General features: G+C 44.6%; 55 protein-coding genes and 3 tRNA genes. 41 read left to right on the top strand and 17 right to left on the bottom strand.

All coding sequences use genetic code 11. The annotated features are described in order from the left end of the window. Positions 1-18: 18 nt before the first annotated feature. Together DFP76_RS14945 and DFP76_RS14940 are read left to right on the top strand one after the other, a co-directional pair. A tRNA-Pro gene (locus DFP76_RS14945) sits at positions 19-95 on the top strand. Between the two features lie 26 nt (positions 96-121). After that, a tRNA-Lys gene (locus DFP76_RS14940) sits at positions 122-197 on the top strand. Between the two features lie 544 nt (positions 198-741). Here DFP76_RS14940 and DFP76_RS14935 read toward each other — a convergent pair. The 6 genes from DFP76_RS14935 to DFP76_RS14910 all read right to left on the bottom strand — a co-directional run bounded on the left by DFP76_RS14935 (position 742) and on the right by DFP76_RS14910 (position 4605). Beyond that, positions 742-825 (bottom strand) — tRNA-Tyr (locus tag DFP76_RS14935). A 51-nt stretch (positions 826-876) separates the two neighbouring features. Continuing rightward, complete coding sequence (locus tag DFP76_RS14930; RefSeq protein WP_113875416.1) at positions 877-1812, bottom strand: ProQ/FINO family protein; 936 nt, start codon at positions 1810-1812, stop codon at positions 877-879. A 184-nt stretch (positions 1813-1996) separates the two neighbouring features. After that, complete coding sequence (locus DFP76_RS14925; RefSeq protein ID WP_113875415.1) at positions 1997-2479, bottom strand: hypothetical protein; 483 nt, start codon at positions 2477-2479, stop codon at positions 1997-1999. Next, the gene (locus DFP76_RS14920; RefSeq protein WP_113875414.1) at positions 2476-2706 is read right to left on the bottom strand and encodes a cell division protein ZapB; all 231 of its coding nucleotides are present in this window, start codon (positions 2704-2706) and stop codon (positions 2476-2478) included. The genes DFP76_RS14925 and DFP76_RS14920 overlap by 4 nt, the downstream gene beginning before the upstream one ends. Before the next feature lie 64 nt (positions 2707-2770). Further along, a complete protein-coding gene (locus tag DFP76_RS14915; RefSeq protein ID WP_113875413.1) occupies positions 2771-3964 on the bottom strand; it encodes a flagellar assembly protein T N-terminal domain-containing protein in 1194 nt (397 codons plus the stop codon). Then, positions 3964-4605, bottom strand: a complete 642-nt coding sequence (locus DFP76_RS14910; protein ID WP_113875412.1) for an LPP20 family lipoprotein — start codon at positions 4603-4605, stop codon at positions 3964-3966. The genes DFP76_RS14915 and DFP76_RS14910 overlap by 1 nt, the downstream gene beginning before the upstream one ends. A 388-nt stretch (positions 4606-4993) precedes the next feature. Here DFP76_RS14910 and dinB point away from each other — a divergent pair, with 388 nt between their 5' ends. The 10 genes from dinB (at position 4994) to DFP76_RS14860 (ending at position 12328) form a co-directional block, all read left to right on the top strand. Continuing rightward, positions 4994-6055 carry a DNA polymerase IV gene (gene dinB, locus DFP76_RS14905; protein ID WP_113875483.1) on the top strand — a complete coding sequence of 354 codons (1062 nt, stop codon included), beginning with the start codon at positions 4994-4996 and terminating at the stop codon, positions 6053-6055. A 74-nt stretch (positions 6056-6129) separates the two neighbouring features. Beyond that, entirely contained in the window at positions 6130-7110 is a 981-nt protein-coding gene (locus DFP76_RS14900) for a hypothetical protein (protein ID WP_113875482.1), read from the top strand. 138 nt (positions 7111-7248) lie between these two features. Continuing rightward, positions 7249-7917 (top strand): alpha/beta hydrolase, encoded by a 669-nt coding sequence (locus DFP76_RS14895; protein WP_113875411.1) that lies wholly within the window; start codon positions 7249-7251, stop codon positions 7915-7917. A 17-nt stretch (positions 7918-7934) separates the two neighbouring features. Next, on the top strand, positions 7935-8735 hold the full coding sequence (locus tag DFP76_RS14890; RefSeq protein ID WP_113875410.1) for an inositol monophosphatase family protein: 801 nt from the start codon (positions 7935-7937) through the stop codon (positions 8733-8735). Between the two features lie 98 nt (positions 8736-8833). Next, the gene (locus tag DFP76_RS14885) at positions 8834-9295 is read left to right on the top strand and encodes a DUF2489 domain-containing protein (RefSeq protein ID WP_113875409.1); all 462 of its coding nucleotides are present in this window, start codon (positions 8834-8836) and stop codon (positions 9293-9295) included. Next, positions 9292-9663: a hypothetical protein gene (locus DFP76_RS14880; protein WP_113875408.1), complete on the top strand. Its 372-nt coding sequence runs from the start codon at positions 9292-9294 to the stop codon at positions 9661-9663. Before DFP76_RS14885 ends, DFP76_RS14880 begins: the two co-directional genes overlap by 4 nt. A gap of 30 nt (positions 9664-9693) precedes the next feature. Then, positions 9694-10524, top strand: a complete 831-nt coding sequence (locus DFP76_RS14875) for a mechanosensitive ion channel family protein (protein ID WP_113875407.1) — start codon at positions 9694-9696, stop codon at positions 10522-10524. A gap of 90 nt (positions 10525-10614) precedes the next feature. Next, entirely contained in the window at positions 10615-11124 is a 510-nt protein-coding gene (gene greB / locus DFP76_RS14870) for a transcription elongation factor GreB (protein WP_113875406.1), read from the top strand. After that, positions 11121-11984: a DUF72 domain-containing protein gene (locus DFP76_RS14865; protein ID WP_113875405.1), complete on the top strand. Its 864-nt coding sequence runs from the start codon at positions 11121-11123 to the stop codon at positions 11982-11984. Before greB ends, DFP76_RS14865 begins: the two co-directional genes overlap by 4 nt. A gap of 35 nt (positions 11985-12019) precedes the next feature. Next, on the top strand, positions 12020-12328 hold the full coding sequence (locus DFP76_RS14860; RefSeq protein WP_113875404.1) for a YqfO family protein: 309 nt from the start codon (positions 12020-12022) through the stop codon (positions 12326-12328). Positions 12329-12337: 9 nt separating this feature from the next. Here DFP76_RS14860 and DFP76_RS14855 read toward each other — a convergent pair whose 3' ends face one another. The 3 genes from DFP76_RS14855 to DFP76_RS14845 form a co-directional block, all read right to left on the bottom strand. Further along, positions 12338-12883: an NUDIX hydrolase gene (locus DFP76_RS14855; RefSeq protein ID WP_113875403.1), complete on the bottom strand. Its 546-nt coding sequence runs from the start codon at positions 12881-12883 to the stop codon at positions 12338-12340. Between the two features lie 10 nt (positions 12884-12893). Then, positions 12894-14150, bottom strand: coding sequence for an HlyC/CorC family transporter (locus DFP76_RS14850; RefSeq protein ID WP_113875402.1), 1257 nt, complete (start codon positions 14148-14150; stop codon positions 12894-12896). A gap of 83 nt (positions 14151-14233) precedes the next feature. Further along, on the bottom strand, positions 14234-15001 hold the full coding sequence (locus DFP76_RS14845; RefSeq protein WP_113875401.1) for a cytochrome C assembly family protein: 768 nt from the start codon (positions 14999-15001) through the stop codon (positions 14234-14236). A gap of 129 nt (positions 15002-15130) precedes the next feature. Between DFP76_RS14845 and ffh the strand changes: the two genes are divergently transcribed. From ffh to DFP76_RS14750, 19 genes are all read left to right on the top strand, one after another. After that, positions 15131-16510, top strand: a complete 1380-nt coding sequence (gene ffh / locus DFP76_RS14840; protein WP_113875400.1) for a signal recognition particle protein — start codon at positions 15131-15133, stop codon at positions 16508-16510. Between the two features lie 177 nt (positions 16511-16687). Continuing rightward, positions 16688-16936: a 30S ribosomal protein S16 gene (rpsP, locus tag DFP76_RS14835; RefSeq protein WP_013795135.1), complete on the top strand. Its 249-nt coding sequence runs from the start codon at positions 16688-16690 to the stop codon at positions 16934-16936. Positions 16937-16951: 15 nt separating this feature from the next. Continuing rightward, positions 16952-17497 carry a ribosome maturation factor RimM gene (gene rimM, locus DFP76_RS14830; protein ID WP_113875399.1) on the top strand — a complete coding sequence of 182 codons (546 nt, stop codon included), beginning with the start codon at positions 16952-16954 and terminating at the stop codon, positions 17495-17497. Between the two features lie 21 nt (positions 17498-17518). After that, entirely contained in the window at positions 17519-18271 is a 753-nt protein-coding gene (gene trmD, locus DFP76_RS14825; RefSeq protein ID WP_013795137.1) for a tRNA (guanosine(37)-N1)-methyltransferase TrmD, read from the top strand. Between the two features lie 69 nt (positions 18272-18340). Beyond that, the gene (gene rplS / locus DFP76_RS14820; RefSeq protein ID WP_113875398.1) at positions 18341-18703 is read left to right on the top strand and encodes a 50S ribosomal protein L19; all 363 of its coding nucleotides are present in this window, start codon (positions 18341-18343) and stop codon (positions 18701-18703) included. A 101-nt stretch (positions 18704-18804) separates the two neighbouring features. Further along, positions 18805-19521 (top strand): thioredoxin fold domain-containing protein, encoded by a 717-nt coding sequence (locus tag DFP76_RS14815; protein WP_113875397.1) that lies wholly within the window; start codon positions 18805-18807, stop codon positions 19519-19521. A gap of 137 nt (positions 19522-19658) precedes the next feature. Next, on the top strand, positions 19659-20960 hold the full coding sequence (locus tag DFP76_RS14810; protein ID WP_113875396.1) for a homoserine dehydrogenase: 1302 nt from the start codon (positions 19659-19661) through the stop codon (positions 20958-20960). Between the two features lie 11 nt (positions 20961-20971). Continuing rightward, on the top strand, positions 20972-22357 hold the full coding sequence (thrC, locus tag DFP76_RS14805) for a threonine synthase (protein WP_113875395.1): 1386 nt from the start codon (positions 20972-20974) through the stop codon (positions 22355-22357). Between the two features lie 82 nt (positions 22358-22439). Continuing rightward, positions 22440-23159 carry a 16S rRNA (uracil(1498)-N(3))-methyltransferase gene (locus tag DFP76_RS14800; RefSeq protein WP_113875394.1) on the top strand — a complete coding sequence of 240 codons (720 nt, stop codon included), beginning with the start codon at positions 22440-22442 and terminating at the stop codon, positions 23157-23159. 171 nt (positions 23160-23330) lie between these two features. Next, positions 23331-24428, top strand: coding sequence for a GGDEF domain-containing protein (locus tag DFP76_RS14795; RefSeq protein WP_113875393.1), 1098 nt, complete (start codon positions 23331-23333; stop codon positions 24426-24428). Between the two features lie 72 nt (positions 24429-24500). Then, on the top strand, positions 24501-26225 hold the full coding sequence (recJ, locus tag DFP76_RS14790; protein ID WP_113875392.1) for a single-stranded-DNA-specific exonuclease RecJ: 1725 nt from the start codon (positions 24501-24503) through the stop codon (positions 26223-26225). 109 nt (positions 26226-26334) lie between these two features. Next, positions 26335-27177, top strand: coding sequence for a bifunctional methylenetetrahydrofolate dehydrogenase/methenyltetrahydrofolate cyclohydrolase FolD (folD, locus tag DFP76_RS14785; RefSeq protein WP_113875391.1), 843 nt, complete (start codon positions 26335-26337; stop codon positions 27175-27177). A gap of 83 nt (positions 27178-27260) precedes the next feature. Beyond that, the gene (locus tag DFP76_RS14780; protein WP_113875390.1) at positions 27261-27851 is read left to right on the top strand and encodes a UPF0149 family protein; all 591 of its coding nucleotides are present in this window, start codon (positions 27261-27263) and stop codon (positions 27849-27851) included. A 44-nt stretch (positions 27852-27895) separates the two neighbouring features. Next, positions 27896-29212, top strand: coding sequence for an aminopeptidase P N-terminal domain-containing protein (locus DFP76_RS14775; RefSeq protein ID WP_113875389.1), 1317 nt, complete (start codon positions 27896-27898; stop codon positions 29210-29212). A gap of 14 nt (positions 29213-29226) precedes the next feature. Continuing rightward, positions 29227-30432 (top strand): UbiH/UbiF/VisC/COQ6 family ubiquinone biosynthesis hydroxylase, encoded by a 1206-nt coding sequence (locus DFP76_RS14770; RefSeq protein WP_113875388.1) that lies wholly within the window; start codon positions 29227-29229, stop codon positions 30430-30432. 117 nt (positions 30433-30549) lie between these two features. Next, on the top strand, positions 30550-31377 hold the full coding sequence (locus DFP76_RS14765; RefSeq protein ID WP_113875481.1) for an HDOD domain-containing protein: 828 nt from the start codon (positions 30550-30552) through the stop codon (positions 31375-31377). A 195-nt stretch (positions 31378-31572) separates the two neighbouring features. Next, the gene (locus tag DFP76_RS14760; protein ID WP_425451760.1) at positions 31573-32637 is read left to right on the top strand and encodes a Fe(3+) ABC transporter substrate-binding protein; all 1065 of its coding nucleotides are present in this window, start codon (positions 31573-31575) and stop codon (positions 32635-32637) included. Positions 32638-32679: 42 nt separating this feature from the next. Then, positions 32680-34326 (top strand): ABC transporter permease, encoded by a 1647-nt coding sequence (locus DFP76_RS14755; protein WP_113875386.1) that lies wholly within the window; start codon positions 32680-32682, stop codon positions 34324-34326. 8 nt (positions 34327-34334) lie between these two features. Continuing rightward, on the top strand, positions 34335-35402 hold the full coding sequence (locus DFP76_RS14750) for an ABC transporter ATP-binding protein (protein ID WP_113875385.1): 1068 nt from the start codon (positions 34335-34337) through the stop codon (positions 35400-35402). A gap of 12 nt (positions 35403-35414) precedes the next feature. On the opposite strand, the gene DFP76_RS14745 is transcribed toward DFP76_RS14750, so the two are convergent. Beyond that, positions 35415-36281: an HDOD domain-containing protein gene (locus DFP76_RS14745; protein ID WP_113875384.1), complete on the bottom strand. Its 867-nt coding sequence runs from the start codon at positions 36279-36281 to the stop codon at positions 35415-35417. A gap of 128 nt (positions 36282-36409) precedes the next feature. Between DFP76_RS14745 and DFP76_RS14740 the strand changes: the two genes are divergently transcribed. Continuing rightward, positions 36410-37606, top strand: a complete 1197-nt coding sequence (locus DFP76_RS14740) for a class I SAM-dependent rRNA methyltransferase (protein WP_113875383.1) — start codon at positions 36410-36412, stop codon at positions 37604-37606. A 62-nt stretch (positions 37607-37668) separates the two neighbouring features. On the opposite strand, the gene DFP76_RS14735 is transcribed toward DFP76_RS14740, so the two are convergent. Further along, complete coding sequence (locus tag DFP76_RS14735; RefSeq protein WP_113875382.1) at positions 37669-38325, bottom strand: histidinol-phosphatase; 657 nt, start codon at positions 38323-38325, stop codon at positions 37669-37671. A gap of 135 nt (positions 38326-38460) precedes the next feature. On the opposite strand from DFP76_RS14735, the gene DFP76_RS14730 reads away from it, so the two are divergent. From DFP76_RS14730 to DFP76_RS14715, 4 genes are read left to right on the top strand one after another with little or no spacing between them, the layout of a single operon-like run. Continuing rightward, positions 38461-38946: an RNA pyrophosphohydrolase gene (locus DFP76_RS14730; protein WP_113875381.1), complete on the top strand. Its 486-nt coding sequence runs from the start codon at positions 38461-38463 to the stop codon at positions 38944-38946. Positions 38947-38991: 45 nt separating this feature from the next. Then, positions 38992-41280 (top strand): phosphoenolpyruvate--protein phosphotransferase, encoded by a 2289-nt coding sequence (gene ptsP / locus DFP76_RS14725; protein ID WP_113875380.1) that lies wholly within the window; start codon positions 38992-38994, stop codon positions 41278-41280. A 27-nt stretch (positions 41281-41307) separates the two neighbouring features. After that, positions 41308-42105 (top strand): prolipoprotein diacylglyceryl transferase, encoded by a 798-nt coding sequence (gene lgt / locus DFP76_RS14720; protein ID WP_113875379.1) that lies wholly within the window; start codon positions 41308-41310, stop codon positions 42103-42105. Between the two features lie 24 nt (positions 42106-42129). Next, the gene (locus tag DFP76_RS14715; RefSeq protein ID WP_113875378.1) at positions 42130-42366 is read left to right on the top strand and encodes a DUF2164 domain-containing protein; all 237 of its coding nucleotides are present in this window, start codon (positions 42130-42132) and stop codon (positions 42364-42366) included. Between the two features lie 65 nt (positions 42367-42431). Here the strand turns inward: DFP76_RS14715 and DFP76_RS14710 are convergent, their stop codons facing one another. After that, entirely contained in the window at positions 42432-43283 is an 852-nt protein-coding gene (locus tag DFP76_RS14710) for a thymidylate synthase (RefSeq protein ID WP_113875377.1), read from the bottom strand. A 144-nt stretch (positions 43284-43427) separates the two neighbouring features. Here DFP76_RS14710 and folA point away from each other — a divergent pair, with 144 nt between their 5' ends. Next, the gene (folA, locus tag DFP76_RS14705) at positions 43428-43937 is read left to right on the top strand and encodes a type 3 dihydrofolate reductase (protein ID WP_113875376.1); all 510 of its coding nucleotides are present in this window, start codon (positions 43428-43430) and stop codon (positions 43935-43937) included. Between the two features lie 6 nt (positions 43938-43943). Then, positions 43944-44366 (top strand): secondary thiamine-phosphate synthase enzyme YjbQ, encoded by a 423-nt coding sequence (locus DFP76_RS14700; RefSeq protein WP_113875375.1) that lies wholly within the window; start codon positions 43944-43946, stop codon positions 44364-44366. Positions 44367-44430: 64 nt separating this feature from the next. Here the strand turns inward: DFP76_RS14700 and DFP76_RS14695 are convergent, their stop codons facing one another. The 3 genes from DFP76_RS14695 to ilvD form a co-directional block, all read right to left on the bottom strand. Then, positions 44431-45654 (bottom strand): sensor domain-containing diguanylate cyclase, encoded by a 1224-nt coding sequence (locus tag DFP76_RS14695; protein ID WP_113875374.1) that lies wholly within the window; start codon positions 45652-45654, stop codon positions 44431-44433. Positions 45655-45680: 26 nt separating this feature from the next. Continuing rightward, a complete protein-coding gene (locus DFP76_RS14690; RefSeq protein WP_113875373.1) occupies positions 45681-46523 on the bottom strand; it encodes a 23S rRNA (adenine(2030)-N(6))-methyltransferase RlmJ in 843 nt (280 codons plus the stop codon). Between the two features lie 74 nt (positions 46524-46597). After that, entirely contained in the window at positions 46598-48442 is a 1845-nt protein-coding gene (ilvD, locus tag DFP76_RS14685) for a dihydroxy-acid dehydratase (RefSeq protein ID WP_113875372.1), read from the bottom strand. Positions 48443-48579: 137 nt separating this feature from the next. On the opposite strand from ilvD, the gene DFP76_RS14680 reads away from it, so the two are divergent. Beyond that, positions 48580-49800, top strand: a complete 1221-nt coding sequence (locus DFP76_RS14680) for an EAL and HDOD domain-containing protein (RefSeq protein ID WP_113875371.1) — start codon at positions 48580-48582, stop codon at positions 49798-49800. A gap of 589 nt (positions 49801-50389) precedes the next feature. Here the strand turns inward: DFP76_RS14680 and fdxA are convergent. Together fdxA and mutS are read right to left on the bottom strand one after the other, a co-directional pair. Further along, positions 50390-50713 carry a ferredoxin FdxA gene (gene fdxA / locus DFP76_RS14675; RefSeq protein ID WP_063331490.1) on the bottom strand — a complete coding sequence of 108 codons (324 nt, stop codon included), beginning with the start codon at positions 50711-50713 and terminating at the stop codon, positions 50390-50392. Between the two features lie 129 nt (positions 50714-50842). Next, on the bottom strand, positions 50843-53476 hold the full coding sequence (mutS, locus tag DFP76_RS14670; protein ID WP_113875370.1) for a DNA mismatch repair protein MutS: 2634 nt from the start codon (positions 53474-53476) through the stop codon (positions 50843-50845). Between the two features lie 78 nt (positions 53477-53554). Here mutS and DFP76_RS14665 point away from each other — a divergent pair, with 78 nt between their 5' ends. Further along, positions 53555-54052, top strand: a complete 498-nt coding sequence (locus tag DFP76_RS14665; protein ID WP_113875369.1) for a CinA family protein — start codon at positions 53555-53557, stop codon at positions 54050-54052. A 100-nt stretch (positions 54053-54152) separates the two neighbouring features. Continuing rightward, on the top strand, positions 54153-54496 hold a 344-nt coding region (locus tag DFP76_RS14660), incomplete at its 3' end, for an ATPase domain-containing protein (RefSeq protein ID WP_281269739.1).

Here is a 54496-nt window from a genome sequence, read left to right as displayed (position 1 = left end):
TCCAGTTCGAGGAGCCATCGGAGTATAGCGCAGTCTGGTAGCGCGCCTGCTTTGGGAGCAGGATGTCGGGGGTTCGAATCCCTCTACTCCGACCATCAGAATACAGAACATCACTAAGAATGGGTCGTTAGCTCAGTTGGTAGAGCAGTTGACTTTTAATCAATTGGTCACTGGTTCGAATCCAGTACGACCCACCATTCTTTCTCTTCTCTTTATTTTAAATCCTATCTATTCTTAATTTCCCATTATCAATATTTTTCTTGATAAGTCGTCGGGTGTTGTTTATTTTTTAGCTTTCCAGCTTTCCAGCTTTCCAGCTTTCCAGCTTTCCAGCTTTCCAGCTTTCCAGCTTTCCAGCTTTCCAGCTTTCCAGCTTTCCAGCTTTCCAGCTTTCCAGCTTTCCAGCTTTCCAGCTTTCCAGCTTTCTAGTTTGTTATGTTGTGCTTTTTTGAATTGTGTTGGTTTTTATGTTGTGTGAGTGGTCGTGATCTTACTTGTGAGGTGTTTGTTTGCTTTTGGAGTGTGATAAGTTGTTTGGTGCGGTTTAGTGCTGTGCTGAGCTCTGTGGTGCTCTAGGGTTGTTGTGTGTTTGTGAGTGGTTTTTTTTTGATTGAAGCTGTTTTGTAGGATTATCTGTATTGAGTTGGTGTTGCTTGAGATGTGTTTATTGGAATTGCATCTGAGATATTTGAGATGATTTTTCTAGATAAGAAACAAGATGTTATCTTGTAAAAAGAGAAATGGTGGAGGGAGGTGGATTCGAACCACCGAAACTTTCGTGGCAGATTTACAATCTGCTCCCTTTGGCCACTCGGGAACCCCTCCACAGCAGCGCGGCATATAATATATACCGCGCTTAGGGATGTAAACTGTTTTTTAAGATTTATTTAACAATTTTTCCAGTTTAGCCTTCATTCTGTCTTCAGGTGATAGATTGTCGTATTGACTGTCTGCCTTTGGAGCAACTTTTTTAGGCTTTTTGTTGGTCTGGTTTTTTGTGTTTGCTTTGGCCTTATTAGGGCGTGGGGCTTTGTCTTTGGTTGGGCGGTTCGTTGTCGCTTTTGGTTTGCGCGGCATCATGGATTCAGGTAGAGCAGGTTCGTCATTTACGGCGACCCCTTCTAAATCAATGCGCGGCTGACCAGACAAAAGACACTTTTTGTATCTGTCTGAGCGAGTGTAGGCAGCAAGAGCGCGTTTTTGCTTGCTGGCGTTAAAGTCATCATCCAAAACCATATCTTGGTCTATGCCTACTTTCAGAGGCTTAGGTTGATTCCAGTTGAAGGCTTTCGGGTAGCGGTCTTCCAACATCTTAATAAGACGACGGTTGTTTTTCTGATTGCGTTGACGTTTTCGTTGCTCCGCCGTCATCGTGGCTTCCTGTTGAGCAGGCATGTCACTTGGCGTCGTATCGACATCAGTTTGCTTATCTTCTTCCGCTAGCTTGCTAGGCTCTGGTTGTTGTGTAGTCATGTAATTCGTCTGTTCAGTTGTCGTATTGGTGGTGTCAGTTTCAACACCTTCGTACAGTAAGTCAAAGTTGAGTTGTTGCTCAACTGCTGGACTTGCTTTTTGTTGTGGTGTCGCTGCCGTGGCTTTTGTCTCCAGAAGGTCCAGTGAGTCTGCTATATAAAATTGCAGCTGATCTTCAGTTGAGCGACTTTCCATTTGTGTTAGTAAGTCCATCGAAGCATTGTGTTCGGTGGTACTTGATTTGCTATCCTTTAGCTGTTGTATCTCCTCGTTAGCATCTTCCAGCTGTTTTGTTAGCCAGTCAATCCTTGCTTCGAGTTGGGCAATTAAATGTTCCATAAACACGAGGCTCAGTTTTGTATTGGGCTTAATGGAATGCTTCGGGTATTACTGGTTCCAAGCATTTCTTTTTTTTGTGTCTCATTTGGCAGCGTGATAGTAATGTCTTCTTTGCTCTGCCACCAAACGTAGGTTGTTGTAATCAAAAAGCCTGCAATGATAAATGGTGCAAATTTCATCTTGTTTAAAATGTTAACCCTGCGCCAACCATAATGTGTTTGTCGTAGGTTTCGTCATCGCTGTTGAGTATTTTAATGAATACATCAACACGAGAGACATCCGAGGTGGCGATGCGAAAGCCGGCTTCGGGGTAAAATACTGTTTCATCAAGAAAGGATATGCCGCCGCCAATATAGGACCACATAGGCAATCCTGGGAAAATCTGTAATGCAGGGCTTGCACTATAAAAGCGTGTGCCTAAGTGGATGCCACTTTCAAAGGTTTCGCCTAAAACGAAAGTGAAGCCACCATGGAAAGAAATGTTTTCTGGTGTGGTGAACTCCATGCCCGCATTTAATATGGATGTGACATTGTCTTTTCCGTCTCTGCCATCAGGGCGAGCTGCCGCGGATTCGAAGGTTACCAAGCTGGCAATTTGACCACCTTGGTCGTTAGCATAAGTATGAGCACTGACTAACATCAGTGCTGCTAGTAGTAAGGATCTCATTGTTTATTGTCCATTTGATTTAATCGGCTCAGCATTTGAGAAAGAGAACTTTCCCAGTTTGATTGCTGTTCTTTGGTTTGATCTAGCGTGCTCTGTAGTTCGGATTTTTCTTCATTTAGCTCGTAGTTTTGCATCTCCAAATCAGCAATGCGTTTGCGTAGGGAGCCAATTTCTTCAACTGCTTCGTTGATGCGTTGTTCTAAGTGATGAAGTAGTTCGTTGTTCATAATCAAATCCTAAAAAAATAAATATAATCGCTGATGTTGAGCGTGTGTTTTAAAGTGCATTAGTTTACCAAGCAATGACAACATCTTGTTGCTGAACGTTCAATATGTGTGAATCAACAACCAGTTCACCTACTGAAAAATTAGGCTGCACTTGTTTGATTGTAACACTGATATTGGCATTGTTCAGCTGAGTCTGTGCGGACTGCAGCTGATTAAATACTTCGTAACGACGGTATACGTTAAATTTATCCCCAACTTTAATGCCCGCAATGGATCCTGCTGCAATGTGGATGCGGTTGCCTTCGGTGCGAAATATATTGGCAATGAAGGGTTGGCAGCGCAACTGTTCGCTAGTATCCAAGGCGCTTTGTTTTAATGCTTGTTGGACCACTTTTCCGTAATTAATGGTCCAAAATTTGGCGCTACCAAAACCAACGCGCTGATTGTCCGCAATATCCCAGTTACCTATTTCGTTGTATCTGTGCTCAAACAGCAAGGCACCACTGAAACCGTCGTAAAGATAGATATCGACCACAAAGTTTCTTTCTTTATCTTCAGCGACTAAAGGTGTGGTATTGGTTTTGTTGTTGGGTTGTCGTTGATAAAGCTCACCGATATCACGAATGACACCACTGATGATGTACTGCACGCCAAGTTGCTCACTGATGCGAGTGACATTGGTAAGGGAGCCATCGTAATTAGTAGATGAGGGAGCATTGATTAAATCAGGGTAGATTGAAATGTTAGTGGCGGTTAACGCTTTTAAATACCCTTGTTTATTGATCTCGTCCGCTAGGTTCTTGGGCAGTTCACGAGAAATATTATTAATGGCGCCAAGTTGAGCCTGTTGTGGTATTTGTAGATCGAAGCCTGTCACGCCAACTGTTTTTCGATAATAACTTGTTGGCCCAGTACTGCATTGAGAATCTGGGGTGACATCAATACGCGCAATGATTTTTAAAAAATTACCGTTTTGCTCTTCCGAAATAATTTTGGCTCGTTGGACATGGCTTGAGCTGCGAATGGCAATGCTTGAATTCACTTCGCCATTCGTCATTTCATCTTTTACGTTTACTCGTGAGCCTGACTCCAGAACGGCTTGCTTTATCGCTTGTTCGGTGGCTCGATAGCGGGCATCCGCTATGTCGTTATTATAAATAACGGCTTCGCCAACGGCATCAATAGTGACAGCAAGGGTTGCATTAGAAAATACAACCAACACAAGGCTTAAAAGTAGTTTGTTGAGTCGCAACGTCATCACTCAATGCTGTAGAAGTTTGTTGTCGGTGTTGAGCTTTGTACATTCACGGCACGGTAGCCAGGCTGTACTTGGCAATTAGGGTCATTGGCGACACCTTGAGTTGAGGTGACACACTGACGAAAGTTCTCTTGCAGTGCCATTTCAACAACGGTCTCGAACGTGCCATCTTCGTGTTCTCTTTGAGACACGACTTTTGCTCCCACTAAATAAGCATCAACATAAGTACGCAATTCGTCGTTTTGAATGACCATATTGCTTAAAGAGCTTGAGCCATCAATTTTTAAGCCATATACACGTTCTGACAGGTTGCGGTAAGCGTCTAGCATAGAGCTGCGCAATGTCATGATGCGTGCTTGTGATTTAGTTAGGCGCTTGTTGGTAGTGAGGGCTGCGTAACCCGTAGCAGTAACAATGATGGGTTCTTGTTTAATGACGGCAATAGTGTTGTTGGCATTGACTGCGCCAACGGTGCCGGTTTGGCCATAGTTCAAAGTACCACCTCCAACCTGGTTACCATTACAGGGTGCCACGGAAGTACAGGTGCCTGTGCCAGCGGCGCTGGTTTGGTTTAGGCTTTGGCAACCTGCTAATAGGATTGCCCCTGTTGCAATCAAAAGAATGCGAATTACGTGTGTCATGGTGGTGCCCTTTGTGTGGTAGTCTCTACTTTTTCTTGTCGGCAAGTGTTGGAGTTTCTTCACTTTTACCTTGTCAGTTAGAAAGGAATCCTTGCATTTGCAGTGATGAAGGTCCGTTTCCTATTCGAGACATTCTGTCCCATGGATAAAATGTAAACTATTTTACGTGTTAGCGTCTATTTTTACAGTCTCAAATCGACGATTTTCTTTGTTTTATATGGCAAAAATAACCACTTAGCAGTTGGGTGACGTTTTTCGACTGGTATTTTGACCGATATTTTTTGATTCTATCAGGTCTGGTGGGCTTGATCATAGAATTTACATTGTGTTGTTTGAGGGTGGTTTGCTGTATATACTGTTTTTATATACAGTATTTGTGATTTCAATCATGGCACTTACAGAGCGTAAAATTATACACATTGATGCAGACTGCTTTTATGCGGCCATTGAAATGCGTGACAACCCCGCCTTGAAAGATCGACCTTTGGCTATTGGCGGTTCATCTGAGCGTCGCAGCGTGTTATCCACTGCTAATTACCCTGCTCGTTCCTATGGTGTTCGATCGGCAATGCCAGTGGCCGTTGCGAAACGCTTGTGCCCTGATTTACTCATCTTACCAGGGCATATGGAAAAGTATCGTCTTGCCTCTCAGCAAATGCATGACATTTTTAAACAATATACTCACCTTATTGAACCTTTGTCTTTGGATGAAGCTTATTTGGATGTGACTCAGTCAACACAGTGTCAAGGCAGTGCGACCCTAATGGCCGATCGTATTCGCCAGCAAATTCTAGAGACGGTTGGGATCACAGTATCAGCGGGCATTGCTACGAATAAATTCATTGCTAAAGTGGCGAGTGATTGGAACAAACCAGACGGTCTTACGCTTGTGACTCCTAAGCAGCAAGCAGATTTTGTTGCCGCCATTCCTGTTAAATGCATTTCTGGGATTGGGAAAGTGGCTCAGCAAAAACTGGCTGAACTTGGGGTGTATTACTGTGCGGATTTGCAAAAGGTGGCGTTTTCGGTGTTGCAAAAACGTTTTGGTAGTATGGCATTTCGTTTGTCTCAATTAGCGTTAGGTATAGATGAGCGTCCTGTGCAAACGTCGAGAGAGCGAAAAAGCATTTCCGTTGAGCACACGTTTGCAGAGGATCTGACTGGGGTTGAACCTTGCTTGAGTGTCTTGCCTGAACTGATTGATGCGTTGCAAAAACGTATGACTGGGCGAGGGTATGAAGCGCGTTTGAGTAAATATTATTTAAAACTCAAATTTGATGATTTTAAACAAACTACGATAGAGCAGCCGATTCAAAAAAAGCTGTCTACAGCGGTTTTTTCTGAGCTATTACAGCAAGCTCACTCCCGCTCCAAACGACCTGTGCGTTTGATTGGCGTTGGCTATCGTTTATCCAATGTGATTTCTTCGCAATTATTATTGCCTTTTTAATTTCTGTGTAAATTTTGTACAGCTCTAGCTATCTCTGTCTATACTTTAAGGCCAACGGTATGGAGGTGTTTATTATGTTAGAGCAGCAGACAAAATCTTATGTGATTCATTCCAGCTTGCCTGATCCTTTATCCCAACGTTTGAGATTCGAAGTTGAGCAAACATTACATGCATTATATGCCGATGTATCCTTAATTGATCAGCTTGATAGTTTGTATTTGCCTTTCGCCAATTGGCTAAGTAACAAAGTGGGTCGCCGAGAAGGACCTATGATTGTCGGCTTAGGTGGTGCACAAGGCTGCGGTAAAACTACTTTTGCAAGCATTGTTAGTCGGATCTTAGTGAAAGGGTTTGATTTGAATGCAGTTGTGATCAGTTTGGATGACTTGTACAGCACTCGTCAGGATCGATTAAATTTTGCTGATCAGACCACGTCATTATTTTCCGTGCGCGGAGTGCCTGGGACGCACGATGTCACTTTAGCGATGAACCTTTTTCAGCGTGCGCGACAATTAAAAGACGGTGAGGTGATGATGTTCCCGTGCTTTGATAAGTCGATTGATGAAAGAAAAGCCGTGCATCTCTGGAAAGAAGTTCGAGGCCCCATTGATGTGATTTTATTTGAAGGTTGGTGTGTCGGTGCGCCTGATATGAAGGGGGATCTGCATTCACCACTGAATGCGTTGGAACGTGATAGAGATAAGCAGGGCGTATGGCGACAATCTGTGAATGAGTTATTAAAAAATGAATATCGCGAATTATTTTCCATGTTGGACTTAATGGTTTGGATGCAGGCACCCAATTATGACATTGTCTATGAATGGCGTAATAAGCAAGAGCGGCTATTAGAGGCGCACTTACATGATATTCATGGTGTACTCTTAGATACTTTAGATTTAAAGGTCATGTCACCAGAAGAGTTAAAAGGCTTTATGCAATACTATGAGCGTCTTACACGCCATATGTTAGCGGTGATGCCAGAGCGAGCAGATGTACTGATGCGTCTGGATGAGCATCAAGGTGTGCAAGAGGTTCGATATCCAACCGAACACTAAAAAATGCCTTAATCGGCACGATAAGAGCATCAATATGATAGGCTATAGCGATTCGCAATAGCCTATTTTTTTGGCCAACATGTTTGAGCCATTTTTTACATATAACGCTTTATGATGCTTTTTGGGAGAGTTTAGAGAATGACAGATTTGCTGCCAGTAGTAGAAGTAGAAACCGCCGCTAAACCGGATGCTGCGGTAATTTGGTTGCATGGATTGGGGGCCGATGGTCACGATTTTGAAGCCTTGGTGCCCGCTTTGTCTTTGCAAGAGAGTTTGGCGGTACGATTTGTGTTTCCTCATGCGCCGCAACGTCCCGTGACCATTAATGGTGGTATGCCGATGCGAGCTTGGTACGATATTTTGGAAATGACGTTAGAGCGCAAAGTTGACATGGCGAACATTCAAGAGTCTGCGCAGCAAGTTGAAGATCTTATTCAAGATCAAATAAGCAAGGGGATCTCAGCTGACCGCATTATCTTGGCGGGTTTTTCACAAGGCGGTGTAATTGCTTATCAGGTGGGGCTACACACGCCTCATGTGCTTGGTGGTGTAATGGCTTTATCTACCTATTTAGTGAACAGTGATAAGGTGCCTCAGGCTGAGTTTTGTCCTAATGGAAAAACCTCATTTTTAATTCATCATGGCTCTCAGGATCCAGTCGTTGCACCGACTTTGGGGGCACAAGCGCAAGCTAACTTAACGTCTAAAGGCTATTCTGTTACTTATCAAACCTATGATATGCCTCATGCGGTTTGCCCAGAGCAGGTGCAAGATATTTCAGCTTGGCTAAATGCGCAGTTAGGGTAAAAGTGGAAGGGATTGGTATGACGTCTGAATATGAACAATGGTTGGATTTTGCCAAACAGTTAGCTCAAGACGCGGGCAAGCTCATCGTTGAGGCTCGTGAAAAGGCGATATTTGATCGAAACTACAAGTTGCATCATGAATTGGTGACCTCGACAGACATTGCGGTGGACGCCTTTATATGTGAAAAAATTGCGGCGATGTTCCCGCAGCATAAAATTCTTTCAGAAGAGTCTTTTCCTGCGCTAGATGTTAATCAATTGATCGAAGATGTCCCTGTTTGGGTGATTGATCCGATTGATGGTACGGTCAATTTTGCTCATGGTCACCATCATGTGGCAGTTTCGATTGGTCTGTTTATCGGTTCAGTGCGTATTTTAGGTGTTGTTTATGCACCGTTTTTAGCTGAGTGTTATTCTGCTTTGCGAGGACAGGGTGCATATTGTAATGGTAAAAAGCTCGCTGTTTCCGGGGCATCAACTCTTCGTAATGCCTTAGTGGCAACAGGTTTTCCATATCAAAAAACATCGTTACCAAATTTGATTGAGCGTTTAAGTCGAGTGCTTCATGCGTGTCAGGATGTAAGACGAAATGGGTCCGCAGCATTGGATTTGTGTTGGGTAGCCGCGGGTCGATTAGATGCTTATTACGAGACAGTGAAGCCTTGGGATATGGCGGCTGGTGCTTTAATTGCGGAAGAAGCTGGTGCTCGGTTGGGATATTTTGCAAAGCCTCAGGTGGTTTGGCCCGAGGCTGTTAATGGTGAAGGGTTGTTGGTCGCGACGCCCGATTTGTTTGATGATTTAAAGGCTCTGCTTTAATGAGTTAGCGACAAGTGTTCTTTGGAATGTCACCCCGTTGTTATTTGATTGACATAATAGGGTGTTTTATTTGTATAGATTAAGTTTGAAGGTTTTGTATGTCTCTTACCGTATTTTTCTTAGTGTTATTCGCTTGCGTTGTTGTGATGGGGTTTTCGCTTTGGTTCATTCGCCAACAATTGCAGGCCAATCAATTGAGAGCGGAGCGTATTCAAGCGGGTGAGGCGCGTTATCAAGAAGAGCGTCAGAAAGCTGTGGACAGTATTCGAGTATTGTTGAAAGTCGCTGGTACGGATGAAGTGAATTGGATTGAAGCAAGTATTCGAATTAAAAATTTATTAGATAGGCTGAGTATTGATTTATCTGAGCACGAAGATATTTCGGTCTTTTATCTGGTAACTGAGAAAACCGAACATATTCCAACCCATGAACAATGGCGATCTTTGCCGAAACAAGCTAAAAATAAATTTCAAAAAGAGATGGATGGTTATGAGAAGGCGCATTTAGAAGACCTGAAAAAAGCCAAAACCTCTCTGTTGGCGTTTGACTTTTCGGAATGATGTTAGAGCTGTTGCTGTCTGCGTTTGTTTTCTTTGTTCTACTGATGGGCTTGATGATGTTCTTTGTTCGTCATCAGTCTAAATTGCCTTATTACAGACAAAGTCAGGCGGATTGTGTCGCTATGTTAGAAAAAGCGCTTGCCGGAAATCTACCTGAGTTTGAGTGGCATGCTTTTATTGGTTTGAGTATCCGTGACAATGAAAACTTAGACACTCTTCGGGAGCGATGTTGCTGGATTGATGAATTCGAAACGAAAGGAACTCAGCTAGTAAATGGTCGACTTTGTGTATCTTTTAGTAACGAAGGACGGAAAGAATTAGAAAAATTGTTGGATGAGTGGCAGCATAAAGCAGATTATTTGGTCTGATGAAACTTTTTAAGGATAGGGTTTAGTATTATGAATGATATACAGGCGGTATTTGATCAGGGTGCTGAGTGGATGCCTTGGGTTATGGACAGCGCGCTTAATTTAGCCGTTGGCTTGGTTATTTTCTTTGTGGGTAAATTTATTGCGGCAAAGATTTCAGGTTGGTGTGAAAAGCGTTTACTGAAATCTTCCGTAGACAAAGCGGTAGCAGGTTTTGCTTCAAGCATTTTATATGCCTTGATGTTTGCTGGCGTTGTGTTGATGGCGTTGGGACAAATTGGAGTGGAGACGACCTCTTTTATCGCCATTCTAGGTGCCGCTGGTTTGGCTGTTGGTTTGGCTTTACAAGGCTCATTGTCTAACTTTGCGTCCGGTGTGTTGATTATTCTATTGCGCCCATTTCGCTCGGGTGATTTTGTGGACGCGGGCGGTCAAATGGGAACGGTGAATCGTATCGAGCTGTTTCATACCCATCTAACCACACCGGATAATCGTGTCATTATCGTACCTAATTCGGCGATAATGAACGGTGCTATTGTGAATTTTTCTCGTGAATCGACTCGTCGTTTAGATCTCGTGGTTGGTATTAGCTATGATGCGGACATTCGTTTGGCAAAGCAGATTATGGAAGAGATTGTCGAAGCTGATGAGCGTATTCTGAAGGATCCTGCATGTGTGATTGCCGTTGCAGAATTAGCAGACAGTTCTGTGAACTTTAATCTTCGCCCTTGGGTGGCATCAGCAGATTATTGGACAGTACGTGCGGATTTGTTGGAAAAAATCAAATATGCCTTTGATGAGCGTGGTGTTGGTATTCCTTACCCACAAATGGACGTTCATGTGCACAAACAAGAATCTTAATTTTTTTACCAATTAAGATTAGAATGCCGCTAAGTATTTTTTGCTTAGCGGCATTTTTTATGGTCGCTGTTATTCATTTGAGGCTTTTACATGAGTCGTTATCGACCTCCAGCACCACTTAAATCGAATTATATTACCTATGAGGGTTCGCAAATCTTATTAGCGGAGCTCAAATACCTGTGGAAAGAAAAACGTCCGGCCGTGACAGAATCGGTTCGTGAGGCCGCGGCCCAAGGAGATAGGTCGGAAAATGCAGAATACATTTATGGCAAGAAGCAGCTACGAGAAATTGACCGTCGAGTGCGTTATTTAGAAAAGCGTTTGGATCATTGTAAAGTCGTTGATCGCATTCCAGATGATCAGAGTAAGGTGTTTTTTGGAGCTTGGGTCACATTAGAGGATGAGGCTGGTCAACAAGAGTGTTTTCGTATTGTTGGGCCTGATGAATTGGATCATCAGGCAGATTACATCAGTATGGACTCGCCAGTGGCAAAAGCTTTGCTGAAAAAAGAAGAGGGGGATGAGGTCACGATTCGTCGGGCTCAAGGGGAAAAACTCTACTTCATTGAGCGTGTTGAATATCGTCCGGTCAATTTATGACGGTTTTGTACGGCATGGCGCAGTGGCAGCATCCGGCTTGGATCGATTGGCTGTATTCGTCTGCGGTGCCTGGCGGTGAGCGACTGGCAGAGTATGCCAACGTTTTTTCCTCGGTGGAGGTGGGCAGTACATTTTACGCGCCAGTAGCGGATCAGCAATTAATGCGTTGGTTTCAACAAGTCGGAGCGGAGTTTCGCTTTTGTTTTAAAGTCCCGCAACAGATTTCTCATGCTTCAGCACAGCGCCCATGGCAAGAAGTGCGCAATGATTGGTTAGCTTTTCAGCAAACATTAAGCCCGCTTGTCGCTAAGTTAGGGCCTACTATGTTGCAACTTCCTGGTCGATTAGCAGCGGAGCGTTTGCCATACATTTTAGCCTTAATGGACGAGTGGCAGTTGAGCACACCCTTGAGTGTTGAGGTTCGCCATTTAGACTTTTTTGATAAGGGCGAGCGCGAAGCGGCTTTTTTGAAGGCGTTGTCTGAACGTCAAGTTAATCGAGTTGTCATGGATTCTCGCCCTGTGTTTTCAACGCCTGCTTATAATGAAAGTCTTTTGGATGCTCAACAAAAGAAGCCAAGAGTTCCTTGTCACCCCGTTGCGACGGCAACTACTCCCATCGTTCGCTATATTGGTCACCCTGATCTGCCGAGTAATCATGTTTGGCTGGATCAGTGGGCAGTCAAAATAAAGCAATGGTTAGAAGAAGGCTTAAGCCCTGTTGTGTTTGTGCATTCTTCCGACAATATTGCTGCGCCAACATTGGCGTCTTGGTTGGATGATAAGCTAGTGGCTAATGGCGCTTTGCCTTGTAAGCAGCTGATTCTGCCTGATACGTTAGAGCAAATGAGTTTGATTTAGTTGTTAATGCCGTATTGGAAATAAAGGAAGTGGGTATGTATTCGTTAGTATTTTATGTTCCAGCAACACATATTGAAGCGGTAAAGAGTGCGGTTTTTGCTGCTGGTGCTGGTCGAATGGGAAATTATGAGGCGTGTTGTTGGCAGGTGCTTGGACAAGGGCAGTTTTGCCCTCAAGATGGCGCTCAACCGTTTCTTGGTAACGTGGGTGAAGCTGAGCAGGTTGAAGAGTATCGAGTGGAGATGGTGCTCTTGGAACAGTACAAAGAGGCGGTTGTTGCCGCTTTGCGTTTAGCTCACCCCTATGAAGAAGTGGCTTATCATTTAATTCGAGTTGAATCTTAAAGTGTTTGTTTAATCTGGTACAGAGTTAAACAGAATGACGTCTTCGTGAAAACCATATTGTCCTTTTTGGTGGTCTTCAATAAAGAACTCAAGTGTTTTCGTGACACTGCTAAAGGCTAATTCTTCCCATGGAATGTCTTTCAAGTCGAAGAGTGCGACTTCTGAGCTCTCTTCGGTTGGGTGAAAGTCGTCCTTTTCCAATTCAGCAATATAGAAAAGGTGCACCTGATTAATTCTTGGGATGCTGATCATGCTAAAAGCTTGCTGGCATTTGGCTACCGAGCCGGACTCTTCTAATGTCTCGCGAAGAGCGCCTTCGCTGGTGGTTTCTTGGTTTTCCATGAAGCCAGCAGGTAGGGTCCAAAATCCAAATTGTGGTTCTATGTTACGACGACATAGGAGGATTTTGCCTTGATAGAGTGGAATGGTGCCAGTGATCAGTCTTGGGTTGTCATAATCGATATGAGCGCAATGCGGACAGACTGCTCGTGTGCGGTTATCACCTTGTGGGATGGTCATCTCAACTTGGTGACCACATTTAGGGCAGTATCTCATGACGTATCCTTTACCGCTTTAACTGAAGTTTGGCGAATTTCACAACCTTGTCTTCAATTTCTTGGATTTCAATTTGGTAGTGGTCTACCCAAAGACTGATCGGGTGTTCAGGGATAAACTCAAGTGTTTCAATGATTAAACCGTTTAGGGTTTTTGGTCCATCGGTCGGCAAGTGCCAATCTAGTGCCTTATTGATCTCTCGAATGTGAGTGGAGCCTTCAATACGGAAGGAGCCATCATCCAGTGCTTGAATCTCTTCTTCTTCGTCTTGGGTTGGCGGTGTGAACTCGCCAACAATTTCTTCAAGAACGTCTTCTAATGCCGCTATGCCTTGAACGTCACCGTATTCGTCGACCACGATACCCATCTGTTGATGGTCTTTCTGGAAGTTTAGAAGCACTGTGTTGAGTGAAGTGCTTTCCGGGATAAAGTAAGGTTCAACGGTTGCTTTAAGTAATGCCGCTTTGGATGGTGTTGGGTCGCGTAAGAACATGGCAGCATGACGAGCGTGAAGAATGCCAATGACTTTATTAATCTCGCCATTGTAAACAGGCATTCTAGTGTGGCGTGTTTGACAGATTTGCTCAATGATCTCTTCGATTGAGTCTTCAATATCGATACCAACAACGTCGTTGCGTGGAATCATGATGTCTTCCACAGAGACTTTTTCTAGATCTAGGATGGAGATCAGCATGTCTTGGTGAGCGGCAGGAATTAAACCGCTCGCTTCATTTACTACGGTTCTCAGTTCTTCTGAATCTAGTGTGTCTTGGTTGCTGTGGTGAGCTTGCACCCCAAACAGACGTAGCAATCCATTGGACAAGGTGTTGACGAGCAATACTAATGGGTAAAGTAATTTTAGGATGACAGCCAGTACCCATGAAAATGGGAAGGCTAATTTTTCTGGATGCAAAGCCGCAAATGTTTTTGGTGTGACTTCAGCGAAGATAAGAATAACTAAGGTGAGTGCCGCAGTTGCAATGGCGACACCAGCGTCTCCCCATAATCTTACCGCAATAATGGTGGCGATAGCGGAAGCTAGGATGTTGACAAAGTTATTGCCAATTAAAATAACGCCAATAAGACGATCTGGACGTTCAAGTAAAGAACTGACTTTGATCGCTGATTTATGTTTGTTTTTCACAAGATGCTTCAGTCGATACTTGTTTAAAGACAGCATGCTTGTTTCTGAGCTTGAAAAGAAAGCAGAAAATAGAATGAGAAAAGCCAGTATTCCGCCGAGGATACTTAAGGGAACTTCGTTCAAAAAGGGAGCGCCTCAATAATTTAGATTGTGGAATTATTAGTTCTTACGAACCGACTGTCAAACATACTTTGTGAATTCGGCCATTATTGCAATAGGATTTGTAATGCAATGCGACTACCAAAGTAGCCTAGCATTAATAGGAAGAAGCCACTAAGGGTTAATTTGACGGCCAGTTGTCCGCGCCAGCCAGCTAAATGTCGACCAAGTAACAGCCCTGCAAACACGAACCAAGAGGCGATGGTGAAAAAGGTTTTGTGTACTAAATGTTGGGCAAACATGTCTTCTATAAAATAGAAGCCGGTAAGTATGGTGATGGTCAATAGAATAAAAGCGGCCCAAATGAATTCAAACATCAAGCTTTCTAAAACTTGAAGCGGTGGGACGCGCAGCAATTGTTTTAGTTTGTGGTGTTTAAGTTGGTATTCTTGCATGGCCAGCAAAATCCCAACTCCACAAGCAGTGGCAAATAGACTGTAAGCAACGGAAGCGATAAGAATGTGGGCACTGGTGCCCCATGAATTGCTGTGAAGCTGTTTCAAATCCCAAGGTTCAATGGCATTGAGTGCTAAAATAATGGCACTAAGAGGAAAAGCTGTGCCGATTAGCAGGGATAAATCTTTGTCTCTGTTGCTAAACCACAGCAAGGTATTGCCAATTAAAGCGATTAATAAGCCAATGGTTAAAAAATTGAAGCCATCACGATTAAGCAATAATTGCATTAATGAAAAAGTGTGTGTCGCAACGGCAAGCGCCCCAATCAGCTGTGTGAAGCGGTTGTGGGGGCGAAAAAAGTAAACCGCACCAGCAATTAAGCAGGCTGTGCAAGCTAACCAAAGCGATATTTGAGTCATGAACTAGGATGTCCGCTTAGTAAAGGTATAGGGTGATAATCATTTATCCGTTATAATAAAACCAATTTCACCTTGGATAAACTGATAGTGTCAGTTTTTTTCCATTTTTGAGCCAAATTCGAGGGCAATATGTTCGACAGTTTATCAGAACGCTTAACCTCCTCCCTTGATCGAATTCGAGGAAGAGCTAAATTAACCGAAGACAACATTAAAGATGTGTTGCGTGAAGTGCGCATGGCCTTATTAGAAGCTGATGTGGCACTTCCTGTTGTCAAATACTTTATTGCGGCCGTAAAAGAACGCGCCGTTGGTACGGAAGTTTCAAAAAGCCTGAGTCCTGGGCAAGTTTTCTTAAAAATCGTTAAGCAGGAACTGGAAGCGGTCATGGGGCAAGCCAATGATGGCTTGAATCTGCGTGTAGCGCGTCCAGCTGTCATCTTAATGGCGGGTTTGCAAGGGGCGGGTAAAACAACCTCAACGGCTAAACTGGCAAAGTATTTAAAAGAACGTGAGAAAAAGTCCGTTTCTGTTGTCAGTGCCGATGTGTATCGTCCAGCAGCGATCAAACAGTTGGAAACATTGGCCAATGAAATTGATGTAGATTTCATTCCGAGTGATTTGTCACAAAAGCCAATCGATATTGTGAATAATGCGATTGATTACGCTAAGAAAGCCCATAAAGACGTTGTTATTGTCGATACCGCAGGTCGTTTAGCGATTGATGAAGACATGATGGCCGAGATTAAGTCGCTTCACGGGGCGATTAATCCAATTGAGACCTTATTTGTTGTGGATGCCATGACGGGTCAAGATGCCGCAAATACGGCCAAGGCGTTTGGGGATGTATTGCCACTGACCGGTGTCGTTTTGACGAAAACCGATGGTGATGCCCGCGGTGGTGCTGCGCTGTCTGTGCGTCACATTACCGGTAAGCCGATTAAGTTCTTGGGTGTTGGGGAGAAAACTGACGCTTTAGAGCCGTTCCATCCAGATCGTTTGGCATCTCGAATCTTGGGCATGGGCGACATGTTGTCCTTGATCGAGGAAGCCGAGCAAAAAATTGATAAAGACAAGGCCGAAAAGCTTGCTGGTAAATTAAAGAAAGGTAAGGGCTTTGACCTAGAAGACTTTAAAGAGCAGCTGCAGCAGATGAAAAACATGGGCGGTATGAGTTCCATGTTGGATAAGCTGCCAGGCATGGGGCAGTTAGGTAATATTCAAGATCAAGTGGATGACAAAATGTTTGTGCGTATGGAGGCTTTGATTAATTCCATGACGCCTGCGGAACGCCGCAATCCCGATGTGATTAATGGTTCTCGTAAGAAACGTATCTCGACCGGTGCGGGCTTGCAGATCCAGGATCTGAACCGATTGTTGAAACAGCACAAACAAATGCAGAAGATGATGAAGAAGTTCAGCAGCAAGGGCGGCATGAAGAAAATGATGCGTGGACTGGGCGGTATGATGCCTGGTGGCCTTCCTGGCGGCGGCGGATTCCCTAAGCTGTAGCACTATTTAGTTGTTTTTACAGGCATTAGCAAAAAAAGTGCCGATTTTATTGAAAGGGCGAGCAATTCGCCCTTTCGTTTTGCTAGTTTATCGACTAGAATATGCCGCCTTCTTGTAGTATGAGTCAAAAATCGACTCGGCAAGAGGTGTTTCGTTAAGCAATAAGGAACCAATCATATGGTAACTATTCGTCTTTCTCGTGGTGGCTCTAAGAAGCGCCCATTCTATCACTTGAACGTGGCTGATAGCCGTCGTGCTCGTGATGGTCGTTATATCGAGCGCTTGGGTTTCTTTAATCCTGTTGCTCGTGGTCAAGAAGAACGTTTACGCGTCGATTTAGATCGTGTAAATCACTGGGTTAGCCAAGGCGCTCAGCTATCTGACCGTGCTGCTCAGCTTGTTAAAGAAGCTAGCAAAAACGCTTAATTCAGAGGTAGTGCTATGTCTAAAGTAAAGCAAGCGGCCGCTCCTGAGCAAGCCCTTGTGGTTGGACGCATTACATCTGTTTATGGTGTTAAAGGGTGGGTGAAGTTGTATTCGCACACCGACCCAATGCAAGGGATCTTTGATTACAAGCATTGGTGGTTGAAAACCCCAAGTGGGTGGAAAACTGTAGAGTTAAGCCAAGGTCGCTTGCAAGGGCGAGGTTTGGTGGCATCGGTGAATGGCTATAATGACAGAGATCAAGTTAAAGAGATCTGTGGTTTGGATATTTACATTGATGCACAGGATCTTCCTGAGTTGGATGACGGTGATTATTACTGGAGTCAGCTAGAAGGTCTAAGGGTAATTACCAAAGAGGGTGTCCTCTTGGGGAAGGTTTCGCAACTTATGGAAACCGGTGCGAATGATGTTGTGGTTGTCAGTGCGTGTGAAGGCAGTTTTGATCGTGAAGAACGCCTGATTCCTTACGTACCAGAAACTTATGTTCTAAACATCGATTTGGAGCAAAAGGAAATGGTTGTTGATTGGGATCCGGAATTTTAACTAACAAGCTGAGGTCATCACGTGAAGGTAAGCGTTATATCGCTCTTTCCGGAAATGTTTCAAGCCATTACCCAATACGGTGTAACGGGCAGAGCCATTAAGTCTGGGTTGGTTGAGGTGGATTATATTAATCCCCGTGATTTTACTCAGGATAAGCATAAGACTGTGGATGATCGACCTTACGGTGGTGGTCCTGGGATGTTGATGAAAGTTCAACCTCTCAAAGATGCGATTGAGTGCGCTAAGCAAAAAGTGCCCAACGCAAAAGTTATTTTTTTATCCCCTCAAGGGCGTACACTGACGCAAGAAGGTGTGCAGCAACTTGCTAAACAAGCAGAATTTATTCTGGTAGCAGGTCGTTATGAAGGCGTCGATGAGCGTTTGATTCAATCTGAGATTGATGAAGAATGGTCGATCGGTGATTTTGTCCTAAGTGGTGGTGAGTTGCCGGCTATGGTGCTAATGGATTCTGTCTTTCGGATGGTGCCAGGAGTGCTAGGAAAGCAAGCTTCAGCAGAGGAGGATTCGTTTGCTGACGGTTTGTTGGATTGTCCGCATTATACTCGCCCCGAAGTGCTTAACGGTGAGCCTGTGCCACCGGTACTACTTAGCGGCAACCATGAGGAGATAAGGCGCTGGCGATTAAAGCAGAAGCTCGGAAGAACTTGGCAACGCCGGCCAGACCTTTTGCAGAACCTTGAGTTGGACAAGGAACAGCAGAAGTTGTTAGAAGAGTTTATTCGCGAAACTGAAGATTCAACCTCGGCAGAGTAGGAATTGCGAGCTTATCAGATAGAAGAACCTTCGGACTGATAAGAAACCATATTATTAGGAGTCACATCCATGAGTAATAAAACTAAACTGATTCAGCAATTAGAAGCTGAACAGATGACAAAAGAAGTCCCAGCATTTGGTCCTGGTGACACGGTTGTCGTACAAGTTAAAGTTAAAGAAGGTTCACGCGAGCGTCTACAGGCCTATGAAGGTGTTGTAATCTCTAAGCGTAACCGTGGTCTAAACTCAGCATTTACTGTTCGTAAAATTTCGAGCGGTGTTGGTGTTGAGCGTGCTTTCCAAACATACAGCCCATTGGTTGAGAGTGTTGAAGTGAAACGCCGCGGTGACGTGCGTCAAGCTAAGATCTACTACCTACGCGAGCGTTCTGGTAAATCTGCACGTATTAAAGAGAAATTGGCTAAACGCTAATTTATCTTCCTTAAAAAGGCGACGTAAGTCGCCTTTTTTTGTGGAACTAACTCCCTTTCGTATGGCCTAATAGAGACAATTCATTCGTCTTTGAGGTTTTCATGAAACACACCTTTTCCTTCTTGGTCCGTGCATTTTGTATTGCTGGGCTCATGCTTCCTTTTAGTTCTACTTTTGCTGATCAAGACCAAGTTCGTCAATCCCTACAGACAGCGCTACCTCAATATACTATTGGCTCGATAGAATGGCATGAACCGGCGGGTATGTACTCAGCGGAAGTGGAAGGTGGTCCAACCCTTTATGTAACAAAAAATGCTCAATACTTTATTGTCGGTGATTTATATCGTATCGATGCAGATGGTCTGGTGAACGAAACCGAACAAGCTAAACGTGCTAGGGTGGAATCTTTGCCAGAGTCTGACATGGTGGTGTTTAAGGCAGAAAATGAAAAAACACACATCACCGTTTTTACGGATGTTGACTGTGGTTATTGTCGTATGTTGCACAACGATGTCCCAAGTCTGAATGAAATGGGAATTACGGTGCGCTATTTGGCCTATCCAAGAGCCGGTATCGGTTCTTTTTCTTATCGCAAGATGGTCAGTATCTGGTGTTCTGATGATCCTAAAAAGTGGATGACGGAAGCGAAAACTGGTGCTGATGTGCCTGAAAATAAATGTGTGAACCCTGTAGCGGATCAGTATCAGTTAGGGAATGAGCTGGGGGTTCGAGGCACGCCGACCATTATTTCTAAAGATGGTGTGTTTCTGCCAGGTTACCTGCCACCAAAAGAGTTGGCCAGTAAGCTTGGGTTATAGTCTTATTGCAAAATATTCCACTTAACATGAGTCTAGTTCAGCCTTTTCTTCGTTGGGTTTATGTGGTTCAGGCGTTATAATGAAGCGTTTTAGTGGCGAAATAACAAATAATTAAATCATCTCTGTGGGGTAACGTTTTGAAACCGGTAAAAGTCGGAATTTGTGGGCTGGGAACAGTAGGATCCGGTAGTTTTAATATTCTTTTGAAAAATGCAGAAGAAATTACGCGACGTGTTGGACGTAGCATTGTTATTGAGCAGGTGGGTGCTCGTCGTGGCAATGATGCATGTGATACCACAGGTATTAACGTAACACGTGATATTTTCGACGTGGTTAACAATCCAGAGATTGATATTGTTCTTGAATTGATTGGTGGCACCAGTGTCGCGAAAGAATTGGTGATGACGGCGCTTGAAAATGGTAAGCACGTTGTGACAGCGAACAAAGCTTTAATTGCTGAGCACGGCAATGAGATTTTTGCAAAAGCACAAGAAAAAGGCGTCATTGTTGCTTTTGAAGCCGCGGTTGCAGGTGGAATTCCTATTATTAAAGCGGTTCGTGAAGGGCTGTCTGCTAACCGCATTGATTGGTTGGCTGGCATCATCAACGGGACTGGCAATTTCATTTTGACCGAAATGAGCGAAAAGCAGCGCAACTTTGATGATGTTCTTGCTGAAGCTCAGGCGTTAGGTTACGCCGAAGCGGATCCAACGTTTGATGTAGAAGGCATTGATGCCGCTCATAAGCTGACCATTCTTGCGTCCATCGCGTTTGGTATTCCATTACAGTTTGAAAAAACGTACACCGAGGGAATCAGTCGTGTCACGGCTGAAGATGTCGCTTTTGCGGATGAACTTGGTTATGCGGTTAAACATTTGGGTATTGCCCGCCGTACTAAACTGGGCATCGAATTGCGTGTTCATCCGACTTTGATTGCTCGTAAACACTTATTGGCGAGTGTAAATGGTGTGATGAATGCCATTATGGTTCAGGGTGATGCGGTTGGTCCAACGTTGACATACGGTGCAGGTGCTGGGGCTTTGCCAACCGGCTCTTCAGTTGTTGCGGATGTGATTGATGTGGCGCGTACGCTGACAGCAGATCCTACGAATCGTGTGCCGCATTTAGCATTCCAAGCAGATGCCTTGTCTGATGTTGAAGTGTTGCCTGTCGAAGAAATTGAGTGTGGTTTCTTCCTTAATATGACGATTCAAGATCGTGCTGGTGTGTTGGCAAACATTACACAAATTTTATCTAATAATGGCATCAGCATCGAATCTTTGATTCAGCGTGAGCGTGAAGGCAGCGAGCTTGTGCCTTTGGTCGTTATGACTCATGAAGTAAAAGAACGCAATATGAATGCTGCGATTGCAGCTATTGAAGCCTTGCCGGACGTTGCCGGTTCTGTGCAGCGTATTCGTGTCGAAAACTTGGCTTAAGAGAGAATTATATGAAATACATTTCAACTCGTGGTAAAGCACCGGCCTTGTCGTTCGGTGACGTTTTATTGGCCGGTTTGGCAAACGATGGTGGCTTGTATGTGCCAGAAAGTCTGCCTCACTACAGTAAAGAAGAGATCGCTTCTTGGGCCAGTTTGAGCTATCAAGATTTGGCCTTTAAGGTCATGTGGCCATTTGTTGAGGGAGACATCCCGCAAGACGCGTTTAAAACCATGATTGACGAGGCGTATGCGAGCTTTAATCATGAATCCATTGCGCCAATGGTTCAGGTGGGTAACAACGAATGGGTATTGGAATTGTTCCGTGGCCCAACTCTAGCGTTTAAAGATTTTGCACTACAGTTGTTAGGCCGCTTAATGGATTATGTGTTGGCTCAGCGTAACGAAAAACTGGTCATCATGGGGGCAACCTCTGGTGATACAGGTTCAGCGGCGATTGAAGGTTGCCGTCACTCAGAGCATCTAAACATCTTTATTTTGCACCCTTATCAGCGTGTTTCTGAAGTGCAGCGTCGTCAAATGACAACCGTGATTGATGACAATGTTTTCAACATCGCGGTAAAAGGTAACTTTGATGATTGCCAAGGTATGGTGAAGTCCAGCTTCGCTGATCAGTCTTTCTTGAAAGGTGCCAAACTGGGTGCGGTAAATTCGATTAACTGGGCACGCATTATGGCTCAAATCGTTTATTACTTCTCTTCTGCTTTGGCGGTTGGTGCGCCACACCGTAAGGTGTCTTTCTCGGTTCCAACGGGCAACTTTGGTGATATCTTTGCAGGTTATTTAGCCAAGCAGATGGGCTTGCCTGTGGATCAGTTAGTGGTTGCGACGAACCAGAATGACATTTTGCATCGTGTCATTGCTGAAAACGACATGAGTCGCCAAGCCTTGAATGTTACCTTGTCACCCAGTATGGATATTATGGTATCGAGTAATTTTGAGCGTCTTTTGTTTGATGCTCACGGTCGTGATGGTGCGGCAATTGATGAATTGATGGCACGCTTTAATCAAGGCGATGTGTCGTTAAACGATCAAGCTTGGTCTTATGTGAAAGAAAATTTTGACAGTTATAAAGTGGATGACAAACGTACTTGTGACGTCATTGCAGAGGTTCATGCGAGTACCCAGTATTTGTTGGATCCGCATACGGCGATTGGCCTAGAAGCGGCTCGCCAATGCTGGAAGGATAAGTCTGTGCCTATGATTACTCTGGCGACAGCGCATCCTGTGAAGTTCCCAGAAGCGGTGGAAAAAGCGGGCTGTGAATCGCCAAGTTTGCCAGAGCACATGAAAGACTTGTTTGAGCGTGAAGAGTCTTATTCTGTGTTGGACAATGAGCTGGCGCAAGTGCAGTCTTTTGTCGCTGATCGCATCTAAATAAAGTCGTTAATTGCCTTGTTATCGCGGTCAAGTTTTGACCGCGATCCTTTCCCCCATCTTTTAGTTTAAACCTTATTATATGAACCTGATTTTATTAGAGCCTGCCTTGAGTTTGTCTGAAGGGCGTTACGCACTGACGGAACGTCAACAATCGCATATTAATCAAGTGATTAAGGCGGAATCGGGAGAAGTGCTACGAGTAGGTTTGTTGGGCGGTGATTTAGGAGAAGGTGTCTATCAAGCAGCCAATGCGGATGTGCCGGCACACATTCATTCCTTGCAACTTACTCAAAAGCCACCGAAAGCCTTACCTATGGTATTGGTCATGGCGTTGCCTCGCCCTAATATGTTGAAGCGCACTTTGCATAATATTACGGCAATGGGGGTTAAAGAACTGTATTTGATTCACTCATCCAAAGTAGAGAAAAGTTATTGGCAAAGTCCTGTGTTGCAGCCAGATTCCATTCAGAAAATTTTATTAGAAGGCTTAGAGCAAGCCAAAGATACCGTCATGCCAAGCATTACTATGGTGCCAAGATTCCGCCCTTTTGTGGAAGACCAATTGCCACATCTATTAAGTGGTAAATTGGGTTTGTTGGCTCATCCATATCAGGCCAGTGCTTGCCCAGTGGATTTGCAGGAATCCTGTGTATTGGCCTTGGGGCCAGAAGGCGGTTGGAATGAATTTGAAGTGAGCAAGTGGCTAGAAGCGGGTATGTCGAGTGTGCATTTGGGCGAGAGAATTCTGAAAGTGGAAACGGTTGTTCCTGTTCTTTTGTCTCGCTTATATCCAGCTTAATTTTAGACTTTTTCTTTAATTTCTTAACCTTGCCGATATATAACTAAAAGTCGTTTAATTGTTCTTATTTGTAACTAAAGTGCTTTTTGAGAAGAGGTATTTAAAGCTTTAGGGTAATATCTTTCTTAAATAACCTTAACAAGATTAAGGGTAATAAGTCAGGGTTACGGCATGCCAGATAAAGATTCAACTGTTTTACAGCGACCAACAAGTTTAAAGGCAAAACTTAATTTTATTACTCGCTTTTATGTGGGTGATGTTTCTAAGTTGTCTTCAGATGATATACGTCGAGTGCTGATCATTAATCTGTTTGCTAGTGTTGGTATTCTGTTTACTTTTCCATTGGGTATTGCTTCGTTTTTTCAGGGTAAACTCATGTTAGGTACGGTGCTATTAAGTACTGCCTTTTTGTATGCTGCTAATCACCTTTATCTAAGGCGTACTCATCATCACGCCGTGTCCGGCAATTTTGTTATATACCCCTTGTATGCCTTAATGCTGTATCTGATTTACACGGGAGGCGTAAATGGTACTGGGCATGTTTGGCTTTTTTGTGTTCCTGCGGTGGCGTTGTTTTTACACGGTTTAAAGAAAGGGCTAATTGAGCTTGCCATCTTTACTTTGGTTTTAACTGCTCTGATGTTTTGTACGGATAATCATTTTTTAGAGTTTGGTTATCACCCGTCGTTAAAGTCTCGGATCCTATTTGCCTTTGCGGTTGTTGTATTTTTATCCGGTATTTATGAATTCTCCATGTCTCGGTTTAATGATGAATTAAAACGTACGTCGGCTAAACTAAAATTGGTAGCTTATACTGATATGCTAACCAATCTCTTGAATCGCCGCGGTATTTATCAAAAACTTGAGGAACGACAACAAGCTCATTTGTTGTTGGCGGATGTGGATTTTTTTAAACGTATAAATGATGAATATGGACATGATGCTGGGGACTATGCTTTAGAAAAAATAGCCCAAATTATGGCATCAGGTTTACCAAAAGGCGCCTTGTCGTCACGTTGGGGAGGCGAGGAGTTTCTTCTTGCCGTATTTGATTGTTCATCCCATGAAGCCTATCAAATCGCAGAGAGCATTCGTCATCAAGTAGCTGATTATGAATTCAATTATATGGATCAACATTTCCGCATAACGTTGAGCTTTGGGATCGCAACTATGAACGAAACGGTTTCTTTGCGTGAAGCGATTACTCTGGCAGACAGTCATTTATACAATGCTAAGCGTGCTGGTCGAAATCAAACTCGTAATGACTAATTTAGCGGTCTTTTCCTGACTTAAATTAATTCGTGTTATTCTTGCGCCTCAGTGATTTTCTTTGAGTGACTTATGCGTATCGAGCGTCGTCTAGTGCCGTCGGCACCCAGCCAATTTCCTACCAATATGCCTGCCAGTTTACAGCGTATTTTTATGGCGCGAGAGGTCTTTAGCAGTGAGCAAATTGACTACCGTTTACCTCATTTATTGAGGCCAAATGCCTTGTTTGATTTGTCTAAAGCCGCCGCTATTTTAGCGGATGCCATTGTGGCTGGTGAAAAAATTCTGATTGTCGGTGATTTTGATGCGGACGGTGCGACCAGCACTAGCTTAGGTATTTTGGCGTTAGAGGCCATGGGCGCGGTGGCCCCGACGTATTTGGTGCCAAATCGTTTTGAATTTGGTTATGGGCTGACGCCAGAAATTGTGGCGGTTGCTCAGCAACATGCGCCTGATGTTTTGGTTACGGTTGATAATGGCATTGCCAGTATTGATGGCGTTCAGGCTGCCAAATCTCACGGTATGAAAGTGGTGGTAACGGACCATCACTTGCCGGGTGATGAACTGCCAAACGCGGATGCAATTGTGAATCCTAATCACCCTAATTGTCAGTTTTTGAGCAAAAACTTGGCCGGTGTTGGGGTGATTTTTTATGTCATGTCAGCACTGCGAGCAGAGCTGAATCAGCGCAATTGGTTTGTTGAACAGCATATTCCAGAACCTAAGATGGCTGATTTCTTAGACTTGGTGGCGCTGGGGACAGTGGCGGATGTGGTGCCACTGGATAACAACAACCGAATCTTAGTTCAGCAAGGCATTAAGCGGATTCAAGCTGGTTTGGCGCGTCCTGGCATCTTGGCGTTATTGGAAGTGGGGCGTCGTGATTATCGTCAGCTAAAAGCGTCAGATCTTGGTTTTGTGGTAGGGCCAAGGTTGAATGCAGCTGGCCGATTGGATGATATGTCGGTGGGCATTGAGTGTTTGTTGGCGACTCAACCACATCAAGCACAACTGTATGCTCAACAATTAGATCAGTTTAATCGTGAGCGCAAAGCCATTGAGTCTGATATGAAAGAGCAGGCAGAGTTACTGCTTGAATCATTATTAGACGATGAACAGAGCATGCCTCATGGTATGTGTTTTTATGATGCAGATTGGCATCAGGGAGTGATTGGCATTCTGGCCTCCCGCATGAAAGAAAAGTGCCACCGTCCAGTGATTGCTTTTGCTCGTGTCGGTGAGGATGAGTTAAAGGGTTCAGCTCGTTCCATTCCAGGTGTTCATATCCGAGATGCGTTGGATCTTTTAGCTAAGCGCTATCCTCAGTTATTAAGCAAGTTTGGTGGCCATGCGATGGCTGCTGGCATGTCCATTAAGGAGTCTCATTATGAGGCTTTTCGATTGGCGTTTGATGCCATCATAGCCGAGTGGGTAACAGCGGATCAGTTAGAAGCGCGTATTATGACGGATGGTGAATTAGCCGCCGAAGATTTCAGTTTAAGCTTTGCTGAATTGGTTAGGCTATCTGGTCCTTGGGGGCAAGCGTTTCCTGAGCCTTGCTTTGATGGCGTATTTGATGTGTTGCAGCAGCGCCTTGTCGGAGAAAAGCATTTAAAACTGATGGTGCGAGAGCCGAACAGTGGCTTGTTGCTGGATGCGATTAGTTTCTTTGTGGATCTGGATAAATGGCCGAATGAAAAAGCCAGCCAAGTGCGTTTAGTATACAAGCTGGATATCAATGAATTCCGTGGTCAGCGCAACTTACAATTGCTAGTGGATTACCTAGAAGCGGTTTAATGACGTTTAAATTTGCTCAACAAATACCGCCATTGGTTGCCCATCGAATGCAAACTTGAGGTACAATGTGCCTCCCTCAAACATCACCTAATTAAACTGGAGTTCATTCATGACAGCATTGGTTCTTGATGGCAAATTATGCGCCAAAGAAACCGAAACTCGCTTACAGGCTCAAGTGGCGGAGCTTAAAGAGCGTACTGGCGGCACCCCGATTTTAGCGACTATTTTGGTTGGTGCTGATCCTGCATCAGCGACGTATGTAAAAATGAAAGGCAATGCTTGTCGTCGTGTTGGTATGGATTCAATGGCCATTGAACTCGACGAAACCACCACTACTGAGCAGCTATTAAGCAAGATTCATGAGTTGAATGATAACCCTGATGTGCACGGTATTTTGTTGCAACATCCGGTACCAGAACAAATTGATGAGCGTTTGTGTTTTGATGCGATTGCAGCACACAAAGACGTTGATGGTGTGACTTGTCTTGGTTTTGGTCGTATGGCGATGCAAGAGCCCGCTTATGGCGCGGCCACACCTGCCGGTATCATGCGCCTGTTAGCTGAGTACGATGTGAACTTAGAAGGTAAGCATGTCGTGGTGGTTGGGCGTAGTCCAATTTTAGGTAAGCCTATGGCCATGATGATGTTGAATGCCAATGCGACAGTGACCATTTGTCATTCTCGTACACAGAACTTGGCTGAATTCGTCAAACAAGCTGACGTCATTGTCGGTGCGGTTGGTAAGCCAGAATTCATCAAGGCTGAATGGATTAAAGACGGTGCTGTAGTGGTGGATGCGGGTTATCACCCTGGTGGTGTTGGAGACATTGAACTTGGCCCTCTTACTGATCGAGTGTCAGCTTATACGCCTGTACCTGGCGGTGTTGGCCCAATGACAATTAATACGCTTATTTTGCAAACCTTAGAATCTGGTTTGAAACAACTGGCCTAAAACGATAGATTGAACGACCAAGCCGCACTGTCATAGGTGCGGCTTCTTTTTTTAAGCAGAGTAGAGATGATACGAGGTAGGCTATGTCTACAGAAATGTTAAAAGACGCATTGGATTTTGATCTCATTGCGGACGTGTTTGTGTCGGAGTCTATTACGGCATCACCAGCAGAATTGCATGGTCAGTTATGTGGCTATTTAGCCTCAGGAGTGACTTTGCCACTAGAAGATTGGCTCGCCATGGTGGTGGAGTTTTGTGATATCGAAAGCTGGAAAGAAGACGCCAGTCGAGTCGCCATTGTTGACTTATATAACGCTACTTTAACCTTATTCCAAAATGGTGAATATGCTCTTGTTCCCAGCATTGCTGATGACGATGCCGAATTATGTGAGCGTGGTGTGACTTTGTCTCAATGGGCTCATGGTTTCTTGGCAGGCTATGGTTTGTCTGGTCAGAAAAAAGACTTATCAGAAGAGACCAAGCAGATATTACGTGACTTCGCTAACATTTCGGGCATGCAGTCTGAAATGCGCAGCCTAGAAGAGAACAATGATAATGAAGCGGATCTGACCGAATTGGTTGAGTACGTTCGTTTGTCTGCCATGATGATGTACTCAGAACATCATGATATTAATCCAGATGCCGATCATTCGAAGCAAAATGCGCTTCATTAATACCCAGTTAATGGACAACTTGATACAGATGAAATGAGGTCACTATGAACATCACTTTGCAAACCTATCAATCCCGTCGTGAACGTTTAATGGCGTTTTTGCCTGATAACAGTGTTGTGGTCATTCGTAATGGCGAGTTGGCGGTGCGCAATAATGATTGTGACTACGAATTTCGACCTGACAGCAGTTTCTATTATTTGACTGGGTTTCCAGAGCCCAGTGCGTACGCCATTATCTCTGGGCAAGGTGATTTGACTCTAGTGAGTTTGCCAAAAGACCCTGAAAAAGAACAATGGGATGGTTTTCGTTACGGTATTGATGGTGCCATTCAGGCATTTGGCGCAACACAAGCCTTTGCTTTAGAGGCACTGGATGAGACCTTAGCGACGGCGTTGGATGGTGCGGATTGCCTAGTATATTGTTTTGCTGATCAAAGACTACGTGAACAACTAGCAGTATGTCGTGATGGTTTGGCTGCGCGTGCTCGATTGGGTGCGAAAGCGCCTGGGCAATTGCTAGACGTTACAAACTATGTGGCAGAAATGCGTTTGCGTAAAGATGCAGAAGAAATTGCAATCATGGAAGCCGCCGCTCAAATCAGTGTTGAAGCTCATAAGCAAGCGATGCGCTCAGTGAAACCAGGTATGAAAGAGTATCAGTTAGAAGCCGAACTTAATTATGTGTTTATGAAATCTGGTGCCCGCCAGCCTGCGTATAACAACATTGTGGCGTCTGGTTCAAATGCCTGTGTTTTGCATTACATTAAAAATGACGAAACCATTAAAGACGGTGATTTGGTATTAATTGACGCAGGTGCTGAATTATCATGTTATGCGTCAGATATCACACGAACCTTTCCGGCAAATGGCAAATTCACTGAGCCACAAGCGGCGCTTTATCAATTGGTGCTTGATGCCTATCACGATGGCATGAAGGAGCTGACGGTGGGCAATCCTTATGAAGCTTGTCACCATGCAGCGGTGAAAACATTAACCACAGGTTTGGTTCAGCTGGGATTGTTGTCAGGAGAGGTGGATACCCTGATCGAAAGCAAGGCATATCGCGATTTTTATATGCACAATACAGGGCACTGGTTAGGATTAGATGTACACGATTGTGGTGCTTATAAACTGGCAGGGGAATCGCGAGCCTTAGAAGAAGGAATGGTATTAACCATAGAGCCAGGCTTGTACGTGTCAGAAGACAATCTAAAGGTAGAGCCAAAGTGGCGTGGCATTGGCATTCGTATTGAAGACGATGTGTTGATTACCGCATCGGGTCCTTATGTTCTAACCCATGGTTTAGCGAAAGAGATTAGTGAGATCGAAGCTTTAATGGCTGAGGCTCATTCTATTAGTTAATTGGAGTAAGTGTGATGGCAAAATCCTATGATCTGATCCTCGTTGGTGCTGGTATGGTTGGTGGCTTATCTGCAATATTGTTAGCAAAGTCGTCCCTGCGAATCGCGCTTGTGGATAAGCACACTGGGTTATACACACTTTCAACACCACCCGCCTACGATGCTCGAGTCAGTGCCATTTCCAGTCAATCTAAAACATTATTAGAAGACGCGGGAGTGTGGCAAAACATTCCTAAAAGCCGAATTGCTTCCTATGACAACATGGTGGTGTGGGATGGCTTGGGTGAGGGCATGGTCGACTTTAATGCCCATAATAGCGACATGCCGGAATTAGGGCATTTAGTTGAAAACGCGGTCTTAAATGATCAGCTAATGGCACGCCTAAAAGACAATGCGAATGTGGATCTTTATTTGGGTGATCAGTTAGACAGCTATGAACTAAACGAAGCTGGGGTGACGGCAAGTTTGACCTCTGGCCATCAGTTGAACGCTCAGGCCATCATCGCTGCAGATGGTGCTATGTCTAAGTTAAGGCAAGACAATGACTTTGATACGGTCGAATGGGATTATGGTCATACGGCCATCGTCGCTACCATAGAAATAGGTCAAAGCCATCAAAATACCGCGTGGCAAAGTTTTGGTGAAGAAGGTATTTTGGCCTTTTTACCCATGCCCAGTGTGGATGGTAAAGAGTATATTTCCATTGTTTGGTCTGTTCCTCCTGGTGATGCTGAAACCTTAATGGCCTTGTCGGATGAGGCATTTTGCCAACGCTTACACTATGCGATTAATCGTAAATTTGATGTTCTTTCGGTGACTCGTGAACGCCAAGCGATTCCATTACGCCAACGTCATGCTAAACAATATGTGAAGGCTGGTTTGGCCTTGATCGGTGATGCGGCTCATACCATTCACCCTTTGGCTGGTCAGGGTGCCAACCTTGGGTTTGGTGATGTAAAGGCTTTAGTGGCTGTGTTATCCAAAGCACAGCGTCGCGGAGAAGCGTTAGGGTCACTAACAGTATTACGACGTTATCAACGTGCTCGTATGTTAGATAACATTGCAATGGCGGCGGGTATGGAAACCTTCAAGCGCTTGTTTGCAAGTCATCATCCTGCGGTGGTGGGAATTCGTAATATGGGGATGAAGCGTTTTAATCAAAGTCGTTTTCTAAAAGAGAAGGTTGTGGCACGTGCAGCCGGTTTGTCTTCTTTTTCCTAATCATCGCGGAAACAGAGGACGGGCTTTTCAAAACGCTACTTATTTCCAGTTGCAAAAACATTTGGCTACCTTATGCTGCTTAATGGTGTTTTTTTGATTACTGAAGGGTTGTCTCCTATGCGTATAGAAGAGCTTTTAAAGCAAACCGATAAACTTCCTAATGTTCCGGATGTGGTTCGTGAGCTCATTCAATTACTAAATGACCCTGATGCCAATTATTCTGACATTAGCCAACGGGTGGCCCATGATCAAACCATTTCGCTGAAAATTCTGCGTATGGTGAATTCTGCTTACTTTGGTTTGTCTCGTAAAATCTCGTCGATTGATGAAGCCACTGTTTTGCTTGGTATGTCTAAATTAAAAACACTGGTGATTGCCTCGGGTTTTTCAAGCTCTGTTGAGAAAGTGGAGGGCATTAATTTACCCGCTTTCTGGGCAGATTCTTTTCGGGTCGCAGAGTTGGCGAAGTGGGTTGCGAAGCGAACAGAGCTGGTGGATGAAGACGAGGCATTTACCGTCGGGATTGTCCATAACATTGGACGTCTTTTACTGCATCTTACTCAGCCAGACCTTGCCCTTGAGGTCCAGACGTTAGTGAATAATCGTAAAGCTAGCCGTGTAAAAGCCGAGCAGGATCTTCTGGGCTTTACCACACAAGATGCAGGTAAAGCCTTGATGGATATGTGGAAGTTTCCTGTTGCCATGGGCGATGCCGTACAGCAGCACAAGCGTCCGTTTATGAATGATGAGCCTCAAGCGCTAGCTTGCGTGCTCAATCTTGCATGTTATTTAAACGCATGTATCCGCAATGATCGAGATTCCGATCTGGTTCGAGAGGGTTTCCCTATGGCTGTTGCGAAAGGCGCAGGCTTAGGGGAAGGTATCCTATTTGAGTTGGATGATGCCTTAATCATTGGCGATGGCTTAAACCAACTTTTGGATTAAATCTGTTTTCTTCTGCATGGATTACCTAGGCTCAATGGAATGAGAATCGCTAGTGTTTGTGCTGAGCTTGTGCTAATTTCTCTTTTCAATTTTTTAGCAAGTCCTCAAAGGCCTTATTTTCTTTGCTTTGATGCACGGAAGTATCTTAGATACGGGAAAATGTTTTCAAGTTTTGGAAGGTGAATAATGGCGGTTATGTTTCAGCGTGCTACGGAGCGCGTAAAGCTAAGTTCTTATATCAAAAAAGCAGGTTTTGCACTGCTTTCATGTTCGTTTTTATTACCTGTAAGCGCTCAAGCCGAAGGTGAAGTAAATATCTATTCTGCTCGAAAAGAGTCGTTAATAGCTCCCATTCTGGAGACTTTCTCTGAGCAGAATGATGTGGTTGTTAATCTGATCACAGGCTCAGCAGATGCCTTATTAAGCCGTTTAAGAGCAGAGGGTGATGCTAGCCCTGCGGATGTTTTTATTACCGTCGATGCTGGTCGATTACATCGAGCTAAAGCGGCAGGTGTGTTGCAACCATTACAAAGTGAGATTCTAGAGACCAATATTCCAAGTCATTTAAGAGACAAAGATAATTATTGGTTTGGCTTATCACAACGTGCTCGAGTCATCTTCTATAATCCTGAAACAGTGGATCCTCGCGAGCTGTCTCGATACGAAGACTTGGTTGACGCTAAATGGCAAGGTCGCGTTTGTGTGCGCTCTTCTGCCAATATCTATAACCAATCTTTAGTCGCGTCGATGATTGAGGCCGATGGTGCTGAGCAGACGCAGGCATGGATTAAAGGTCTTATGGCCAATCTTGCCCGTCCTCCGTTTGGTGGTGATGTGGATCTATTAAAAGCGGTTGCAGCAGGGGTGTGTGATGTGACCTTGGCAAACACTTACTACTATGGTCGCTTAGGGCAAAGTGATTTAGCAAGCGATCGCGAAGTTTATGCCAAAGTAAAACCTTTCTGGCCGAATCAAGGTGAAACTGAGCGTGGCGCTCATGTTAACGTGAGTGGCGCTGGTCTGACATCAGCCGCGACAAATGTTGACAATGCAAAGCGTTTAATTGAGTTTTTAACCAGCCAAACAGCACAAGAATGGTATGCTCATGTGAATAACGAATACCCAGTTGTGAAGGGGATTGGTGCACCTGAGATGCTAGCGCCTTATGGTGCGTTTCATGCTGATAGCCTGTCGTTAAGCAAATTGGGAGAGAATAACCGTCAAGCGGTTGAGCTCATGGACATTGGCGGTTGGAAGTAACCGCCCATTTGAATTGAACTAATCACAGGTTGTAACGAGTCATTGAACTGGTTTAAAAAATTTAATTTTTCCCTCCTATCCGGCGCGGCGATTTTTATCGCTGCGTTGTTGTCTTTGCCTATCTTGGTGGTTCTGGTCAATGTGGTGATTGGAGATGGTCAGGTTTGGCAACACCTGTATCAGACGGTTTTGGTTGAATACGTCCATAATTCTTTGCTGCTTATGGTTGGCGTCGGGATCGGCGTGTTATGTATTGGGGTGCCTACTGCTTGGTTAACCAGTATGTGCAACTTCCCCGGACGTCAGTTCTTAGCTTGGGCCTTATTATTACCGATGGCTTTTCCGGCCTACATCATTGCTTATACCTACACAGGTATATTGGACTTTGCTGGGCCAGTGCAAACCTTTATTCGAGAAATGACGGGTTGGCGATATGGGGATTATTGGTTTTTTGAAATACGTTCCCTAGGGGGCGCCATGACCATGTTGATTCTCGTGTTGTACCCTTATGTTTACTTGATGAGTCGTGCCGCGTTTTTAGAACAATCTGCCAATACCTTAGAGGTGGCGCGTACTTTAGGTTATTCGAATCCTCAAGCCTTTCGCAAACTCGCTCTACCCTTGGCGCGTCCTGCGATAGTGACGGGGTTAACCTTAGCCTTAATGGAAACGCTCGCCGATTATGGCACAGTTCAGTATTTCAGTGTAAATACCTTCACCACAGGCATCCTGAGAACCTTCTATGGTTTTGGGGATGTGGCCGCGGCATCTCAGTTAGCGGGCGTCTTGTTGCTGTTTGTGACGGTATTAATTGTGCTAGAAAGGTATTCAAGACATCGTATTCGATATCATAATTCGGGCATTAAAAAAGCCAGTAGTCGGCGTATTCCATTGGGACGATGGCAAGGTGTTTGTGCTTTGCTCTTTTGTCTCTTGCCAATTTTATTGGGCTTTTTGATTCCTGCTTTAGTGTTGGCGTATTGGGCGATGTTTAAGGCTGAATTTATCGCTGACCGTTTCCTGCAATTGGCATGGAACTCTTTTTACCTTGCTGCATTAGCCGCATTAATTTTAGTCAGTTTGGCCTTGGTGTTAAGTTACGCTGGACGCTTGTATAAGCATAAAGCCGTTCATGCTTCAGTGGGGTTGTCTGGTTTAGGTTATGCATTGCCGGGGACCATTATTGCTATTGGAACTTTAGTACCACTGGCTTGGTTAGATCATCAAATCATTGATTTGGTAAAGCATTATACAGGGCAAAAAATCGGGTTGTTGTTATCTGGAACCTTATTTGCCTTACTGTTCGCCTATACAGTGCGTTTTATGGCCGTGTCACTAGGTGCCGTACAGAATGGTTTAGGAAAGATAAAACCCAGTATGGACATGTCAGCGCGAACCTTGGGTATGAACTCATGGAAAGTATTAACTCGCATTCATTTGCCACTGCTCAAAGGGTCTATTTTAACGGCCATTTTAATTGTCTTTGTCGATGTGTTAAAAGAGCTTCCTGCCACTTTAGTATTGCGCCCGTTTAACTTTAATACTTTGGCAGTGCGGGCGTTTGAATTGGCTTCGGATGAACGTTTGGTGGACGCCGCACCGGCATCTTTGATGATCGTATTGGTTAGTCTTGTGCCCGTTATTTTATTAAGTCGCTCCATTTCATCTGATGTTGCATCGTCTAAGTAGGTCTACACATGACTCAGGAATCTTCTTCAAATATGGCATCTGATCTCACGCTTTCGAATGTGACGGTTGGCTATGATGGTCAACAAATTGTCGCCTCCACAAGTTTTCATTTAGCCGCAGGTGAAATTGGTTGCCTGCTAGGGCCAAGTGGTTGTGGTAAATCCACTTTGTTACGAGCTATCGCTGGCTTCGAACCTTTGATGTCAGGCCAGATTGAAGTGGCAGGGAAGGTTATCTCAACTGCGCAAACCAATTTGCCGCCAGAGCGTCGCCAAATCGGCATGGTGTTCCAAGACATTGCCTTGTTTCCGCATCTCACAGTGGGGGAAAACATCGCCTTCGGTTTAACCTCTTGGACCAAGCCAAAAGCACAGGCCAGGGTGGATGAGCTCTTGGCGCTGGTGGGGCTGGCTGGCTTTCAATCTCGTTACCCTCATTCTCTTTCTGGTGGTCAGCAGCAGCGAGTCGCCTTAGCTCGAGCTATGGCGCCAAAACCAAAGTTATTATTGATGGATGAACCCTTCTCAGGATTGGACGCTAAACTCAGAGAAGAGCTAGTGCCAGACATTCGGAGCATCCTATTGCATGAAGAAATGAGTGCAATACTAGTGACACATGATCAAATGGAAGCCTTTGCTATGGCAGATCAAGTCTCTGTCATGTCAGATGGTGAGATTCATCAAACCGGCACCTGCTATGAAATTTACCACAAACCTGCCACTCGTTTCGTTGCCAGCTTTATTGGTCATGGGGATTTCTTACCTGCGACGGTATGCGGACCAAATTGTGTTCATTCAGACTTAGGCAGAATTCAAGGGAATTTGAATCATGGTTTTGCTGATCAAGCAGTAGTGGATTTGCTGGTTAGACCGGATGACATCTTGCACGACGATGACAGTGAGTTTGTGGGAACCATAGTGAGTAAGTGGTTCCGAGGCTCACATTTCCTTTACCGTGTGAGTTTGGCTTCTGGTAAGGTGGTCTATTGTTTTGCGTCTTCACATCATAATCATTCGATTGGCCAAAGCATTGGTTTGACCATTCATCTCGATCATCTGGTGATGTTTAGTCGCTGACATCAAAAGGTATCAGTTTAAGCCAAGACCTTGCTCGTTACAGATCTCGATTAAGCCATCGAAGTCATACTCGGTGAGTTCGAAATGGTCTAAAGCATAATGTTTGATACTGTTCCATTCGTGGTCTTCGTCAGCACCGCCAAGGTGCTGATAAGCGGAAGCGATATGCTCAGCCATTTTTAAAATGGCTGCGAAAGACAGATGCAGACGACTTCCGGGTAAACGATTGCGAAATAAGTGATCGACTCTATGATGCTCAGCAATCACCGCACAACAGCTTTTCGGCAAGCCCCAAGATTTTGCCAGATAATAACCAATCACAGAGTGATTGGTCTTAAAGGCTCTGTTTTCGATATCGGTCAAAGCGAATTCGGCGTTTTGGTAACCTTCTTCAATCACGCTTTGGTAATTGTCAAAGCGATTCATCATTAATGGCATACCAGCATTGTGGAATAGGCCTAATGCGTAGCATTCATCTTGATATTTAAAGTTGAGCTGATTGGCTAGGCTGGAACTGATGGCGGCCACATCGGTGGCAGTATCCCAAAAGCTGTGCAAAGCTTGTATAGCTTCATCGGTTAATTCACTTTTCACGGCAAGACCATTTACCAAGTTAGTGACGCTGTCGGTGCCGAGCAGAGTGACGGCTTGTTGAATGGATGCGATTTTTTGCTCGACATTAAAGGCATTAGAGTTGACCAGCTTCAAAACGGCGGCGGATAAGCTCACGTCTTGCGCAATGATGTCTGCAATGCGTCCCATATCGGGATCTGGCATCGCCTGTTCCATGTGAAGATCGACCATTACCTGAGGTTGTGGCGGAATGCTAATCCCTCGAAGTATGCGTCCTAGCTGGTTTTCATTAACAGGTGATGTCATACGAACTTCTTTACAACGGTGCTATATAAGGTAAAGCAAACGTTAGGCGTCTATTCCATAGCAATTGCGCCTAGAGTCACTATAATAGCGGTTTTTAAATAATCGTTTAAACAACGTAGGTGAGCATTTTGAGCGTAATTCGACTAAAAGGTCAAGTAGACAGACGTATTAGAGCTGGGCATCAATGGATTTATAGTAATGAAGTAAATACATCGCAGACGCCACTAAAGCAATTTTCGCCTGGTGATCAAGTGGTTGTTGAATCGGCTCAGGGTAAACCACTCGGCGTTGCAACGATTAATCCTAACACACTGATTTGTGGTCGTTTAATTAGCCGAAGCACAGATACTGTATTGAATAAATCCACGCTAGTTCATCGTCTTAAAATTGCCTTGTCGTTGCGTGAAATGACCTATCCAGCGCCTTATTACCGTTTGGTGTTTGGTGACTCTGATGGTTTGTCTGGTTTAGTGGTGGATCGTTTTGCTGATATTTTAGTGGTGCAAATCTCGACGGCAGGGATGGAGCGCGTTAAGTCTGAAATCATCGAAGCGTTACAAGATGTGGTTAAGCCGACCGCTATTTTGGTAAAAAATGACGGTAAGATGCGTCAGATCGAAGGACTAGACTCTTATGTTGAAGAAGCCTTTGGCACCGTGCCTGAAGTGGTTTTTTTGCAAGAGAATGATGTATTGTTTCAAGCACCGGTTTGGGATGGTCAAAAAACAGGCTGGTTTTATGATCATAGGGAAAATCGTAAGACTATGCAGGGCTTTTGTGCTGGAAAGCGAGTTTTAGATGTCTTTTCCTATGTTGGTGGCTGGGGAGTACAGGCGGCTTCTGCTGGCGCCACAGAGGTGACTTTCATCGATGCCTCTGAAAGTGCATTAAGCCATGTCGATGCGAACCTCAAGCTGAATCAATATGAAGGCGATGCCAATTTGATGCAAGGTGATGCGTTTGATGCCATGCAATCTTTAATTGAAGACAAAGAGCGTTTTGATGTGGTGATTATGGATCCGCCAGCTTTTATTGCTCGTCGTAAAGACATAAAAGCCGGTGAAGGGGCTTACCATAGAGCCAATCAGTTGGCGATGCGTTTGGTGGCAAAAGGCGGGATTCTTGTGACGGGCTCTTGTTCAATGCACTTGGAAACCAATCGTTTGCATGACATTGTACGCAGCAACAGTCGTCAATTAGAGCGATTCTCTCAGTTGATTTACCGAGGGACTCAAGCGCCAGATCATCCGGTTCACCCAGCTATTGCGGAAACAGAGTATTTAAAAGCCTTGTTTTATCGCATTCACAATAATATGGGACTGTAAGTTCGCATAAAAAAGCGCCTCTAAGGCGCTTTTTTATTGGTGTTTATTATTTCTCAGCGGCTTTAGTCGCGTAGAGAAATGTGTGGCCAACCACGCTCTGAGGCAATTTGACTGAGGGTGTCATCAGCATCGACCGCGATTGGGTGCGTGACTAACTCTAATAGTGGCAAGTCATTGCGTGAGTCACTGTAAAAATAGCTGCCTTCCATACTGTGACCTGTCTCCGCTAGCCAATCATTGAGACGCGTCACTTTACCTGCTTGGAAGCTAGGTACACCAACGACGTTACCTGTGTAGTGACCTGCTATGACTTCCGGTACTGGGGCGATGATGTGATCCATTCCTAATGCCTCAGAAATGGGGCCGGTAACAAACTGATTGGTTGCGGTAATCAAGAGCAAGAAATGCCCTTGGTCTTTGTGTTTTTTCAGCAATGCTGCGGCTTTCTGTTGCATCATTGGCTGTACTTTCTCAACCATGAAGTCATGGTGCAATTGCGTTAGCTCTTGTGCTGAGAATTCCTTCAAGGGTGCCAAACTGAAGGCTAGATACTCATGTATGTCGAGTGTGCCAGCTTGGTATTGTTTGAAAAACTTATCATTAGCGGCTTGATAGACTTGCGTATCCACTAAGCCTTTTTCAACTAAAAATTGTCCCCAAGAATAATCACTATCACCACTGAGTAGGGTGCCATCTAGATCAAAGATTGCGAGTGTCACGGTTGGTCCTTAATTGGTATGAAGTGCGGAAATTATAGCCTTAGAGACAATAAATAACATTAGTCTTAATTGTGCGAATGGGCGAATTATGGAACAATGAATCTAATTTATTCTTATATTAGAAGGTGATAGCTCGTGATTGATGCAGACGGATATAGACCGAATGTGGGCATCATACTGATGAACGAGCGTGGCCAACTTCTTTGGGCGAGACGCGTAGGACAAAATGCGTGGCAGTTCCCCCAAGGCGGTATCAAATCTGATGAAACTCCTGAAGAAGCTTTGTATCGAGAACTGAAAGAAGAAGTAGGTCTCAATCCAGATCAGGTTGAAATTATCGGAAAAACAAGGGGTTGGTTACGTTATCGTCTCCCGAAACGCATGTTAAGACACAATAGTAAACCTTTGTGTATTGGGCAAAAACAGAAATGGTTTTTGCTCTCTATTCGATGCCCTGATGCGTCGGTATGTGTGGATGGAACAGAGTGCCCTGAGTTTGATGGCTGGCGCTGGGTAAGTTATTGGTACCCGCTTGGACAAGTAGTCGCATTTAAAAAAGATGTTTACAGGCGAGCTCTTAAAGAGCTCAGCCAAAGTGCGCATCGACGGTTAGATAAGTGATGAAGTGGATCATTTAGAGGAGATAATCAGCGCAATGGGAGAGCTATGCTAGGTTTATTAAGACGTATCACACAAGAGGTGACGGCTGCTCAGTCTTTGTCGGCCGCATTGGATATTATTGTCCGTCGTGTTCGTCGTGCTATGCGTGCTGAAGTCTGTTCAATTTATCTAGTGGACAGCAACACTTCGGAATATGTCTTGATGGCAACCCGAGGCCTGAACGCTGATATGGCTGGTAGTGTGAGTTTAAAGTCAGACGAAGGCCTGGTCAGTTTAGTTGGTCGTCGCGCAGAGCCTGTTAACTTAGAAGACGCTCATATTCACCCTTCGTTCCATTATCTTCAGGGCACAGGAGAAGAGCGTTATCGTTCTTTTCTTGGTGTGCCTATTATCCATCATCGACAAGTTCTCGGTGTGCTGGTGGTTCAGCATGAAGAAAAGCGCCGTTTTGATGAAGGTGAAGAAGCGTTCCTAATCACGTTATCAGCACAATTGGCCGGTGTGATTGCTCACGCGGAAGCAACGGGTGCGATTAGTAATCTAAATGCCAACGCAACACCACGTGGCGCAGATTTTCGATATAAAGGTGTTCCGGGTAGCTCTGGTGTTGCCATTGGCCGTGGTGTGGTGGTATTCCCGCCTGCGGATCTAGATGTGATTCCAGATCGTGAAACCACTCATCCGGAACAAGAAATTGATGACTTTTACCAAGCTCTGGATGCGGTTAGGCGTGATATCAGAGAGGCCAGCAATCGCATAAGTCAGCATTTATCAGCGGATGAAAAAGCGTTATTCGATGTTTATCTAAAAATCTTAGATGATAATTCGATTGCCGGAGAGGTGGTCAAAAAGATCAAAGAGGGCCAGTGGGCACAAGGTGCATTGCGCCAAGTGATTAAAGCTCACATTCTTCAGTTTGATCGTATGGACGATCCATACCTACGTGAGCGAGCATCGGATCTACGAGACTTAGGTCGTCGTATTCTGTCCCATTTGCAAGAAAAAGCCCCTAATATTGTTGAGCGTTTCAGTGAGCCGGCCATTATCATTGGTGAAGAACTGACCGCTTCAATGCTTGGCGAGATCCCAATCGAGAAGATCAAAGGTTTGGTGTCCGTAATGGGGTCAGGCAACTCCCATGTGGCGATTTTAGCTCGTGCAATGGGGATCCCGACCGTCATGGGGGCGTTAGATCTTCCCTATGCTCAATTGGACAAAGCTGACTTGATCGTTGATGGCTACCAAGGTCAGGTTTTTACTTACCCTTCTGAAGCGTTAATTGATAATTATCAGCAAATAGTTGATGAAGAGCGTTTACTCGAAGAAGAGTATGAAAGTCTTAAAGATTTACCTTGTGAGACGTTAGACGGTCAGCGTTTGTCGTTGTTCGTAAATACCGGTTTGTCTGCGGATGTGGCGCGATCATTGGATCGTGGTGCCGAAGGCATAGGATTGTACCGAACTGAAGTGCCTTTCATGGTGCGTGATCGTTTTCCGACTGAAGCTGAGCAAGTGGTCATCTATCGTCAGCAACTTGAAGGTTTTGCACCTGCACCAGTGACAGTGCGCACGTTGGATATCGGTGGTGATAAGGCACTGCCTTATTTCCCTATTACTGAGGCGAATCCCTTCTTAGGTTGGCGTGGTATTCGGGTGACACTCGATCATTTGGAAATTTTTATGGCGCAAATTCGAGCCATGATCAAAGCCAGTGCGGAATTGCATAACTTAAAAATTATGTTGCCGATGATTTCTAATGTGGCCGAAGTGGAAGAGGCCTTGGCCTTGATTCGTCGAGCTTATGCGGAAGTCAAAGAAGAAGGTTATGACGTTAAGATGCCAAAAGTCGGTGTCATGATTGAGATTCCTGCTGCCGTTTACCAAGCAAGAACCTTGGCGAAAATGGTGGACTTCCTGTCGGTGGGTAGTAATGATTTAACACAATATTTGTTAGCGGTTGATCGTAATAATCCCCGTGTTGCCGATTTATATAACTCTTTCCACCCCTCGGTGTTGCACGCTTTAGCCAGCATTGTCGATCAAGTGAAAGACGAGGGCGTGAGTTTGAGTGTTTGTGGCGAGATGGCCGGTGATCCAATGGGCGCAATTTTGCTCATGGCGATGGGCTATGACGTGCTATCCATGAGCTCTACCAGTCTGCCCAAAGTGAAAGCCGTTATTCGCAACATATCTTTGTCACAATCCCAAGATATGTTACGTGAGGTGATGAGCTTGTCACACGCTGAAACTGTGGTGCAAACCATGACTCGCTTGATGCGTGAAGTGAATATCGAGCGTTTAATCCGACCATCCAAGACCACACGAGTGGGCTAGTTTTTACCAGAGGTTTGGTACTTTTCTATGATTTCATATCCGAATATTGATCCTATCGCCATTTCGATCGGGCCAATTGCTGTGCATTGGTACGGCATTATGTATCTGATTGGTTTTGCTGGAGCGTACGCATTTGGTGTGTATCGTGCCAAACGTTCCAATGGTTTGTGGACCCAAGAGATGGTCAGCGACGCGATTTTTTATGGCGCGCTTGGGGTGATTTTAGGTGGCCGAGTCGGTTATATCTTATTTTATCAATTCTCTGCCTTTGTGGAAAATCCGCTGATTATGGTGCGTATATGGGAAGGTGGTATGTCTTTCCATGGTGGCTTGTTGGGTGTCATAGTCGCCATGTATGTATTTGCTCGAAAATACCAGAAGCATCTGGTCGATGTGACGGATTTTTTAGCGCCTTTTGTGCCAATTGGTCTAGGTGCTGGGCGCATTGGTAATTTCATCGGTGGTGAGCTTTGGGGCAAACCAACAGACGTGTCATGGGCAATGATTTTTCCGAACGATCCATTACAACTGGCGCGTCATCCTTCTCAGTTGTACCAGTTTGCGCTCGAGGGTGTGGCGCTGTTTGCTATTCTTTGGTTCTTCTCACAACGTACCAAACCTCGTTATTGTGTGTCAGGAATGTTTCTACTCTGCTACGGCGTATTTAGGATTTTGGTTGAGTTTGTCCGTGAGCCGGATGTGCAAATTGGTTATCTAGCGTGGGGATGGTTAACGCAAGGTCAATTGTTATCCTTGCCTATGGTCGTGTTGGGGGCTGCACTTTTGGTAATAGGCTTCAAACGCAACCTGTACCCTCAAAAATAAACAATCCGAAACAAGGAAAGGGCGGTGGAATTTACTCAACAAGAGACGGACGTAATCGTTAGTAAAATTAAAAAGTATTTTACGGATGAGATGGATTCAGACATTGGCGGTTTTGAAGCGGAGTTTTTACTGACGTTTTTTAGCAAAGAGATAGGCCCTTATTTTTATAACAAAGGGTTGGCCGATGCTAGTCAACTTTTGCTCGAGAAAACCGAAGAGATAGGTTATTTGATCCAAGAGTTAGAAAAGCCTGTCACCTGATGAAATAAAAACGGCGAGTAGATTACTCGCCGTTTTTATTTCTGTCGATTGTGTGTGGCGACGGCTTACACAGAGAAAGGGTAAGCGATAGGTTCGTGGAACTGATAGCCTTCTATTTCAAAGTCGTCCATGGTCACCCAGGTTTCTATGTCTTTTAGAGATTTGATGTCTGGGTTAATTTTTAATGTCGGTGATGGGTAAGGCTCACGCTTCAGCTGTACGTCACGCATTAGTTCTAGCTGGTCTTCATAGATGTGAGCGTTCACTATCTTGTGAAAGGCTTGTCCTGGTTTTTTCCCTGTAATTTGCGCAACAATGGCAAGCAATACATACACTTGAACCATATTGAAGTTCAGACCAAGTGGCACATCACAACTGCGTTGTGTGCTGTTTAGATAAAGTGTATCGCCAAGCAATGAAAAGTGATGGCTGTACATGCAAGGACGAAGACAAGCCATGTGAAATGCGCCAGGATGATAAAAGGTGAGGATTTCACCTCGGTTATCCACACCACGACTTAGATCATCAATAATTTGTTGTAATAGATCAATATGACCGCCATCTGGCTTAGGGAAGTTGCGGCCAATAGCGCCATAACAAAGCCCCATGTCGTCTTTACCCTTACGATGAGGGTTGTTTAGCCAAACCTCATTGTCGTTGGCATTCGCATCCCATGTTTTTGTACCCAGAGCACGAAAATCTGCCGCATTATCATAACCACGTAAGTAACCAATGATTTCTGCGATGGCTGATTTCCAATAACTTTTACGTGTGGTCACGAGTGGAAATTCGCCCTTGCTGACATCATAGGTAAGATCAGCATTGATGACTGTTAAGCAGCGTTTGCCTGTTCGTTCATTGTTGACCCACTCACCTTCGTTGACGATGCGCTGGCACAGATCTAAATATTGCTTCATACCATGTACTCTCGTTAGTCTATGGCGGTGACTGACAATGTTGAGGAACAATGCATTCTACGTCGCCATAGGTATAATGTTTGACACAGATTATATCAGGCTTGGATTGGACTATTCGAGCATAGATTGAGAAGGTATCCATATATGTTGTCACTTATTGTTGCTATGTCTACGAACCGTACCATTGGTATTAATAATTCGCTGCCTTGGCATTTGCCAAATGACCTTAAATATTTCAAGCAAGCGACTATGGGCAAGCCAATTGTGATGGGCCGTAAAACCTTTGAGTCCATTGGTAAGCCATTGCCAGGACGCCGTAACATTGTGATTACTCGCGATGCGAATTATCAGGCTGATGGCATTGATGTGGTGTCCTCGTTGGAGCAAGCGATTGCTTTGGGGGAAGACATCTGTCTAGTGAATGGGCAAGAAGAAGTGATGGTAATTGGTGGTGCGCAGATTTATGAATTGGCACTGCCAAAAGTCGATCGATTATACATTACTCACGTGGACGCAGACGTTGAGGGGGATGCTTTTTTCCCTGAAGTGGATTGGCCATCTTTTACCTTACTGGCCGAAGAAAGTTTCGCAGCAGAAGGGCACAACCCTTATGACTATCGCTTTTCAGTTTATCAAAGAACCAGTGCAGAGTAGTGGATCATGTGGCAACAAGTTGAGCTGAAATTACCTTCTTATCGACGGGGTTTTCACCTGATTACCCAAGATATTGAAGAGGCCTTGTCTGATTTAGTTCAGGTAAAGGTAGGATTATTACATCTTCAACTCTTACATACTTCAGCATCTCTGACGATCAATGAGAATGCCGATCCTTCGGTGCGCCGTGATATGGAAAGACATTTTTCTCATATGGTGCCAGAAAATCAGCCTTACTATGAGCATACATATGAAGGCAGCGATGATATGCCTGCGCATATAAAAGCCAGCATGCTAGGGTCCTCTTTGACTATTCCAGTCACCAATCAACAATTGCGTTTAGGGACTTGGCAAGGGATTTACCTCGGTGAGCATCGGGATTATGGCGGTGCTCGTCGATTGGTATTGACTCTGCAGGGTGAGTCTTAGCAAGTGTGAATGAATATGAAAACGTCACCGATCGGTGACGTTTTTTTTTGCCGCTATTGGTCGTTTAATTGACGACAATTTGAGCGCATTTTTTTTGCCCTTCTTCTACCGCCTGATTGGCACTTAAGGCGAGTTCTTCGATGCTTTCACCATCTTCAGGGAAGGCTGCAATGCCAATGCAGAAATCCGCAGGATCTGAATTTCCTTCTGACAAAATTGCGCTTTCATCTTCTTTTGGGTTGATCAGATTAGTTAATAAGTTATTGGCATCTTTCACGCTAGTGTTAGGTAAAAGTAACAATAACTTGTCTGCTTCTACTCGCGCCAGTACGTCAGCTTCACGAATTTTTTTATAAATATAACGTGCTGAGGTTTGAATGGCGATGTTGCGCGATTCCATCGGTAAATGGCTCAACCTGTCATTTGCATCCAAATGAATTTTTGCCATGGTTAATGGTGTGTATTGACGCTTCGCCAACCCAAGCTGCTTTTTAAAGTGCGTCAGGGCGGAGCTCCGAGTCAATAACCCCGTTAGCTCATCAAAGGTTGCTTGGTTTCGTAAATGGTCTTCCAAAGCTTTCTGATGGCTGATATCAACCACGAAACCTATGACCTTCTTGGTCTTACTATCAGGTGTCTTGGTGTAAGTTCGGCCACGCTCTTTGACCCACAGGTAGTCTTGGTTGCCAGTCAAAATACGGTATTCGGCTTCATAGTAATCTTGATTTAAAGCCACATGTTCATTCACTACGGCGGCCAACTGTTGGACGTCATCAGGATGAACCAGTTTGTGCCAATCGGCTGTGGAACGTGGCGTGTCTTCCACGCTGCACTTTAATAGATTAGCAATGGATTTTGAGCATGAAACAAGATCGGATTCAGTTTCCCATATCCATAAGCCAGCCGATGACTCTGTTAGTGCAAATTTTAGTAACGTATTTTCGGCCGCAGACAAATCCATATGATCCGTATGATAGACACAAGCTAATACGGATTGTCCTAAGTGCTGTAGTTCAAGTTGAATATTGATGAGTTTGTCGCCAACACGAATTAATGTCTCACAACGCTCAATACTGCCTTGCTGTATTTTATGGTTTAGGTTCAGCCAGTCTTCATCAGAGTTGGCTTCTTCACTTAAGTTCAACCAAGAGTCTGGTGGTGTCGCATTCCAGTTTTCAAACAATACTTCGAAGTTACGATTGTAAGAAATTAAATGCCCCGTACTGCTTTCGATGATAAAAGCCGGCGTTGGCATGTGCTTGAAAGCTTGTTCAAAAGCGTTGCTCATTGACGCTCTCCTTATGCAAAATCAGTTTATTCAGGCGTTATCCAAGTAATCTGATAATTCGCCTCTTGATCTTCTGCCAGTGTTTTGCTCAAAAATGGCATAAACTCCCTAGCATCTTGTTCGAGTGTCCATGGTGGATTCACAATGATCATACCGCTTCCGGCCATGCCGCGCTCTTTTTCTGTATCACGCACGTTGAGTTCTAATAACAAGATATTGCGAATATTGGTTGCTTTCACTGACTTCAATAAATGGTCAGCTTGTTGGCGACCTAGTACCGGATACCAGATTGCAAATGTGCCTTGAGGAAAACGTTTATAGCCTTCTTCTAATGACTTCACAACAAATTGGTAGTCTTTTTTGACCTCATAAGGCGGATCCATCAAGACAAAGCCGCGCTTTTGTGGCGGCGGCAACATAGCTTTAACTGCCGCGAAGCCATTTTCTTTTACTACATTGGCTTTTCGTTTCTGGGGAAACAGTGCCGCTAATAAAGGATAGTCGTTGGGATGTAATTCACATAGGTGGAGCTTGTCTTTTTGTCGAGTGTAATAATCCACGACTTTTGGACTACCCGGATAATATTCTAATTGATCCGTTGGATTCATGTCCCGGACAATCTCAAGTAACCCTTCGACGGCTTCCGGTACGGCTGACTCTGAAAATAGTCGACTGATGCCTGAGTGATATTCTTTGTTTTTTTGTGCTTGTTCTGAATTAAGCTCGTATTGACCAATACCCGCGTGGGTGTCCAAGTAAAAGAAAGGCGAATCCTTTTTAATGAAATGGCGACAAATCTGGCTCATTGTAATGTGCTTCAAAATGTCAGCATGATTGCCCGCGTGGTATATATGGCGATAACTCAGCATGTTGTTTCCTAATTGATTAAAAAAGGCCGCCGCCGTTACGTTGGCAAAGCGGCCTTAGAAGAGTCTGTAGACAGTTAGTCGAGTTGACTCAGATCTCGAACGGCCCCTTTGTCTGCACTGGTTGCAAAGTGTGCGTAGACTTTCAGCGCCGGTGATACTTTGCGTGGACGCTCTTGTGCAGGCTTCCAGGCGTTGGCGCCTTTGGCTTCCATCGCTGCACGACGTGTGGCCAGTTCTTCATCACTAAGCACCACGTTGATAGTACGATTTGGAATATCGATGCGAATGATGTCACCATTCTCCACCAAACCAATGGCTCCACCTGCGGCAGCTTCTGGTGAAACGTGACCAATCGACAAACCGGATGTACCACCAGAGAAGCGACCGTCCGTTAGTAGGGCGCAAGCTTTACCCAAGCCTTTTGATTTGATGTAAGACGTAGGGTAAAGCATTTCCTGCATGCCAGGACCGCCTTTTGGTCCTTCGTAACGAACAATTACCACTTCGCCTGCTTTCACCTTGTCATCAAGAATGTTCTTAACGGCTTCGTCTTGTGATTCGGTAATGTGTGCTGGTCCTTCAAAAACCAAACAGGACTCATCAACACCGGCACTTTTAACCACACAACCGTCTAGAGCGATGTTGCCATACAATACCGCCAGGCCACCTTCTAATGAAAACGCATTTTCAAGTGAGCGAATGCAACCGTTTTCACGGTCGCCATCTAATGTTGGCCAGCGAGTGGATTGACTAAACGCGGTTTGGGTTGGAATCCCCGCCGGACCAGCCTTGAAAAACTCAACAATTTCAGGGGTAGGTGAACGCATAATATCCCAAGTTTGAAGCGCTTTTTCCATTGTCTCTGCATGCACAGTATGACATTGGTTATGCAGCAAACCAGCGCGATCGATTTCACCTAATAGGCCGAAAATACCGCCTGCTCTGTGAACGTCTTCAATATGATATTGAGGTGAGTTCGGAGCAACCTTACAAAGTTGAGGGACACGACGAGATAAGTGGTCAATGTCTTCCATGGTGAAATTCACACCGGCTTCACGAGCTATCGCCAATAAATGCAGAATAGTATTGGTCGATCCGCCCATGGCGATGTCTAGTGTCATGGCGTTTTCAAACGCTTCGAAACTGGCAATGGCACGTGGTGCCCAATGTAGTTCGTCATGCTCATAATAACGCTTGGTAATCTCGACAATGCGACGCCCCGCTTCAACAAACAGACGGTGACGATCGGAGTGAGTTGCCAAAGTGGTACCGTTACCCGGTAAACTCAGGCCCAATGCTTCAGTCAAACAGTTCATAGAGTTGGCAGTAAACATGCCAGAACAAGAACCACAGGTAGGACAAGCAGAGCGTTCGTATTCTGCGACTTTTTCATCTGAAGCAGATGAATCGGCGGCAATAACCATGGCATCAACCAAATCCAGCTTATGTTCTGACAGCTTGGTTTTACCCGCTTCCATAGGTCCGCCGGAGACAAAAATTACGGGAATGTTAAGGCGCATAGCGGCCATTAACATTCCAGGGGTGATTTTGTCACAGTTAGAAATACAAACTAGCGCGTCAGCACAATGCGCATTGACCATATATTCAACCGAGTCTGCAATCAGATCTCGTGATGGCAAACTGTAAAGCATGCCATCATGACCCATTGCGATACCATCATCTACCGCAATGGTGTTAAATTCTTTGGCAACGCCGCCGGCTTCTTCAATTTCTCGGCAGACCAGTTGTCCTAGGTCTTTTAGGTGGACGTGACCGGGTACGAATTGCGTAAATGAGTTGGCAACGGCAATGATAGGTTTTTGAAAGTCGTCGTCTTTCATACCGGTTGCACGCCAAAGAGCGCGAGCCCCAGCCATATTACGGCCAGAGGTGGTTGTTTTGGAACGGTAGACTGGCATTATTTTCCCCACAGGATTTTTTTCTTTATATAGCCGACCATCTTACCAAGATTATTGCCTTCACCCAATGGCAATTTTGCGACAATATTGAGACACTGTGAGTTTACACCCGCTAAATTGAGACTGATGGATTAAGTATGGCAGAGCAGGAAACCTATGTTTATTCTGACGTTGCTGTAGCACGACAGCCGATCGTGGACGAGCATTTAGCCGTCATGGGCTATGAGCTATTGTATCGTAAGAGTGCGCTTGCCCATCACGCAGACGTAGTGGATGAGGTAGGAGCGACCGCTCAAGTCATTTCGGCCAGTTTATTTGAATTGGGCATGGAAAACTTAGTGGGTTGCAACAAAGCATTTGTGAATTTCCCTCGCTCCTATTTACTAAGTGCTAATGGCATCCCTACTGGTCGTGAAAACCTTGTTGTTGAGGTGCTTGAAACCGCTGGCTTTGATGCCAATTTATTAGCCGCGCTAAGGCGTTGGAAAAGTGCCGGTTGTTCACTGGCATTGGATGACTTTGTGTTTGAAAGTAAGTTAACCCCTTTTGTTGAGCTGGTCGACTACGTCAAACTGGATATTTTATCCTTAGGTCATGATGGCTTTCACAAACAAGTCGAAGCGCTAAGAGGGTTTGATGTTAAGTTGATAGCGGAAAAAGTGGAGACTTGGGAAGATTATCAATTTTGCCGTTTGTTAGGTGTCGAGTACTTCCAAGGTTACTTCTTCGAAAAGCCTGAGTTAATGACGACTAAGTCGTCTCGTGTGAACAGCATGACCTTGCTGAGATTGATGTCGTCACTCTTAGATACCAGTAATCTAAATGTGGATGATATTGAGCAAATCGTCAGCCAAGATGCTGGACTTGTGCATAAGTTACTTCGGTATTTGAACTCACCTATGACAGGTTTGGTAGCCTCAGTTGACTCTGTGCGTTTGGCCATTATGTTAATTGGTGTTGAAAAACTAAAGGCACTGACTAATCTACTTTTGATGTCAGAAATGGTCGGCGAACAACACGCCTTACTAGAACAAATTGTTATTCGAGCCAAGCACGCTGAGCTAATGGCGATATACCGTTCTTATGATAATCAAGATAAATACTTTCTAGCAGGCATGTTATCTATGATGGATGTGTGCACAGGTTTGCCCTTAGAAGAGGTTTTAGGGGAGTTGCCTTTACCTAATGAGTTCATCAACGCCATTGTTCATCGGGTTGGACGTGTTGGAGAAACCTTGGATTTGGTGGACAAATATTCTAACCAGCGCAGCATTGAAAGTGATCAAGATCTCAATGATCTGAAAGGTACTTATTTAGCGGCTTTGAAATGGTCAGATGAGTTCCTAACCCAAATTTAGCATGCCTTTTTCTTTTTATTCCTTATTTGTGTAGGGGGAATCCTACAAGTCTGTAGGTATTTTCTCTTTATTCTGTATTGTAATGTAATGTTTCTTCTCGGAAATAGTCTAAGTATTTGAATTTAAAGTATAAAAAATTAACATCTAGTAGAATGTAAAAATTTGTAATCGGTCAAAAAGGTGGTAAATTAGCTTTATCCAAACAGAGTTCAAGGACGATCAGCACATTGAGGTGCAGAATGCCATTGATGGCGTTTAGGACAGAACTAGGATGTTCAGAACAACGGATGGTTCTAATGGATATTGTGGTTCAGGATCGCACCATGTGTTAAGGATTGTTTGGGTTTCATGATGAAACAGACAGTGATGTTTTACTCATCGGAAGAGTTGCTTAAACGGAGTTAAGCATAAAAAGGGCAGCCAAGGCTGTCTTTTTTACGGAAAGGAAGTCATACAGGATGTTGCATATGGCCAGTAAGGATTAGGCCTGAAGGATGATTGGCCAATAGGGATTTGGCGAGACTGGATGTCAATAATAGGATATTAAAAAAGCGACCGTGGTCGCTTTTTTTCGTTCTAGAATGTAGCTCTAGCGCTCAAGATGTTCTAGTTTGTCTTCTACGCCATCCCATTCAGCCGCATCGCTTAGGGCATCTTTTTTCTCGGTGATGTTTGGCCAAATCATGGCAAGATCTTTGTTTAGTTCAACAAACACTTCTTGCTCTTCTGGTAATTCATCTTCTGAGAAAATAGCGTTGGCAGGGCACTCTGGTTCACAAAGAGCACAATCAATGCATTCGTCTGGGTTGATGGCTAGAAAGTTTGGACCTTCGTAGAAGCAATCTACTGGGCAGACTTCCACACAGTCGGTGTATTTACAGCGAATGCAGTTATCAGTAACGATGAAAGCCATTCGATTTCTCCTCACAAGCTTTACAAAAAATATTGCCGCCTATTTTAGTGGCATAGGTTGTTTGGCGGCAAGTCAGAATCCCAAATAGACTAAATTTATCTGGTATTAGCTTATGCCGCCTTTTAATGGTCACAGCGCTGATTTTAGTTTGTATAACTGATTCATTGCCTCGATTGGCGTCATGTTGTCTAAATCCAATGACGCAATGCTGTCTTTTAGACCATCCTGCTCGGCCTGTACAAATAAATCGGCTTGTAATGGGGAGTGATTGGACATCATCGTTTGCGGTGCTGAGCTCGCTTGGTTATTTGCTACAGAGTTTTGCGTCGTATTGTCTAATTCAATTCCTGTAACCGTTTCTAATTCTTTGAGTTTATATTTGGCTTGTTGAATAACATTTTTCGGTACGCCTGCTAGCTGAGCAACTTGAAGGCCGTAGGATTGACTTGCTGGTCCAGTATGAACTTTATGTAGGAAGACAATTTCATCTTCATATTCTGTGGCAGTGAGATGAACGTTTTCAGCATTTACTAATTGTTCTGCAAGACCGGTTAATTCAAAGTAGTGGGTAGCAAATAATACGTAGCACTTTAATTTTTGTGCCAAATGCTCAACTGCCGCCCAAGCTAGTGATAAACCATCAAAGGTACTGGTGCCGCGTCCAACTTCATCCATTAGAACCAAGCTGTTTTGTGTGGCATTGTTCAAAATGTTGGCGGTTTCAGTCATTTCTACCATAAAGGTAGAGCGACCACCGGCTAAGTCATCAGACGATCCCATGCGTGTAAAAATACGATCGACGATTGCAATCGAAGCGGCTTCAGCTGGCACGAAGCAACCGGTATGTGCCAATAAAGTGATTAAGGCAATTTGGCGCATATAGGTGGATTTACCACCCATGTTAGGGCCGGTGATCATTAATAAAGATCGTTGGTCGTTTAAGGTCAAATCGTTCGGTACAAAGGGTTCTGAAATGACTGATTCGACCACAGGGTGACGTCCTGCGGTGATATCTATGCCGCGTCCTGTGTGGAGTTCCGGTTGTGTTAAGTTGAGTTGATCAGCACGTTCTGCAAAGTTATTTAGAACGTCGAGTTGTGCGAGTGCTTGGCTGGTGGTTTGTAGCTCACCTAAATGCTGGTTCAACAGGTCTAATAAGGTTTCGTAAAGTTCTTTTTCACGAGCAAGTGCTTTGGACTTGGCACTCAGAGCCTTATCTTCGAAAGCTTTTAGCTCTGGGGTGATGAAGCGCTCGGCATTTTTAAGGGTTTGGCGACGAATGTATTCCACTGGCGCTTGTTCTGAGTGTAAACGGCTGATCTCTATGTAATAGCCGTGTACTCGGTTGAAACCGACTTTGAGTGAGCTGATACCAGTACGCTCCTTCTCGCTTCGTTCCATTTCCGCTAAGAAGTCCGTTGCGTTGGTTGATAGAGATAGCAGCTCGTCTAATTCTGGGTCGTAGCCAGTAGCAAAAATACCCCCGTCTCTTACTACGGATGGTGGGTTTTCAACCAGGGCTTTGGTCAGTGTCTCGGTTAGTTCGGGTTGTGCTTTAATGCGTTGATTTAAATGACTCAACCGAGCTGAGTTAACCTTTTCTAAATCTTGGTTGATCAGTGGAATCATCTCTAATGCGAATCTTAAACGCAAAAGATCTCTAGGGCGTGCAGATCTCAATGCAACGCGAGACAGAATACGCTCTAAATCTCCGACCTTTTTTAACGAGCTGTTTAAAGGTTGGTAGTAAAATTGGCTTTTTAATTCTGCTACAGCACTTTGGCGAGATTGAATTTCATTCAAATCCCTTACCGGCGTATGAAGCCAGCGTTTTAGTAGTCTACTTCCCATTGGGGTTGCGCATTGGTCTAGCACTTGGCTAAGTGTGTTGCTGGAGCCGCCCGTTAAATTGATATCGATTTCTAGGTTACGTCGTGTGGCGGCATCAATCAAAACAGAATCGTCTTTATGTTCAACCATGATGGCTTGTATATGCGGCAAAGCCGAACGCTGTGTGTCTTTTGCGTATTGTAAAAGTGCACCAGCCGATGCAATGGCTGCGGTTAATGCTTCGCAACCGAATCCGGAAAGGTCTTTAGTATTGAATTGCTGAATAAGCTGACGATAGCTCGACTCATAATCAAAGTGCCATGGGCCAAGTTCCGCAATGCCTTTTTCTAATTGCAGTGTTTTGCGGGCAGGAAAGTCTTCTGATATTAGAATTTCTCTTGGTGAGAGTCGCTGTAACTCATTTGCCAGAGCTTCGTGGCCATCAACTTCAAACAGGCAGAAGCGACCGCTGGCCATGTCGAGATAAGAAAAGCCAAAAATGTCTAAGCCTTTACGAGATTGGTGAGCAATCGACAATAACAGGTTTTCGCGTTTTTCCTCTAAGAAGGCTTCGTCACTGATGGTACCTGGGGTGACAATGCGAGCAATTTGTCGCTCTACCGGCCCTTTGCTAGTGGCTGGGTCCCCCGTTTGTTCCGCAACCACGACTGACTCGCCCATGCGAACTAAGCGAGCAATGTAGTTTTCTGCCGCATGAAATGGAATGCCTGCCATTGGGATAGGCTGCCCGCCAGAGTGACCTCTAGCCGTTAGGGTAATATCGAGTAATTGAGCGGCGCGTTTGGCGTCATCGTAAAAGAGCTCGTAGAAATCACCCATGCGATAAAATAACAGCTGATTTGGATGTTGTGACTTGAGGCCAAAGTATTGGCGCATCATGGGGGTATGATTATCGGCTGATGTTTTGCTCATTTAAACTGCTCAATTGTGATCCAAAAAATTGAGGGTTATTCTACGGGATATTCGTCTAGGTTTTAAGAGATAAGCACAATGAATCATGAGCAAGAAATGCTGAAAAAAGCACAGCAGGTTGCGGAATTGTTAGGACAAGAAGGTCGTATGCTGGTGACGGCTGAATCCTGTACTGGCGGTTTAATTGGTGCGACTTGTACAGAATTGTCCGGAAGTTCGGCTTGGTTCTTTGGTGGGCTTATTAGTTATGCTAATGAGGCAAAAGTAAAAGGTTTGTCTGTTACCGAAACCACGTTAGCTAAGCATGGCGCGGTATCCGAAGCAACGGTAAAGGAAATGTGCCATGGCGCATTGCAGTTGGGTGGGGATGTGGCGGTGGCTGTCAGCGGGGTTGCTGGTCCCGGTGGTGGATCGCCAGAAAAACCAGTTGGTTGCGTTTATATTGGTTGGCAGCTTTTGGGAAATGAAGCCAAGGTTGTGCGTTTTCAATTTTCAGGGAGTCGAAAAGAGATACGGCAAAAGGCCGTGTTGGAGGCGTTACAAGGGGTGATAGATTGTATTTTAATGGAAAGATAATATTACTGTTTTTTTATACAGTATTTTCTTGAGGTTCGGAAAAAAAAGCGATAAAGTTACCAGCATTAAAATTGAACATTCAGTCATTAAGGATTCCATTATGTCATCTATTGCAGATAACAAGAAAAAGGCGCTAGACGCTGCGCTGTCTCAAATTGAGCGTCAATTTGGTAAAGGTGCCATCATGAAAATGGGTGAAGGCACTAAGATGGACATTGAGACAGTGTCAACTGGATCCTTGGGCTTGGATATTGCGTTGGGTGCTGGCGGTCTTCCTTTTGGTCGAATTTGTGAAATTTATGGTCCAGAGTCTTCTGGTAAGACCACATTAACATTAAGTGTCATTGCCGAAGCGCAAAAGCAAGGCAAAACCTGTGCCTTTATAGATGCTGAGCATGCTTTAGACCCGTCTTATGCTGAAAAATTGGGTGTTAATCTGGAAGA

The organism is Marinomonas aquiplantarum (assembly GCF_003314975.1).
GTDB lineage: Bacteria > Pseudomonadota > Gammaproteobacteria > Pseudomonadales > Marinomonadaceae > Marinomonas > Marinomonas aquiplantarum.
This window is presented reverse-complemented; position numbering and strand designations above follow the sequence as displayed.

Excerpts from the sequence above, each read along its gene's own strand:
- DFP76_RS14930 (WP_113875416.1), bottom strand. The coding sequence starts at position 1,812 with ATGGAACATTTAATTGCCCAACTCGAAGCAAGGATTGACTGGCTAACA.
- DFP76_RS14925 (WP_113875415.1), bottom strand. The coding sequence starts at position 2,479 with ATGAGATCCTTACTACTAGCAGCACTGATGTTAGTCAGTGCTCATACT.
- DFP76_RS14920 (WP_113875414.1), bottom strand. The coding sequence starts at position 2,706 with ATGAACAACGAACTACTTCATCACTTAGAACAACGCATCAACGAAGCA.
- DFP76_RS14915 (WP_113875413.1), bottom strand. The coding sequence starts at position 3,964 with ATGACGTTGCGACTCAACAAACTACTTTTAAGCCTTGTGTTGGTTGTA.
- DFP76_RS14910 (WP_113875412.1), bottom strand. The coding sequence starts at position 4,605 with ATGACACACGTAATTCGCATTCTTTTGATTGCAACAGGGGCAATCCTA.
- dinB (WP_113875483.1), top strand. The coding sequence starts at position 4,994 with ATGGCACTTACAGAGCGTAAAATTATACACATTGATGCAGACTGCTTT.
- DFP76_RS14900 (WP_113875482.1), top strand. The coding sequence starts at position 6,130 with ATGTTAGAGCAGCAGACAAAATCTTATGTGATTCATTCCAGCTTGCCT.
- DFP76_RS14895 (WP_113875411.1), top strand. The coding sequence starts at position 7,249 with ATGACAGATTTGCTGCCAGTAGTAGAAGTAGAAACCGCCGCTAAACCG.
- DFP76_RS14890 (WP_113875410.1), top strand. The coding sequence starts at position 7,935 with ATGACGTCTGAATATGAACAATGGTTGGATTTTGCCAAACAGTTAGCT.
- DFP76_RS14885 (WP_113875409.1), top strand. The coding sequence starts at position 8,834 with ATGTCTCTTACCGTATTTTTCTTAGTGTTATTCGCTTGCGTTGTTGTG.
- DFP76_RS14880 (WP_113875408.1), top strand. The coding sequence starts at position 9,292 with ATGATGTTAGAGCTGTTGCTGTCTGCGTTTGTTTTCTTTGTTCTACTG.
- DFP76_RS14875 (WP_113875407.1), top strand. The coding sequence starts at position 9,694 with ATGAATGATATACAGGCGGTATTTGATCAGGGTGCTGAGTGGATGCCT.
- greB (WP_113875406.1), top strand. The coding sequence starts at position 10,615 with ATGAGTCGTTATCGACCTCCAGCACCACTTAAATCGAATTATATTACC.
- DFP76_RS14865 (WP_113875405.1), top strand. The coding sequence starts at position 11,121 with ATGACGGTTTTGTACGGCATGGCGCAGTGGCAGCATCCGGCTTGGATC.
- DFP76_RS14860 (WP_113875404.1), top strand. The coding sequence starts at position 12,020 with ATGTATTCGTTAGTATTTTATGTTCCAGCAACACATATTGAAGCGGTA.
- DFP76_RS14855 (WP_113875403.1), bottom strand. The coding sequence starts at position 12,883 with ATGAGATACTGCCCTAAATGTGGTCACCAAGTTGAGATGACCATCCCA.
- DFP76_RS14845 (WP_113875401.1), bottom strand. The coding sequence starts at position 15,001 with ATGACTCAAATATCGCTTTGGTTAGCTTGCACAGCCTGCTTAATTGCT.
- ffh (WP_113875400.1), top strand. The coding sequence starts at position 15,131 with ATGTTCGACAGTTTATCAGAACGCTTAACCTCCTCCCTTGATCGAATT.
- rpsP (WP_013795135.1), top strand. The coding sequence starts at position 16,688 with ATGGTAACTATTCGTCTTTCTCGTGGTGGCTCTAAGAAGCGCCCATTC.
- rimM (WP_113875399.1), top strand. The coding sequence starts at position 16,952 with ATGTCTAAAGTAAAGCAAGCGGCCGCTCCTGAGCAAGCCCTTGTGGTT.
- rplS (WP_113875398.1), top strand. The coding sequence starts at position 18,341 with ATGAGTAATAAAACTAAACTGATTCAGCAATTAGAAGCTGAACAGATG.
- DFP76_RS14815 (WP_113875397.1), top strand. The coding sequence starts at position 18,805 with ATGAAACACACCTTTTCCTTCTTGGTCCGTGCATTTTGTATTGCTGGG.
- thrC (WP_113875395.1), top strand. The coding sequence starts at position 20,972 with ATGAAATACATTTCAACTCGTGGTAAAGCACCGGCCTTGTCGTTCGGT.
- DFP76_RS14800 (WP_113875394.1), top strand. The coding sequence starts at position 22,440 with ATGAACCTGATTTTATTAGAGCCTGCCTTGAGTTTGTCTGAAGGGCGT.
- DFP76_RS14795 (WP_113875393.1), top strand. The coding sequence starts at position 23,331 with ATGCCAGATAAAGATTCAACTGTTTTACAGCGACCAACAAGTTTAAAG.
- recJ (WP_113875392.1), top strand. The coding sequence starts at position 24,501 with ATGCGTATCGAGCGTCGTCTAGTGCCGTCGGCACCCAGCCAATTTCCT.
- folD (WP_113875391.1), top strand. The coding sequence starts at position 26,335 with ATGACAGCATTGGTTCTTGATGGCAAATTATGCGCCAAAGAAACCGAA.
- DFP76_RS14780 (WP_113875390.1), top strand. The coding sequence starts at position 27,261 with ATGTCTACAGAAATGTTAAAAGACGCATTGGATTTTGATCTCATTGCG.
- DFP76_RS14775 (WP_113875389.1), top strand. The coding sequence starts at position 27,896 with ATGAACATCACTTTGCAAACCTATCAATCCCGTCGTGAACGTTTAATG.
- DFP76_RS14770 (WP_113875388.1), top strand. The coding sequence starts at position 29,227 with ATGGCAAAATCCTATGATCTGATCCTCGTTGGTGCTGGTATGGTTGGT.
- DFP76_RS14765 (WP_113875481.1), top strand. The coding sequence starts at position 30,550 with ATGCGTATAGAAGAGCTTTTAAAGCAAACCGATAAACTTCCTAATGTT.
- DFP76_RS14760 (WP_425451760.1), top strand. The coding sequence starts at position 31,573 with ATGTTTCAGCGTGCTACGGAGCGCGTAAAGCTAAGTTCTTATATCAAA.
- DFP76_RS14750 (WP_113875385.1), top strand. The coding sequence starts at position 34,335 with ATGACTCAGGAATCTTCTTCAAATATGGCATCTGATCTCACGCTTTCG.
- DFP76_RS14745 (WP_113875384.1), bottom strand. The coding sequence starts at position 36,281 with ATGACATCACCTGTTAATGAAAACCAGCTAGGACGCATACTTCGAGGG.
- ptsP (WP_113875380.1), top strand. The coding sequence starts at position 38,992 with ATGCTAGGTTTATTAAGACGTATCACACAAGAGGTGACGGCTGCTCAG.
- lgt (WP_113875379.1), top strand. The coding sequence starts at position 41,308 with ATGATTTCATATCCGAATATTGATCCTATCGCCATTTCGATCGGGCCA.
- DFP76_RS14710 (WP_113875377.1), bottom strand. The coding sequence starts at position 43,283 with ATGAAGCAATATTTAGATCTGTGCCAGCGCATCGTCAACGAAGGTGAG.
- folA (WP_113875376.1), top strand. The coding sequence starts at position 43,428 with ATGTTGTCACTTATTGTTGCTATGTCTACGAACCGTACCATTGGTATT.
- DFP76_RS14700 (WP_113875375.1), top strand. The coding sequence starts at position 43,944 with ATGTGGCAACAAGTTGAGCTGAAATTACCTTCTTATCGACGGGGTTTT.
- DFP76_RS14695 (WP_113875374.1), bottom strand. The coding sequence starts at position 45,654 with ATGAGCAACGCTTTTGAACAAGCTTTCAAGCACATGCCAACGCCGGCT.
- DFP76_RS14690 (WP_113875373.1), bottom strand. The coding sequence starts at position 46,523 with ATGCTGAGTTATCGCCATATATACCACGCGGGCAATCATGCTGACATT.
- ilvD (WP_113875372.1), bottom strand. The coding sequence starts at position 48,442 with ATGCCAGTCTACCGTTCCAAAACAACCACCTCTGGCCGTAATATGGCT.
- DFP76_RS14680 (WP_113875371.1), top strand. The coding sequence starts at position 48,580 with ATGGCAGAGCAGGAAACCTATGTTTATTCTGACGTTGCTGTAGCACGA.
- fdxA (WP_063331490.1), bottom strand. The coding sequence starts at position 50,713 with ATGGCTTTCATCGTTACTGATAACTGCATTCGCTGTAAATACACCGAC.
- mutS (WP_113875370.1), bottom strand. The coding sequence starts at position 53,476 with ATGAGCAAAACATCAGCCGATAATCATACCCCCATGATGCGCCAATAC.
- DFP76_RS14665 (WP_113875369.1), top strand. The coding sequence starts at position 53,555 with ATGAATCATGAGCAAGAAATGCTGAAAAAAGCACAGCAGGTTGCGGAA.